Raw genomic sequence first — 55,162 nt, forward strand, 5'->3', positions numbered from 1 at the left:
TCACCCAGCCGCTGCCGCCCCAGCAGCCCGTGGTGCGCACCGAGGCCGACCTGTTCGACCTGACGCTGGAGCAGCTGCTGCCGATCAAGTCGGTCGTTCGCGACCAGGACTTCGGCCTGCCCAAGATCGACCCCAAGACCGGCGAGGACAAGGTCGTCACCTTCTTCTCCAACATCGACGGCGAGGCCAGCCAGAACGCGCTGCAGCTCATCGAGGAGCTGAAGCGGGCCAAGCAGACGCCGCTCGCCAACCTGCTGGTCGCCCTGTCGATCCGGCACATCGGCCCGCCGACCGCCCGCGCGCTGGCCGACGAGATGCGCTCGATCGACCGCATCATGAACGCCTCGGAGGAGGAGCTGGCCGCCGTCGAGGGCATCGGGCCCCGGGTGGCGGCCACGATCCGGGAGTGGTTCTCGGTCGACTGGCACCGGGAGATCATCGAGCGGTGGCGGGCCGCCGGGGTGCGGATGGAGGACGAGCCCGCGCCGGAGAAGGGGCCGCAGACGCTCGAAGGGCTGACGTTCGTGGTGACGGGGACGCTGGAGGGCTACACCCGCGACTCGGCGGCCGACGCGATCACCAGCCGGGGCGGGAAGGTGTCGGGGTCGGTGTCGAAGAAGACGTCGTTCCTGGTGGTGGGGGAGAACGCGGGGTCGAAGTACGACAAGGCGGTGAGCCTCGGGGTGCCGATCCTGGACGGGACCGGCTTCGAGGTGCTGCTGACGAACGGCCCGGAGGCGGCCGCGGAGGCCGCGGAGGCCGCGGTAACCCCGGAAGCCTGACGTCGCTCCGTCGGCGCGCGGGGTGCGGGGTGGGCCGGTGGGGTGGGCCGGTGTCCCGTGGTTGGGCGGCGATGGGGCGCGGCGTTGGCATTGCGCGCCGCGTCGGTGCGGTGCGGGCGTTTGCGGGGTTGTGCGGGGAGTGTAGGCGGTTTGCTACCTAGGGTGGTTTTTGGGTATATGTCGGAAAGGAGAAGTGACGGAACGTACGCGCTTGGTTTCGCGAAGTGGGGTGAAGGCCGTACCCTCCCATAGTGACCTAATGGGGGTTCTGTTACCGATGACTGACCCAACCGACACCCGCGACACCGGACCACGCGTCGGCACGCCGCTCTGGGCATTCCTCGCGGGCGTAACCGTGATCGGCTTCACCGCACTTGTGGTGGCCATACTGAGGCTGGACGTAACCGGGCTGGTGGAGCTGGGCCGCACGCCGCTGTTCTGGGTGCTGTCGGTGCTGGTGATCCTGGGCGAGCTGCGGCCCGTGATGGTGTCGTCCGCCACCTCGGTGGGTGGCACGTACCCCTCCGCCATGTTCACCTTCGCCGTCCTCCTGCACCTGGGGCTGCCCGTCGCGGTGCTCATGCAGGCCGTCGCCGTCGCCATGAACGGGGTGGTGACGCGCAAGGCGTGGCATCGGGTCATGTTCAACATCGCGCAGTCGACGCTCGCGCTCACCGCGGCGGCCGTGGTGCTGGGGATGTTCGGGATCGCGCCGAGCCCGGCCGTGCCCTGGATGCCGGACGGGTCGGACCTGCCGGCCATCGCACTGGCCGGGGTCGCGTACTTCGTCACCAGGGCCGCTCTCGTGTGCGGCGCGGTCGCGTTGCACGAGCGGCGCTCGATCACGCGGGTGTTCAGGGTCACGGTCGTCCCGCAGAGCCTCGTGTACGTCGGGCTGCTCGGCTTGGCGCCCCTGGTCGTCGTGGCCATGGAGCATTCGCCCGGCATGGTGCCCCTGTTCGTCGCCCCGCTGGCCGCCGTCTACTTCACCGCCTCGCTCTCGATGCGCCGCGACCATCAGGCCCTGCACGACGAGCTGACCGGCCTGCCCAACCGCAAGATGCTCATCGTCAGCACGGAGGAGGCGCTGGCCGAGGCCCGGCAGGACGAGCGGGTGGGCCTGTTCCTCCTCGACCTCGACCGGTTCAAGGAGGTCAACGACACGATGGGGCATCCGGTGGGCGACCGGCTGCTGCAGATGGTGGCGCACCGGCTCACCCATTCCGTACGGCCCGGCGACGTCGTGGCGCGGCTGGGCGGTGACGAGTTCGCCGTGCTGCTGCCCTCGATCAGGGACGCCCACGCGGCCAGGGAGGTCGCGGCCCGGCTGCGGGCGGCGCTGTCCGAACCGGTCCGGCTGGAGGGCATGACCTTCGACGTCGACGGTTCTGTCGGGATCGCGCTCTATCCGGACCACGCCCCCGATTTCGAGCTGCTCCTGCAGCGGGCCGACGTGGCCATGTACCTGGCGAAGGAGGGGCGCACCGGGGTCGAGCTCTACCAGCCCGACAAGGACCGCAACTCTCCCGAACGCCTCAACCTCCTCGGCGACCTGCGCCGCGCCATCGACAGCCGCGAGTTGCGCCTGCACTTCCAGCCCAAGGTCAGCCTCGGCACGGGAGCGGTCCAGGGCGTCGAGGCGCTGCTGCGCTGGCGCCATCCGGTGCACGGGATGATCCCGCCGTCGGAGTTCGTCCCGCTGGCGGAGCAGTCGTACCTGATGCGGCCCCTCACGGCGTACGTCATCGAGGCGGCGCTGGAGCAGGCGGCCCGCTGGTGGCACACGGGGTTGCAGGTGCAGATCTCCGTCAACATCTCGGCCCGCGACCTGCTCGACTCGGCCCTGCCGGAGCAGTTGGAGGTCGGCCTGGCCGCCTCCGGGCTCCCGCCGGGGGCCATCCAGCTGGAGGTGACCGAGCGCATCCTGACGGGCGACCAGGCCTACACGCAGGAGACCATCAAGGCGCTGGCCGCGCTGGGCGTGCCGCTGGCGCTCGACGACTTCGGCACCGGCTACTCGTCGCTGATCAGGCTCCAGCGCCTGGCGGTGTCCGAGGTCAAGATCGATGCCTCGTTCGTCCGCCGGATCGCCGAGTCGGAGGACGACTACCGGATCGTGCGCTCGATCGTGGACCTGGTCCGCTCGCTCGGCCTGCGCTCGGTAGCGGAGGGCGTGGAGTCGGACGAGGTGGCCATGCGGCTGGACGAGATGGGGTGTGACATGGGGCAGGGGTGGCTGTTCGGACGGCCGATGCCCGCCGCCGACGCCACGGTCTGGCTCAGGGAGCACACCGGCGCCGGGCCCGGGATCGAGTACGGCTACCAGCCCGAGGTCAGCCGCTCGGCCTGACCCGGCAGCCGGCCGGGTGGCCTCGGCGGGCGCTTCCACAGCGCGCGCCGGAGCAGGTAGGCGGGCAGGAGCAGGGCGGCGAGCGAGAGGCCGGACAGCAGCAGCACGCCCGGCCAGTCGTAATGGCCCGGACGGAACACCTTGACGTCGTGGCCCGCGTCCAGGGCCGGCACGCGGTCGCCCTCGGACAGGTCGAGGGGCTCGTACCCGTAGATCCAGGCGTCCTGCCGGGTTCGCGCGGAGGACTCGAAGACGCCCTCCCAGCGGCACGGCCCGCGGCCCGAGCAGTCCAGGCCGGTCGCCGTGAAGGTGCCCATCGTGCCCTCGCCGTGCGCGGCGCGGTACTCCAGCCGGGCGGCGGACACGCTGGCGGCCGCCAGCAACACTCCGGCGACGAGCACCAGAGGCATCGTCACCACGATGAGCACCACGAGGCATCCCGCGCCGCAGCCGTTCCGCTCCACAGCCGACCCCCTGTTCCCGACCGGATAACGAGCGGGCGTAGGAGAAGGTTCGTTTCGGGGCGGTTAATCGGTTCGGGGGTGCCACGTCAAGCCCCCTAGGATGGCATTGTCCAAAGACTCCATCCACGAAACGGGTTCAACGACTCATGTCCGCCATAACCCGCGACGAGGTCGCACACCTGGCCCGGTTGTCCAGGCTGGCGCTCACCGACGACGAACTCGACCACTACGCCACCCAGCTCGATGCCATCATCGAGTCGGTCGCGAAGGTGGCTGAGGTCGCCGCCGAGGACGTGCCGCCATCGTCGCACGCGCTTCCGCTGACCAATGTCTTCCGTGCCGACGAGGTACGACAGTGCCTGACGCCTGAGCAGGCGCTCTCCGGCGCGCCCGCCGTCGAGGACGACCGCTTCCGGGTGCCGCGCATCCTCGGGGAGGAGGCATGAGTGAGCGTAGCGAGCGAACAATCAAGCACAGCTCTGTCAGGCTCATGTGCCCGACGAAGGAGGGCGCATGAGTCTCATTCGTAAGACCGCCGCCGAGCTGGGATCGATGATCGCCGGTGGCGAGGTGTCGTCCGTCGAGGTGGCCGAGGCGCATCTCGACCGCATGGCCGAGGTCGAGCCCAAGGTCCAGGCGTTCCTCCACATCGATCGCGAGACGACGCTGGAGCAGGCGCGGGCCGTCGACGCCCGGCTGAGGGCGGGCGAGAAGCTCGGCCCGCTGGCCGGTGTGCCGATCGCCCACAAGGACATCTTCACCACGCGTGACATGCCGACCACGGCCGCGTCCAAGATCCTCGAAGGCTGGCGCCCGCCGTACGACGCGACGGTCACCGCGCGGCTGCGCGAGGCGGGGCTGGTCTTCCTCGGCAAGACCAACCTGGACGAGTTCGCCATGGGCTCCTCCACGGAAAACTCGGCCTACCAGATCACCCGCAACCCGTGGGACCTGACGAAGATCCCGGGCGGCTCGTCGGGCGGCTCCAGCGCCGCCGTGGCCGCGTACGAGGCGCCGCTGTCCACGGGCACCGACACGGGCGGCTCCATCCGGCAGCCGGCCTCGGTGACCGGCATCGTGGGGATGAAGCCGACTTATGGTGGCTCGTCCCGCTACGGGCTCATCGCGTTCGCCAGCTCGCTCGACACGCCGGGCCCGTTCGCCCGCAACGTGCTCGACGCGGCGCTGCTGCACGAGGCGTTCTCCGGGCACGACCCGATGGACTCCACCTCGATCGACGCGCCCGTGCCGAGCGTGGTCGAGGCCGCGAAGAACCCCGACATCGCCGGCCTGCGGATCGGCGTCGTCAAGGAGTTCTCCGGCGAGGGCTACCAGGCCGGCGTGCTGGCCCGCTACCACGAGGCCGTGCAGCTCCTGGAGTCGCTCGGGGCCAAGGTCGTCGAGGTCTCCTGCCCGTCGTTCACGACCGCGCTGCCCGCGTACTACCTGATCGCGCCGTCGGAGTGCTCGTCCAACCTGGCGCGCTTCGACGCCATGCGCTACGGCCTGCGCGTCGGCGACGACGGCACCCGCAGCGCCGAGGAGGTCATGGCGCTGACCAGGGCCGCCGGGTTCGGTCCCGAGGTCAAGCGGCGCATCATGCTCGGCACGTACGCGCTGTCGAGCGGCTACTACGACGCCTACTACGGCCAGGCGCAGAAGGTGCGCACGGTCATCTCCCGCGAGTTCGAGGCCGCCTACCACCAGGTCGACGTGCTGGTGTCGCCGACCACGCCGACCACGGCGTTCTCGATCGGCGAGCGTGCCGACGACCCGATCGCGATGTACCTCGCCGACCTGTGCACCATCCCGTCCAACCTGGCGGGCAACGCGGCCATGTCGGTGCCGGTCGGCCTGGCCGACGAGGACAACCTGCCGGTCGGCCTGCAGATCATGGCGCCGGTCCTGGCCGACGACCGCTGCTACCGCGTCGGTGCCGCCGTCGAGAAGGCCCTGGAGAGCCGCTGGGGCGGCCCGCTGCTGAAGGAGGCCCCGTCGCTATGACCATGGTCTATGACGAAGCGCTCGACCGGTTCGAGCCGGTGCTCGGCCTGGAGACGCACGTCGAGCTGGGCACCAGGTCGAAGATGTTCTGCGGCTGCAAGACCGCCTTCGGCGCCCCGCCCAACACGCAAGTCTGCCCGACCTGCCTGGCGCTCCCCGGGTCGCTGCCGGTGGCCAACGCCCAGGCCATCGAGTCGACGATCCGCATCGGCCTGGCGCTGAACTGCTCGATCGCCGAGTGGTGCCGCTTCGCCCGGAAGAACTACTTCTATCCGGACATGCCGAAGAACTACCAGATCTCGCAGTACGACGAGCCGCTCTGCTTCGACGGCTACGTCGACGTCGAGATCGACGGCAAGACCGTGCGGATCGAGATCGAGCGGGTGCACCTGGAGGAGGACACCGGCAAGTCCACCCACGTGGGCGGCGCGACCGGGCGCATCCAAGGGGCCGACTACTCGATCGTCGACTACAACCGCGCCGGCATCCCGCTGGTCGAGATCGTGACCAAGCCCATCCCGGGCACCGACCGGCTCGCGCCCGAGGTAGCCAAGGCGTACGTCACCGAGCTGCGGGAGATCATGCGCTCCCTCGGCGTCTCCGACGTGCGCATGGAGGAGGGCTCGCTGCGCTGCGACGTCAACGTGTCGCTCATGCCGCGCGGCTCCCACGAGTGGGGCACCCGTACGGAGACCAAGAACGTCAACTCGCTGCGCAGCGTCGAGCGGGCCGTGCGGAGCGAGATCGAGCGCCAGGCCGGCGTCCTGGCCGACGGCGGGAAGATCATCCAGGAGACCCGGCACTTCCACGAGGACACCGGCACCACCACGTCCGGCAGGTCCAAGGAGGAGGCGCAGGACTACCGCTACTTCCCCGAGCCCGACCTGGTGCCGATCGCGCCCGACACCGCGTGGGTGGCGGAGCTGAAGGCGGCCCTGCCCGAGCTGCCGTCGGTCAGGCGCAAGCGGCTGCAGGCCGAGTGGGGGGTGTCCGACCTCGACATGCAGGCCATGCACAACGCCGACGCGTTCGACCTGGTCGAGGCCACGGTCGCGGCGGGAGCCCCGCCGGCGGACGCGCGCAAGTGGTGGATGGGCGAGCTGGCCAGGCGCGCCAACGAGACCGGCGCCGCGCTGGCCGACCTGCCCATCACCCCGGCGCAGATCGCCAGGGTGACCGAGCTGGTGGCCTCCGGAGCGCTCAACGACAAGCTGGCGCGCGAGGTCCTCGAAGGCGTGCTGGCCGGTGAGGGCGCGCCGGACGAGGTGGTCGAGAAGCGCGGCCTGCAGATCGTCAGCGACGAGGGCGAGCTGCTGGCCATCATCGACCAGGTGCTGGCCGCCAACGCCGACGCGGCCGAGAAGGTCAGGTCCGGCAAGATCGCCGCGGCCGGCGCCCTGGTGGGCGGCGTCATGAAGGCGAGCAGGGGCAAGGCCGACGCGGCCCGCGCCCGCCAGCTGATCCTGGAGAAGCTGGGCGTCTCCGAATAGACCGCCGAGGGCCTCGCCGTTCCGGCGGCGGGGCCCTTCGCCTTGTCACCGGTCCTAGGCCCAATGGCCGGGGCCGGTTAGGACCGGCGCTGGAGGTGCCGGGACGCGGGTCTCCGTAGGGTTCGCAGCATGAAGAGAAAAGCATTGACGGCGGGCCTCGTGGCGCTGGTGTCGCTGGTGGCCTTCGAGTACATGGCGGTCGCGATCGCGATGCCGGTCGTGGCCAAGGAGCTCGGCGGGCTGGAGCTCTACGGTCTGGCGTTCAGCGGGGCGATGGCCGCCAGCGTGGTGGGCACTGTGCTCGGCGGCCGGTGGGCGGACGTACGCGGCCCGCTGGCGCCTCTGTGGACCGGGGTGGCGGGGTTCGTCGGCGGGCTGACGGTGGCGGGGCTGGCGCCGAGCATGGAGATGCTGATCGCGGGCCGGTTCCTGCAGGGGTTCGGCGGCGCGCTGGTCAGCGTGGCGCTGTATGTCGTGGTGGCCCGGGTCTATCCCGAGGAGCTGCATCCGCGGATCTTCTCCCTCTTCGCGACCGCGTGGGTGGTGCCGTCGATGGCGGGCCCGGCGATCGTGGGAGTGGTGACCGAGACGCTCGGATGGCGCTGGGTGTTCCTGCTGGTGCCGATCATGACCGTGGCGGGCGGCCTGGTGCTGCTGCGCGGGCTGGCGGGCCAGCCCCTGGCCGGCGGGCAGAGCGAGTCCGAGCCCGGCCTGCTGGGGAAGGTCGGCTGGGCGGTCGTGACGGCCGTGGGCGCCGGGCTCATGCAGTACGGCAGCGACGGGCGGCTCGTGCTGCTGGTCGCGGGGCTGGTGGTGCTGCTCGTGGCGCTGCCCAGGCTGCTTCCCGCCGGTACGCTGCGCGCGGCCCGCGGGCTGCCGTCCGTGGTCGGGCTGCGCGGGCTGGCCTCCGGCGCGTTCTTCGCGGCCGAGGTGATCGTGCCGCTCATGCTGATCCAGGCGCGCGGCCTGTCGACGCTGGTGGCCGGACTGGTGCTCATGGGAGGCTCGCTGACCTGGTCGTTCGCCTCGTGGCTGCAGGGCCGCGAGACCTTCAGCCAGGCGACGAACCTGCGGCTGGGCTCGGCCATGGTCGCGCTCGGCATCCTGCTCATGGGCGCGGTGACGTTCACCGCGGTGCCCGTGGCGCTGGCCTTCCCGGCGTGGATCGTCACCGGGTTCGGGATCGGCCTGCTCTACCCGACGCTGTCGGTGCTGACGCTGGAGCTGTCGGCGCCCGGCGAGCAGGGCAGGAACAGCTCGGCGCTGCAGGTGGGCGAGTCGGTGTTCTCGGTGGTGGCGGTGGCCGTCACCAGCGCGCTGTTCACGGCGGCCCACTCGGGCTACTGGACGGTGTACGCGGCCACGCTGGTCATGGCGCTGGCCGGGCTGGCCATCGCGCCCCGGTCTTCCGCGTCCCGGTCTTCAGGGCCACGGGATTTCGGGCGCCCGGCAGCGAGCGGTTCCGCCGATGAGACCGCACCGGCGGAACCAGCTCGTGAGCCGGTCACCCGACCGGCGTGACCTCGCGCCGGCGCCGCCGGGCCGACAACTTCCTGAACACCGGCATGAGCAGCGCCAGGGCGGCCAGCGCCAGCAGCACCGCGGCGACCGGGCTGCGCACCAGCACCGTCACGTCGCCGGCACCGATGGCCAGGGCCCGGCGGAGCTGGATCTCCGCCATCGGGCCCAGGATCATGCCGATCACCGCGGGGGCGACCGGCAGACCGAAGCGGCGCATGGCGTAGCCCAGGAGGCCGAGCACGTACAGGACCACGAGGTCCACGACGGTGCCGTTCAGGGCGTAGACGCCGAGGGCGGCGAACAGCACGATCCCGGCGTACAGGTACGGGCGGGGGATCCGCAGGACGCGGGCCCACAGGGGCGCGAGGGGCAGGTTGAGCACCAGCAGCATCGTGTTGCCGATGAACAGCGACGCGATCATGCCCCACACCAGCGCCGGGTTGTGGTCGAACAGCTGCGGCCCCGGCTGGAGCCCGTACTGCTGGAAGGCGGCGAGCAGGATCGCGGCCGTCGCCGACGTGGGCAGGCCCAGGGTGAGCAGGGGGACCAGGGTGCCGGCCGCGGAGGCGTTGTTGGCCGCCTCGGGCCCGGCCACGCCCTCGATGGCACCCTTGCCGAACTCCTCGCGGGCCTCCCCGCGCGCCAGCCGCTTCTCGGCCGCGTACGACAGGAAGGTGGGGATCTCCGCCCCGCCGCCGGGCAGCGCGCCGAACGGGAAGCCCAGCGCCGTGCCGCGCAGCCACGGGAACCACGAGCGCCGCCAGTCCGCGCGCCCCATCCACGCCCGCCCGACGGGCACCACCTCGGGCGCCGCGTGGCGCAGCCGCGAGGCCACGTAGAGGGCCTCGCCGAGCGCGAAGAGCCCGACCGCGACGATCACGACGTCGATGCCGTCCAGCAGCTGCGGGATGCCCATGGTGAGGCGGGCCTGGCCGGTCTGCTGGTCGATGCCGACGAGCCCGATCACCAGCCCGAGGCCCAGGGAGGCCAGGCCGCGCACGACCGAGCGGGACAGCACGGACGACACGGCGGTGAAGGCCATGATCGCCAGCGCGAAGTAGTCCTCGGGGCCGAACGAGATCGCGAAGCTCACCACGGCGGGCGCGGCCACGACCAGCAGCGCCGTGGCGATCGTCCCGGCCACGAACGAGCCGATGGCCGCCGTGGCCAGCGCCTGCGCCGCCCGCCCGCGCCGGGCCATCTTGTTGCCCTCCAGCGCGGTGATCATCGACGAGGACTCGCCGGGCGTGTTGAGCAGGATGGACGTGGTCGAACCGCCGTACATGCCGCCGTAGTAGATGCCCGCGAACATGATGAACGCGCTGGCCGGCGGCACCGTGAACGTGATCGGCAGCAGCAGCGCCACGGTCATCGCGGGCCCGATGCCGGGCAGCACGCCGACCAGGGTGCCGAGCGTGACGCCGACGAGCGCGTACAGGAGGTTGACGGGGGTGAGCGCGGCGGCGAAGCCGTCGATCAGGAGCTGGAGCGAGTCCACCTAGATCACCCCCGCCAGCAGCCCGCCCGGCAGCGCCACGCCGAGGCCCTTGACGAACAGCAGGTACGTGGCGAGCCCCACGACCACCGAGATCACGGCCGAGCGCACCTTGTGCTCGGCCCCGAGCGCCAGCGACAGCCCGAAGAACAGCAGGCTCGCGCCGATGATCCAGCCGAGCACGTTGAGGAGCGCCGTGAACGCCAGGAAGATCCCGCTGACCAGCCCGACGCTGCGCCAGTCCGTGGGCGCCTCCACGTCCACGTCCTCGCTCTCCTCGGGGTCGCCGTGGCCGCCGCGGATGACGTCGACCACGTAGAGCAGGCCGATGAGCACCATGGCTCCGCCCACCAGCATGGGGAAGAAACGGGGCCCGATGCCGAGCTGGGAGGCCGCCGCGGAGACGTCCAGCGTCCCGATCACGACGAACACGCCCAGGCCCAGCACCACGACCGCCAGCCCGAGCTCGGGCCGCCACCAGCGAGCCATCAGGACACGAGCCCCATCTCGGCGATGATGCCCTTGACCCGGGTCTGCTCGGAGTTCAGGAAGTCGCTGAACTGCTGCCCGGTCTGGAACGAGTCGATCCAGCCGTTCTTGGCCACCGCGTCCTTCCACGGCTGCGAGTCGTGCATCTTGGTGACCAGGTCGGTCAGCGCCTTCTTGTCGGCGTCGGACAGGCCGCCGGGGGCGACGAAGCCGCGCCAGTTGGACAGCGCGACGTCCAGGCCGCCCTCCTTCAGCGTGGGCGCGTCCAGGCCGGGGATCCGCTCGGCGGAGGTCACGCCGAGAGCGCGCAGCTTGCCGGACTTCACGTGCTCCGCGAACTCGGCCACGCCCGAGATGCCCGCGCTGACCTTGTTGCCGAGCAGCTCGTTGAGCGCCTCGCCGCCGCCGGAGTGGGCGATGTAGTTGACCTGCTTGGGGTCCACGCCCGCGGCCTTGGCCATCAGGCCGGCCACGATGTGGTCGGTGCCGCCCGCGGACCCGCCCGAGATCGACACCTTCTTCGGGTCGGCCTTCCAGGCCGCCACCATGTCGGCGAGCGACTTGTACGGGGACTCGGCCGGGACGACGACGATCTCGTACTCCTCGGTCAGCTTGGCGATCGGCGTGGTCTCGGCCAGCGTGACCTTGGACTTGTTCTGCTCGATGGCGCCCACCATGACCAGGCCCATGGTCATCAGCAGGTTGCCGTTGCCCTTCTCGCCCGCGAGCTGCGCCAGGCCGATCGTGCCACCCGCGCCGGGCACGTTGTACACCTCGACCTTGCGCTTGGAGTCGGCGGTCTTGATCGCCTGCTCCGCGATGCGGGAGGTCTGGTCCCAGCCGCCGCCGGGGGAGGCCGGAGCCATGATCCGCAAGGAGCCGCTGGCGGACGTGCCGGTGCCTGATTCGCCGCAGCCGGTCAGCGCGGCGAGGGAGAATGCCGCAAGGGCGGCGAATACGCGCAAGCTCATGATCACTCCAGGGGGTGTTTCACGGTTGTAAAACTGGGATCGTGAAGCCCTTCGTCGCCCACGTCGAGGCTTTGCACGCTTGCCGTCATAGTGGTCGTATTGGTCGCAACCTGGCCGTGACCTGCGTTTGTTTCCATGTGCAACGTGCGTGCTGTTTGGCCGAGCCCCGCTCGCAGGGTCCGTGACGCCTCCCTCGGGACCCAGTTGTTCGTGCTCCAGATGGTGATCGTGATCCTCGCCGTCGGGGGCACCGCTGGTGTGTGGGCCGAGCACACGCGCGACCAGCTCGACTCGCTGCACCAGCAGCGGGCGCTCGCCATCGCGCAGTCCGTGGCAGGGCTCCCACAGGTCAGGGAAGCGTTCAAACTGAAGAATCCGGAGGCGGTCCTGCAGCCGCTGGCCATGAGCGTGCAGCACGAGACCGGCGCCGACTACGTCGTGATCGCCAACGCCGAGCAGAAGCGCTACGCCCATCCCAACACCCTGCTGATCGGCAAGCAACTGTCCACCGACGGCACCACCGTCCTCAAGACGGGCAGGAGCTGGGTCGGCACCGAGACCGGCACGATCGGCACCACGGTCAGGGGCAAGGCCCCCATCCGCGACGAATACGGCAGCGTGATCGGCCTGGTCTCGGTCGGCGTGCTGGAGACCACGGTCGTGGGCCAGCTCGGCGCCGCGCTCCCGCCGCTGGTCTGGACGGCGCTGGCCGTGCTGCTGGCGGGCCTCACGCTGGCCGCGGTGATCACCGCGCGGGTGCGCAGGCAGACGTTCGGGCTGGAGCCGCGCGAGATCGCCGAGCTGCTGGAGCAGCGCGAGGGCGTGCTGCACGGCGTCAAGGAGGGCGTGCTCGCGCTCGACCTCAACGGCCGCGTCACGCTGGTCAACGACGCCGCCCGCGAGCTCCTGGGCAACGTCGGCGAGGACCTTACGCAGATGCCGGTCTCCGAGCGCATGCGCGACGTGCTCGGGGGCGCCGACCCGGGCGAGGACCGCGTCGTGCTGCACGGCGAGCGCGTGCTGGTGCTCAACCGCACCCCGGTCTCGGTACGCGGCCAGCACCGCGGCTGGGTCGTCACCCTTCGGGACCGCACCGAGCTGACCCGGCTGGCCCGCGAGCTCCACGACACCAGCAGCGCGACGGACGCGCTGCGGGCCCAGGCGCACGAGTTCGCCAACCGCATGCACACGATCGTCGGGCTGCTGGAGCTGGGCGAGCACGACGCGGCCATCAGCTTCATCACCCGCACCACCCGCGGCGCGTACGTCACCGACCTGCGCGAACGCGTCCAGGACCCCACCCTGGCCGCCCTGCTGCTGGCCAAGTCCGCCGAGGCGGCCGAGCGGGGCGCCCGGCTCGTGCTGTCGGAGGACTCCGCCGTGCCCGAGGGCCTGCTCGGCGACCCGCAGGACGCGGTCCTCGTGGTCGGCAACCTGGTCGCCAACGCCATCGACGCGCTCGACGGCGCCGAGGGCACGATCGAGGTGTCGGTGCAGGCCGACGCCGCCGGGTTGCGCGTACGCGTGGGCGACTCCGGCCCCGGCATCGCGCCCGACCTGGTGGAAGAGGTGTTCAGGGAGGGGTTCACCACCAAGGCCGCCCAGTCGGGGTCGCGCGGGCTCGGGCTGGCGCTGACCCGGCAGGCGTGTCTGCGGCGGGGCGGCTGGGTACGTGTACGGAACTCGGGCGGCGCGGTCTTCACGGCCCTGCTCCCGGCGAAGGCCCACACGTGATCACGCTGCTGATGCCTGCGGCGGAGGTGCGGTCATGAGCGACATTCGGGTGCTGGTGGTGGACGACGACTTCATGGTCGCCCGCATCCACAGCGGCTACGTGGCGCGCGTGCCCGGGTTCCGCGTGGTGTCCGTCGTGCACAGCGGGGCCGACGCGCTCGCCGCGGCGCACGAGCTCCGGCCCGACCTCGTGCTGCTCGACATCTACCTGCCCGACATGTCGGGACTTGAGGTGCTCAAGCAGCTCCACGACATGGACGTCCTCATGATCAGCGCCGCCCGCGACGTCCCCACGGTCAGGGAGGCCATGCGCGGCGGCGCCGTCAACTACCTCATCAAGCCCTTCACCGCCGCCGCCCTGACCGACCGCCTCCAGCAGTACGCCGACACCCGCAGGCGCCTGACCGCGATCGGCCCCGAGGCACGGCAGGACGACGTGGATCGCCTCTTCGGGAGCCCCAAGACTTCCGCGCCCATGCCGAAGGGGTTGTCGGCGGCCACGTGCGAACTGGTCGCGGACACCCTCCGGGAGGCCGGTCGCGACCTGTCCGCGGCCGAGACAGCCGAGCTCACGGGCCTGTCGAGGGTGAGCGTGCGCCGCTATCTCGAATACCTGTGCGTGGCCGGACAGGCCGAGTTCCGGCCCCGTTACGGCACCGCCGGCCGACCGGAACATCGCTACCGGTGGCTAGGTTGACACACTTCCGTAGCCATTTCCCGTGACATATGCGGATCCGCGTGCCTTACTGTTGCCTGAGACTTGGCTGCGGACCGGGAGGAGATTGAGGCGTGCGTAACGCCGGACCGATCGAATCACCGACCGACCCGTTCGCCTCGGTGCCATTACCCACGTCGGGCGTCTCCAAGAAGCCGCGGATCGAGGGGCTGCCTCCGGGTGTCTCCCGGGACATCTTCGGCCCCACGGACAGGCAGGAACCCCGGCAGGCCCAAGGCCCGAGCACCCCGGGCGGTCCTTCGGGCGGTGCGCTGCCCCCAGTTGCGCCGCCGGCGCAACCATGGCCCGTGAACGGCAAGGAGCCGCCGACCCCGCCCGCGCCCGTGTTCGGCGCGCCCTCGGGGCGGCCGGCCTCCTACGATCCCGAGCCGCCGCGCAAGCGCCGCCTCCTGCCGGGAGTGCTGGCGTTCGTCGTGGTGCTGGCCGCGCTGGCGTACGTGGTGCCCGCCGTGCTCATGTCGGGCTCCGTCCTGCGCGGCACCCACGTCGCGGGCGTCGACATCGGCGGGCTGACCGTCACGCAGGCGGCCGACAAGCTCCGCAACGAGCTCGCCTCCAGGCTGAGCCGACCGGTCGTCGTCGACATCGGCGGCCGCAAGGAGACCATCCAGGCCGACGAGGCCGGTCTCGAACTCGACGTGGTCGGCACGATCGGCCAGGCGCCCAGCGGGTTCCCCAGCCCGCAGGAGGTGTTGCGGGGACTCACCGGCAAGACCGAGCTCGAGCCGAAGGTGAACCTCGACTCCTCGCAGCTCTCCAGGACCATCGAGGGCATGGCCGAGGCGGCCGACAAGAAGCCGATCGAGGGCCGGGTGGCCTTCTCCGGGCTTGAGCCCAAGGCCCGCCAGCCCCAGGACGGCGTGCTGCTCGACCGCGAGGACGCCGTCCGCCGCATCGGCGACGCCTTCCTGCAGGGCGGCGGCAACGTCGTGCTCACCCTCAGGCCGGCCAAGCCCGTCACCACCGCCGAGGCCGTCGCGACCGCCCTCGCCAAGGCGAAGAAGGCCGTCTCCGCGCCCGTCACGCTGACCCTCGGCGACAAGCAGGCGCAGATCCCCCCGGCCATGATCGCCGCCAACCTGACCTACAACTCCGACGGCTCCGGCGGCCTCACGCCCCAGTTCGACACCACGGCGGTGCTGGCGGCCCTGGGGAGCCGCCTGGTGGACGCGGCCCAGCAGCCGCGCGACGCCACGTACGACATCGTCAACGGCAAGCCCGTCCTGGTGCCCGCCCGCCAAGGGCGGGGCGTGAACGACAAGCTGCTGGCCAAAGACGCCGAGAAGGTGTTCGACGAGGGCGGCGCCCGGACGATCCCGGTCCGGCTGGGCGCCGTGGCCCCGGCCGTCACGACGGAGCAGGTGACCGACCTCGGGATCAAGGAGAGCGTGGGCACGTTCTCGACGTCGTTCGACTGCTGCCAGACTCGCGTCAAGAACATCCAGCGCATGGCGCAGGAGCTCGACGGGCACCTGGTCAAGCCCGGTGAGACGTTCTCGATCAACGAGGTCGTGGGCGAGCGGACCGTCGAGGACGGGTACGTCGAGGCGGGCCAGATCGTCGGCGGGCGCATGGTGAGCATCGTCGGCGGCGGGGTCTCGCAGTTCGCCACGACCATGTACAACGCCGCCTTCTTCGGCGGGTTCGACCTGGTCGAGCACCAGGCGATGGACTACTACGCGCCCCGCTACCCGCCTGGGCGGGACGTGGCGCTGCTCTACCCGCAGACGGACCTGAAGTGGCGCAACGACTCCGAGTACGGGGTGCTGGTCAAGGCGGCCTTCACGGACACGTCGGTGACGGTCACCCTGTGGAGCACCAAGCGGTACGACGAGGTGGAGGCGGTGGCGTCCGAGAAGCGGGACTTCCGGCCGTTCAGGACGGAGAGCAGCTCGGCGCCCGGGTGTCTGCCGACGATGGGGGAGCAGGGGTTCACGATTGACGTGACCCGGGTGTTCCACCAGGACGGCAAGGTGGTCAAGAAGGACAAGAAGCTGACCACCAAGTACCGTCCCCAAACCCAGACCACCTGCTCATCGACCGGCTGACGCCCGCCCGCCGGGGCCGCCTCGAAGCGGCCCCGGCGCTCTTCTCCGGGCACCTCCCCTGCTGAGCCCTTCGCCACCCGACGGCCCCGAGGCGCCGCCCGCCGTGCAGGCACGCTCACGGCCCCACAGCAGGCGTTCTCGGGTGGTGTGTGCCGTTATGGGGTGGCAGGACGTATCCGAGGCCCTGGGCGCCCCCGAGGGCGTGTGGGGGGTGTCCCAAGGCCCTGGGTATCCCTGAGGGCGTGTGGGTGGGTCTGGGGGCGTCTGGGTGGGTTATGAGAGGGGGACCGAGAGGATGCGGTCGTCGCCCGGCCGGGGAGAGCCGCGGCCGTCCTCGTTGCTGGTCCCGACCCACAGCGTCCCGTCCGGGGCCGCCGTGACGGCGCGGAGGCGGCCGTAGCGGTCGGTGAAGTGGGCGACGGGCGTGCCCGCCGACCCGTCCGCCCCCAGCGGGACCTGCCAGAGCCGGGTCCCGCGCAGCGCCCCCACCCACAGGGAGCCGTTCGCGTACGCCATGCCCGACGGGGAGGCCTCGTCGGTGGACCACGTGACGATGGGGTTCACGTAGCGCGAGTCGTCGCCGCGCCCCTCGACCTCCGGCCACCCGTAGTTGCCGCCCGCCTTGACGAGGTTCACCTCGTCATAGGTGTTCTGGCCGAACTCCGACGCGTACAGGCGGCCGGAGGAGTCCCAGGCGAGCCCCTGGACGTTGCGGTGGCCGTAGCTGTAGACGAGCGTGCCGAACGGGTTCCCGGGGGCGGGGGTCCCGTCCACGGTCATGCGGAGGATCTTGCCGCCCAGCGAGTCGCGCTGCTGGGCCAGCTGGTCGTCGCCGGTCTCGCCCGTGGAGGCGTACAGGAACCCGTCGGGGCCGAACGCGAGCCGCCCCCCGTTGTGGATCCCGCCCTTGGGGATGCCCCGCACCAGGACGCGCTCGTCGCCGAGGCGGTCGCCGGTGAGCTGGTAGCGGACGATCCGGTTGTCCTGTTCCGCGGTGTAGTAAAGGAATATTTGCTGATCCTTTGCCGCCACCCCCATCAGCCCGCCCTCGCCGGCCGCGCTCACCCCCGGGATCGTCCCCAGCGAGGTCACCTTCCCGTCCGGGGTCACGCGCAGCAGCCTGGCCGTGTCACGCTCGGTGACCAGCGCGTCGCCTCCGGGCAGGAACGTGATCGCCCACGGCACCGCCAGCCCCGTCACCACGTCCTTGGGCTGTCCCGGCCCGGCCCCGGCCGGCACGGTGGCGGTCGGCGTCACCTCCCCGTCGCCGGCCAGACCGCTGGAACAGGCGGTGAGAACGGTCATGAGCATGATCGTCCAGAGCTTTTTCATGTGTTCCATACTCCCCTTGGAGCCTTAAGGTTCTCGGCATGAAGACCTGGGTTCCGTCCGATTCGGTGGCCGATGTTCTGTCCGACCTGCCTGGGGTTGAATGCGCCGTTTACGATGGCACGGCCCCGATGCCGGAAGGGGTCGACGAGGTGGAGGTCTGGATCCCGCCGCTCGTCACGGTGCCGGACGTGCCGGGAACGCTGGCCAGGATGAGCTCCCTGCGGCTGGTGCAGACCGTCACCGCGGGTGTGGAGCCGTACCAGCCGCACATGCCGGACGGCGCGGTGCTGTGCAACGCCCGCGGGGTCCACGACGCCGGGACCGCCGAGTGGGCCGTCGGGGCGATGGTCGCGGTGCTGCGGGAGTTCCCCGGGTTCGTGGACGCGCAGCGCAGGGGCGAGTGGACCTACCACCACACCGACGTGCTGGCCGACTCGACCGTGCTCATCGTCGGCTACGGCTCCATCGGCGCCGCGCTCGAAAGGCGGCTGGAGGGGTTCGAGGTCGAGGTCGTACGCGTGGCCAGGAGCGCCCGCGACGGCGTGCACGCCATGGACGAGTTGCCCGCGCTGCTGCCGGAGGCGGACGTCGTGGTGCTGCTCGTGCCCTCCACGGCCGACACCGCGGGCATGGTCGACGCGGCCTTCCTGGCGCGGATGAAGGACGGCGCCGTGCTGGTCAACGCCGCCAGGGGCGGGATCGTCGACACGGACGCACTGATCGCGGAGCTCAAAAACGGTAGGCTACGCGCCGCGCTGGATGTGACCGCGCCCGAGCCGCTGCCCGAGGGCCACCCCCTCTGGGGCGTTCCGGGCGTACTGATCACTCCGCACGTCGCGGGCAGCACCCCCGCGTCCGGGCGGCGCGTGCTGCGCCTGATCCGCGCCCAGCTGCTGCGCTATCTCGCAGGCGAACCGCTGGTCAACGTCATCACCGACACGTACTGAGAGGATCCCGGAACGTGGCTGGTCCGTGACCTTCGGTGCGTACGGTGGCCTTTGCAGGGAGGTCCTGACTCGCTGTCAAGGATCTCTTGGCGGAAATTGGTCTGTGTGGTTATCAGATCGGTGACGACATCGGCGTTGTCACCACCCGCGCACCCACGACCGCACACACTGGCGAAGTGGCCGTCCGGGCTTCGGCGGTCACAGGTGCAGGGTTCGAGACGGGATGGGCAACGACTGTGATCCGCTGGCGTGATCCACGGGTGCCGCTGACCGCCGCGGCGGCGGCGGGCGCGGTGGCCTTCGCCGCCGCGCTCGGCGTACGCGGTCCGGGCCTGCTCACCGGTGCTGTCGCCGGCGGGCTGGCGGCGCTGATCGCCGCCGGTTCGCTGCTGTGCGCCTCGGTGAAGTCGGCCGCGCACCGCCCGGCGGCGCTGGGCGCGCGCTGGATGAGCGGCGGAGCCGTCATCTGGGCCGCCGGCGTGGCGCTGCGCCCGTTCGCCGAGAGTTTCCTGGTCAGCTTCGCCGACCTGTTCATGCTGCTGGGCACCGTGGTGACCGCGGGCGGCGCGCTGATCGCCGCCGACCGCAAATTCCCGGCCCGGGTCGTTTTACGGCATGTCACCGACGCCTACCTGTGCGCCGCTTCGCTCTTCCTGATCGGCTGGGTCGCCGCGCTGCGGCACGTCTACGACGACGCGGCGGATCCGGCGGCGTTCACGCTGGTCATGCTGCCGCCGATGATCGCGCTGCTGGTGACGTGCGCCGTGGTCCCGTCGGTGCTGATGAGCCGGGCCTCCTCCTGGCCGCTCGCCCTGGCGGGCGTCGGCGTGCTGGCCGGCACGACCGTGGCGGGCCTGGCGGCCGGGGTGGCCAGGCTCGACGGCGGCGATCCGCAGATCTGGGCCGTCATGCTCGCGCCCGTCGCGTTCCTGCTGCTGGCCGCCATCCCGTGGGGCCCGGATCCGGGCGCGGCGGGCAGGTCCGCCGTCGGCGGCGTGGTCGCGCTCGTGCCGCTGGGGCTGGTCGCCGTGGCCGCCTGCACGTTGCTCGCCCACCTGGTGGGCGGAGGGGCCGAGCGGCCCGTGACCGGCGTCGTGGTGGTCGCGGTCTCCGTGGTGCTGCTCCTGCTCGTGCGCCTGTTCGTGGTCTCGGCGACCAACATGCGCCTGCGCGGCCTGGTCAAGCTCGGCGAGCGGCAGCTCAGGGAGCTCGCCCAGAGCACCGGCGACGTGGTGTTCCTGTGCGACTACGAGGGCGTCGTGAGCGAGATCGACGCCGGGGTCGAGGTCACGTACGGCTACCGCCCCCAGGACGTGGTCGGCGGGTCGATCTTCGACTACATCCACCCTGAGGACGTGCCCGGCATCCAGGTCGCGCTGCGCGCCATGCACCTCGACGAGGACAACGCCGCGCCCGGCGCCTGCCTGATCGCCTGCCGGGTGCGCGCGGCCGACGGCACGTGGCGGCCCACCGAGTCGGTCGCCACCCGCCACGTCGGCGGCGACGAGTTGCTGCTGGTGACCACCAGAGACGTCAGCGACGAGGAGGCCCTGCGCAACCAGGTCGCCCACCTGACCTTCCACGACGGCGTCACCGGCCTGCCCAACCGCGCCTACTTCGAGGAGCGCACCCGCGAGGTGCTCTCGGGGCGCACCTCCGGCCCTGGGGCGAACGTCGCGGTCATCTTCCTCGACCTCGACGGGTTCACCTCGGTCAACGACTCGGTGGGCCACGCCAGCGGCGACTACCTGCTCGGGCAGGCCGCGCGCAGGCTGCGCGGCGCCGTACGCGCCGACGACACGCTCGCCCGGTGGGGCGGCGACGAGTTCGCGGTGCTCGTGGAGACGGGCGGCGAGGCGCAGGTCGCGGTCGATCTGGCCGAGCGGCTGGTCCGCGCGGTCTCGCAGGAGCCGTTCCGCGTCGCCGATCGCGACGTGGCGCTGACCGCGAGCGTGGGCGTGGCCTTCACCGAGGACGACATGCCGGCGGGCGACCTCATCCGTAACGCGGATGTAGCGATGGCGCGCTCCAAAGAGCTGGGCGGGCGGCGGGTGGAGGTGTTCGCCGCGCAGATGCACGCCGACGTGGTGCGCAGGCTGGAGCTGGCGGCCGACCTGCAGCGGGCGCTGATCGAGCAGCAGTTCGCGATCGAATACCAGCCGATCGTCGACCTGGCCACGTCGCGGGTGACCGCGGTCGAGGCGCTGGTGCGGTGGTGGCGCGGGTCGGTGTTCGTGCCGCCCGAGCAGTTCCTGGGCCCGGCCGAGGACACCGGGCTGATCGTGCCGCTGGGGGAGTGGATCCTGCGCGAGTCGTGCCGTGAGGTGGCCGCCTGGCGGGCCTCGTCCTGGGACATCGGTCTGTCGCTCAACCTCTCGGCCCGCCAGATCACCGCGCCCCGCTTCGTCGAGACGGTCGAGGAGGCGCTGGCCGAGAGCGGGCTGCCCGCCTCCGCGCTGACCCTTGAGGTGATCGAGGAGATGCTGGTCGAGGACGCCGAGGAGACGATCAAGCGGCTGTCGGAGCTGCGGGCGCTCGGGGTCCGGCTGGCCATCGACGACTTCGGCACGGGTTACGCCTCGCTCGCGTTCCTGCGGCAGCTCCCGGTCGACATGATCAAGATCGATCCGTCGTTCGTGTCGGGGCTGGGCAAGGACGACACGCTGACGCTGCTCACCCGTACCATCGTTCGGCTCGGCCACGACCTCGGGCTTATCGTGGTGGCAGAGGGGATAGAGCGTCCCGAACAGCTCGATCTGCTCAAGCGGATGGGGTGCACGAAGGGGCAGGGTTTCCTGGTGGCACGGCCGATGGCGGCGCGCGGGGTCGACTCGTTGATGCGTACGAGTCTCACTGTTTGAGACAAGTGTCCACGAAGTTGACACCAGGGCATTCGTTGCGGCTATGGTGTAGGCCATGCTTCGCAGTGAGATTCTCGTAGTACTTCGCCGGCGCGCAGGCCGATAGCGAAGCACGACGACCTGCGCGCCGCCCCAGACCCGCCGTCCGGTGGGAAGGGGCATTTTTTATGTCCTTAAGCGAGTAGCCACGCAAGGAACGAGCCGATGACCGAACGGATGACAGGTGCACAGGCCCTGGTGAGGGCGCTGGAGCACGTTGGAGTCGACACAGTGTTCGGGATCCCGGGCGGTGCCATTCTGCCGGCCTACGATCCTCTCTACGACTCGACCAAGGTCCGGCACGTGCTCGTACGCCACGAGCAGGGCGCCGGTCACGCGGCCGAGGGCTACGCGCAGGCCACCGGCAAGGTCGGGGTGTGCATGGCCACCAGCGGCCCCGGTGCCACGAACCTGGTGACGCCCATTGCCGACGCGTACATGGACTCGGTGCCGATCGTGGCGATCACCGGCCAGGTGGCCAGCGCGGCCATCGGCACTGACGCGTTCCAGGAAGCCGACATCTGCGGCATCACCATGCCGATCACGAAGCACAACTTCCTGATCACGGACCCGGCGGACATCCCCCGTACGATCATGGAGGCCTTCCACATCGCCTCCACCGGCCGTCCCGGCCCGGTGCTCGTGGACATCTCCAAGGACGCGTTGCAGGCCGAAACCACCTTCAGCTGGCCGCCGACCATGCAGCTCCCGGGCTACCGCCCGGTCACCAGGCCCCACTCCAAGCAGATCCGTGAGGCCGCCAAGCTGATCGCCGAGTCCAAGCGGCCGGTCCTGTACGTCGGCGGCGGCGTCCACAAGGCGCGTGCCTCCGCCGAGCTGCTGCAGCTGGCCGAGCTGACCGGCATCCCGGTCATCACCACCCTGATGGCGCGCGGCACGTTCCCCGACAGCCACCCGCAGCACATGGGCATGCCGGGGATGCACGGCAGCGTGTCGGCCGTGGGCGCGTTGCAGAAGGCCGACCTGCTCATCGGGCTGGGCGTGCGCTTCGACGACCGGGTGACCGGCGACCTGTCGTCGTTCGCCCCGTACGCCAAGGTCGTGCACGCCGACATCGACCCGGCGGAGATCTCCAAGAACCGCCACGCCGACGTGCCGATCGTGGGCGACTGCAAGGAGGTCATCGGCGACCTGGTCACGGCGATCCAGGCGTCCGAGCAGAAGGGCGACTACACCGAATGGTGGACGACGCTCAACGGCTACAAGCAGACGTACCCGCTGGGCTACGAGACGTGGGAGGACGGCACGCTGGCGCCCCAGTACGTCATGGAGCGGCTGAGCGCGATCGCCGGGCCCGACACGTACTACGTGGCCGGGGTCGGGCAGCACCAGATGTGGGCAGCGCAGTTCATCGACTATGAGAACCCCGGCACGTTCATCAACTCCGGCGGCCTCGGCACGATGGGCTTCGCCGTCCCGGCCGCGATGGGCGCCAAGATGGGCCGCCCCGACTCCACGGTGTGGGCCATCGACGGCGACGGCTGCTTCCAGATGACCAACCAGGAGCTGGCCACCTGCGCGCTGGAGGGCGTGCCGGTCAAGATCGCCGTCATCAACAACGGCAACCTCGGCATGGTCCGCCAGTGGCAGACGCTCTTCTACGACCAGCGATACTCCAACACCGACCTGCAGACGGTGCGCCGCATCCCGGACTTCGTCAAGCTGGCCGAGGCCTATGGTTGTGTGGGCCTGCGATGCGAGCGTGCCGAGGACGTGGACGCCGTGATCAAGAAGGCCATGGAGATCAACGACGTGCCCGTCGTGGTCGACTTCGTCGTCCACCAGGACGCCATGGTCTGGCCCATGGTCCCGGCGGGCACCAGCAACGACGACATCAAGATCGCCCGTGACATGGCGCCCAAGTGGGAGAACGAGGATGAGTAGGCATACTCTGTCGGTGCTTGTGGAGAACAAGCCGGGCGTACTGGCTCGCGTGTCCGCGTTGTTCAGCCGAAGGGGCTTCAACATAGACTCGCTGGCAGTGGGGCCGACCGAACACGACGACATCTCGCGCATGACCATCGTGGTCAGCGTCGAGGAGCTACCGCTCGAACAGGTCACCAAGCAGCTCAACAAGCTGGTGAACGTCCTGAAGATCGTCGAGCTCGACCCGTCGCAGTCCGTCCAGCGCGAGCTGATGCTGATCAAGGTCAAGGCCGACGCCGACAGCCGTTCCCACGTGCTGGAGCTGGTCAACCTCTTCCGCGCCCGCTGCGTCGACGTGGCCTCCGACGCCGTGACCATCGAGGTCACGGGCACTCCCGACAAGCTCGAGGCGTTCGTCAAGGTCCTCGAGCCGTTCGGGATCAAAGAACTCGTCCAGTCGGGCATGGTGGCCATCGGCCGCGGAGCCCGTTCCATAACCGACCGGTCCCTCAGGGCATTGGACCGTACCGCCTGAAAGGTTTTGAGCAAGTGACCGAGATTTACTACGACGACCAGGCCGACCTGTCGATCATCCAGGGACGCCACGTGGCCGTGCTGGGGTACGGCAGCCAGGGCCACGCCCACGCGCTCTCCCTGCGTGACTCCGGCGTGGACGTGCGGGTCGGCCTGCCGGAGGGCTCCAAGAGCCGCGAGAAGGCGGAGAACGACGGGCTGCGGGTCGTCACCCCGGCGGAGGCGGTGGAGGAGGCCAACCTCACCATGATCCTCGCGCCGGACCACATCCAGCGTCACCTGTACGCCGAGCACGTCGCGCCCAACCTGGTCGAGGGCGACGCGCTGTTCTTCGGCCACGGCCTGAACATCCGCTACGGCCTCATCGAGGCACCCGAGGGCGTCGACGTGTGCATGGTCGCCCCCAAGGGCCCCGGCCACCTCGTCCGCCGCCAGTTCGAGGCCGGGCGCGGCGTGCCGTGTCTGGTGGCCGTCGAGAAGGACGCCTCGGGCAAGGCGCTGGACCTGGCGCTCTCGTACGCCAAGGGCATCGGCGGCACCCGCGCCGGCGCGCTGCGCACGACGTTCACGGAGGAGACGGAGACCGACCTGTTCGGCGAGCAGGCCGTGCTGTGCGGCGGCGTGTCCGAGCTGATCAAGGCCGGCTTCGAGACCCTCATCGAGGCGGGCTACCAGCCCGAGGTCGCCTACTTCGAGTGCCTGCACGAGATGAAGCTGATCGTCGACCTCATGTACGAGGGCGGCATCTCGAAGATGTACTGGTCGGTCTCCGACACGGCCGAGTACGGCGGCTACACCCGCGGCCCGCGCGTCATCACGGACGAGACCCGTCAGGAGATGCGCCGGATCCTGGGCGAGATCCAGGACGGCACCTTCGCGCGGCAGCTCGTCGAGGAGTTCGACGGCGGCCAGAAGGAGTTCCAGCGTCACCGGGACGAGCTGGCCGAGAACCCGATCGAGAAGACGGGCGCCAAGCTGCGTCCGATGATGAGCTGGCTGAAGGCGTAACCGGTTCTTCAGGTGTACGGGTGGGGGCGCCGGCGCGGGTGAGCCGGTCGCACCCACCCGTCGCTGCGTCACGGGGCTTCACCCTCACCCCCGCCGGCCGGGTGTTCGTCGCGGCGCGGGGACGCGGGGCGGGCGTGCGCCTGGGGCCGCGGACCGGCGCGGTCAGTGGGGGTCCGGCCTGGGGATGTGGATGCCGGCGGCGCGGAGCCTGGTCTCGAAAAGCGCGGCCAGCCGCGCCGCGGCCGGCGTCTGCTCCTCGCCGTGGTGGGCGATCAGCGTGTACCGGGCCGCGGTCTCGGTGCGGGCCTGCAGAGCGGTCACGGTCTTCAGCAGCGCGGGGTTGGCGAGATAGTGGTCGGCCGCGGCGGTGGCGAGCTCGGCGATGCGGGGGTCGTCCGGTTCCCAGGCCGCGGCTTCGGCCGTGCGCTTGCCCAACGCGACCAGCTGGGTGTCTTCGAGGGCGTGCTCGAAATGGGTGAGGTAGTCGTCGAAGCCCTCTGGGACCAAGGCCCTGGCCAGCACCCAGCCCTCCCTGGTGGCCGCCACCTCGTCCGCGGGGAATCCGAGGCCGGGCATCCGCTCCAGCAGCGCCACAGCGCGGTCGGGCAGCAGAGCCCGGTCACCGTCGGCCAGCCGATGCAGCGTGTCACGCCGCGCGATCAACTCCTCGATGCGTTCGGTGAGCTGCCGCTCGACGTCGGCGAGCGCGGCGGCGAACAGCGCGGCATCGGCGTCGAGCAGGGGCCCGATCTCGGCCAGCGGCACCCCGGCGGCGGCCAGCGTCCGGGCCTGCACCAGCCGCAACAGATCGGCCGATCCGTACCGCCGGTAGCCGGAGCTGTCGCGTTCCGGCTCCTCGACCAGGCCGAGCTTGTGGTAGTGCCGCACCGTCTTCACCGTGACGCCGACGAATGCCGCCGCCTGCCCGATCGTGACTCCGTTCTTCATCTGCTCAGCCTGCCTTGTGCCCGGGCTCGGTGGCTACGCGCACCACGGCCGAGCCCGTTGAGCTCGGCGTGGCCCCGGTTCGCGTTCCACCTGATGTACGAGCCCCTCGACGTGTACGGGTCACAGGCGCTCAGCCCGCCGGCTGAGCCGGATCGGCCGGCCCACCGCCGAACACCTCGTTGACGAGCCGCTGCTGGGCGTTCAGGAATGCCGTCGCGATGGACAAGTCTGCGTCGTCCACGCAGTTCAGCGCGGCGGTCAGGGTCTTGCTGCCGTCGGGTGTGCTGTACATCAGCGCCGCGTGGCCCACGGCGGCGCCGTTGTGGGAGATGACGGTGCCGCCGCCGTCCGTGGTCACCACGAACACTCCCAGGCCGTAGTCCATGTTCGGGATGCCCGTCGGGTGCGGGGTGCACATCTCGGCCAGCAGCGGGGCCGGCAGGAGCTTGCCGCCCATCAGCGCGGAGATGAACGTGTGCAGGTCCTGGGTGGTGGAGATCATGTCGCCGCCGCTGGAGATCCAGGAGGGGTTCTGGCGGGTGATGTCGATCGTCTTCCGCTCGCCGGCGTCCTCGTACCGGTAGTAGGCGTGGGCATGCGGCTCGGGGATCTCCGGCGAGGCGTCCGGCACCACGGTGCCCGACAGCCCGAGCGGCCCCAGGATCAGCCGGTGCATCTCCTCGGCGACCGAGCGGCCGGTGACCTTCTCGATCAGCAGCCTGGCCAGCACGTAGTTGGTGTTGGAATAGCTCCAGCCCGTCCCCGGCTCGAACCGCGCCGGCCTGGACAACGCCAGCTCCACCAGCTCCTGCGGCCGGTAGGTCTTGAGCCGGTTGTCCATCCACTCCTTGCCCGTGGTGCTGTAGGGGATGGGGATCCCCGGCACGATCGTCCCGTCGGCGTTGACCTCGCCGCTGAAGTTGAACACCCCGCTGGTGTGCTGCAGCAGCATCCGCACCGTGATCCGCTCGTCCAGCCCGAACTCGGGCAGGTAGTCCGCCGCCGGGGTGTCCAGCCCGATCCTGCCCTCGGCCACCAGTTGCAGCACCAGGGTCGCGGTGAAGGTCTTGGTGTTGCTGCCGATCCGGATGTGTCCGTTGATCGGCGGCCTGGCGGCCCCGCCCAGCTCGGCCGCCCCGGCGCTGCCGGTCCACTCGCCCCGCTCATCGTGCACGCGCAGCGACACCCCGACGAAACCGGACTCGACGATCTCCTCGATCGCCTTCTGCAGCTCCGGGCGATCCGGCCCGGCAGCGGCCTCCGGGGCCACCCCGTCGGCGTCCAGGGCGGCGGTGATCTTGCGGGCCATCGCGGCCGTGGTGGTGCTGGGCCTGTCCGGGTGTGCCTGGGCGGCTTCGACGGCGAGGAGGATGGTGCTGTTGCCGGCTTCTGCCGGAGCTTGCTCGCCGAGCAGCTTCATGGCCGCGGTCAGGGCCGGCAGCACCCGGTCGGCGAGTTCGGCGACGGTCTTGCCCTTCAGCTCGATGTCCTTGGCCTTCGCGGTGAGCACGTGCCCGACCAGGCCGGTCGCCGAGGTCAGGGCGATGGTCGCGTTCGTGGCGGTCTTGTGGGGCGAGCCGGTGGCGGCGGCCATGAGCGACACGGCGCCGTACGCGGCGGTCCGCAGGGTGCTCTTGTCCTGGTCGGAAAGGGTGATGGGCATGGTGGTCTGCTCCCTCGAATCCGTTGTGTCCGGCGGCGTCGTGCCGCTGCGAAGAGCTTCCACCTTGACCCAAGGTCAACCTCAACCGTGATCTGGCTCACAGCTCCTTTGGGGGTTCGGGACAGCTTCGGGAGCAGGGCGCCGTCCCGTCGGGTGACAGTCGCATCTCGCGACGGGCGGCCGCCGGCGGCGTGATCAACTGATCCAGCGCGACGGCTGTCCTGACAGGCGCGAAATGGTTTCGAAGTCGCCATCCGCGTGGAGCAGGGTCAGCTTGTGGTGTTGAGCGGTAACCGCGATGAGGAGATCCACCGGGGAGGCGCATTGGTGCTGACCTTTGACTGCCAGCTCGCGCTGCAATCGGCTCGTCTCGTCCCAGGCTGAATCCGGAATGACATAGTACGGAAAGATCTCATGGAGCAGGCCGTCGGCCTCGTAGAAGGCAGGTCGCCCTCCGACGGCGCGCAGATACTCCTGCCGTACCGGCTCGCAGATGCCGACCAGGCCCGCAGAGACCGTCTGGTCCCATTCGGCGCCTACCTGTCCTCGGAAAAAGCGGATCAACGCGCTGGTGTCGATGAGATAAAGCTCTGTCACGCCACGGCCTGGCTCGCGTCGCCGTCCTTCTCGATGACAGAGAAGTCGATCTCTCCCGTGGCCGCCATCTCACGCATGCGGGCCACTGCGGCCGCCCGTCTGCGCCGGTCAACGATCTCCCGCAGTGCGGCGTTGACTGTGTCCTTCTTCGAGGAGGTGCCGAGGAGCTTGGCGGCCTCCGCCAAGGCTTCATCGTCGAGGTCGATCACTGTCTTGGTCATGTCTGCCGACTCCCAGCGTATATACGATTTTCAATAAGTATATACATTGCTGGTCGTCCGGGGATGCCTTTGCCTCCGCCTTGCCGGGCGGCCGGGTGGATGTGGCGCTGGATGGCCGGCCGACGGGCGGATTCTGCCCAGGAGATCCGCTTCCTCGCCCCGGGCTAGGGCGTGAGGCCGAGGAGTTCGGGTTTGGTGGCCCTGGTGTGCCACTCGCGGCCGGGATCGGGGACCAGGCGGCGGGTCTTCAGGTCGAGCAGGCCGCTCACGTGGCTGACCTCGGCTGCCAGGCCGCCGTCCGGGTGCCGGAAGAGGTGGTGCACGCGGTAGGTCTTGCCGGTGCCCCATTCCCAGTCGCAGGTGACGTCCACCTGGTCGCCGCCGCGTAGCTCGCGGTGGTATCTGATGACGGTCTCGAGGTTGACGGGGCCGAGCCCGCTGCCGATGAGGTCTTCGACGGACACCCCGGCGGCTTGGACGCAGGCGAAGCGGGCGTGGTCGGCGTACTGGATGTAGAAGCCGCCGTTGAGGTGGAGCTGGGGGTCGATCTCGTAGACGCGGACCTCGAGGCGGACGCTGAACGGCTCAGTCATCGAGGGACTCCTGTTCGGTCAACCAGCGCAGGGAGCGATCGGTCAGGTAGCGGCGGCCGTCATCGCGGACCTCCAGCCAGTCGCCACGGGCCCAGCCGCCGGCGGCCTGAGGGGGGAAGCCGTGCTTGCGGAACAACGTGCTGGCTTCTGCCCTGGTCAGGCCCTTACGTCCCCATTCGGCGATGAGCGCTCGATGCCGGCTGTCCGCCGGGGGTTGAGCCGGATCGGCCGAGATCGCATCGGCCAGCGCCGCGAATCCGGCGCTGATCTGGCGTAGCGCCGCGGCTATTTGATCTTTCTGCGGCCATGGCTCCATGTCCATAGGTTAGCAATTGCTACCGATTGGTGAGCATTGTCGGAGGCGATGGGTGAGTGTTACCGTCTTTCACGTGTAAGAAGAATCTTACACGTGAACGAAGACCTTGACCACAGGAGCATCACCATGAAGGCCATCCGCTACCACTCCTACGGCTCGCCCGCCGTCATCAAGCTCCAGGACGTCGAAAAACCCGAGGTCGGCGACGGCGAGGTGCTGGTCCGCGTACGGGCGGCCTCCGTCAACGCGGGGGACTGGCACCTGCTGCGCGGCCTGCCGTACATCTTCCGGGCGCAGGCCGGGCTGACCCGGCCCAAGTCCCACGTGCTGGGCGCCGACCTGGCCGGGGAGGTCGTGGCGGTGGGCAGGAGCGTCACCGTGCTGCAGCCCGGCGACGAGGTGTACGGCTTCTGCCGCGGCGCGTTCGCCGAGTACGTGGCCCTTCCTGCGGAGGGGTTCGTGGTGCGCAAACCGGCCGGGCTGACGTTCGAGGAGGCGGCGGCGGTGCCGGTGGCGGCCGTCACCGCGTTACAGGCGCTCCGCGACAAAGGGCAGGTCAGGGCTGGGCAGAAGGTCCTGGTCAACGGGGCCGGGGGCGGGGTGGGGCCGTTCGCGGTGCAGATCGCCAAGGCGCTGGGCGCCGAGGTGACCGGCGTGTGCGGCGCCGGGAACGTGGAGATGGTGCGCTCGATCGGGGCCGACCACGTCGTCGACTACACCAAGGAGGACTTCACGCGGAGCGGGGCGCGCTACGACGTCATCCTCGACAACGTGGCGAACCGCTCCCTGCGGGACTGCCGGCGCGTACTCGCCCCTCGGGGGATCTACCTGCACAACAGCGGCGACAAGGGTGGGCGCTGGGTGGGGGTCATGACCCGCATCATCCACGTGATGCTGTCCTCCCTCTTCGTACGGCAGAATCTGGTCGCCGGCCACGTGGCCGACGAGAACGCGGACGATCTCGTGGCCCTGCGCGACCTGCTCGAAACGGGAAAGATCAGGCCGGTCGTCGACAGGACCCATCCGCTGAGCGAGGTCCCCGAGGCCATCGCGTACATCGAGCGGGGGCACGCCCGGGGCAAGGTCGTCATCACCATGGAATGAGGGCGGGACTGTCGGTGGCGGTTGAGAGGATCGGCACCATGTCCGAGCTCACCTCCGCGATCACCGGCTACTGGGACGCGGCCGCCCCCACCTTCGACGAGGAGCCTGACCACGGCCTGCGTGCCGAGCGCACGCGCGCGGCCTGGGACCGCCGCCTGCGCGCCTGGATCCCGCCCGATCCGGTCGACGTCCTCGACGTCGGATGCGGCACCGGCTCCCTGTCCGTGCTGCTGGCCGCCGCCGGGCACCGGGTGACCGGCGTGGACGTGGCGCCGCGGATGATCGGGCAGGCCCGCGCCAAGCTGTCGTCCGCCGGGCTCGCGGGGCGTTTCCTGGTCGGCGACGCCGCCGCCCCGCCCACGGGTGACGACCGCTTCGACGTGGTGCTCTGCCGCCACCTGGTGTGGACCCTGCCCGACCCCGAGGCGGCGCTGCGCGAGTGGACGGGCCGCCTCCGCCCGTCCGGCCGGCTCGTGCTCGTGGAGGGGCGCTGGCGGGAGACCGGGCTGCCCTATGTGGAGGGAGCCGGGGCGCTGCCCTGGAACGGCGGTCTCGGCGCCGCCGACCTGGCCGCCGCCGTACGCCCGCTCGTCTCCGGCCTGCGCGTCGAGCCGCTCGGTGACGACGCCGACCTTTGGGGCGGCCCCGTGCACGACGAACGCTATGCGATCATCGCCTATGCCTGACAGACCGATTCGCGACAAGGCCCTCTGTTACGTCGTCCGAAATGGCGAGTTGCTCGTGTTCCGCCACCTCGACTACAGCTTCGAGGAAGTGGGCGTGCAAATCCCCGCGGGGACCGTCAGGGAAGGGGAGGACCCTCAGGGCGCCGCGCTCAGGGAGGCGCGGGAGGAGACCGGGCTCCACGATTTCAGCGTCGTGCGGAAACTTGGCGTGGTCGAGTACGACACCACCCCCTACCGCGCCGAGCTCCAACGCCGCCACGTCTTCCAGCTGGCCCTGCACGAAGAGGCCCCGGATCGGTGGATGAGCAGCGAGGACCACGACGGCGTCGGGCCGCCCACGCGCTTCGAGTGCTTCTGGATCCCGCTCGAACACGGCCACGTGCTGCAGTCCGGTCAGGGCGCGCTGCTTCACCGCCTGTTCGAGGACGACGCCGGATAATCGGTTGAGGGGGTTCCGGACCGGCTGGGAGCATCGTGATCCGTGACGGACGCCGAGGCCGTTCGCCAGCGCTTTCAACCGCAGGAGAAAGGACTCCGAGTGAGCGCTTCCCCGTGTGTCTTCTGCCGGATCGTCGAAGGCGTCGAGCCGTCGCAGATCGTCCACGAGGATGAGCACACGGTGGCCTTTCTCAACCTCGCCCAGGTCACCGAAGGGCACACTCTGGTCGTTCCGAGAGCGCATCACCGGGACCTCGCGGACATTCCTCTCGACGCGGCGGCGGCCGTGATGCGGGCCGGCGTGCACGTGGCCCGACAGTTGTCCGGTGCGCTCCGGGCGCCGGGGGTCAATCTCTGGCACGCCAGCGGCGAAACCGCCTGGCAGAGCGTCTTCCATTTCCACATTCACGTGGTCCCCCGCTACGCGGACACGGATCTCACGCCTCCGTGGACGGAGACCGAGGTCCCGGTCGAGTCGCTGCGCGGGCTGGGGGAGAAGATCCGCCGGTTCCGTCTCGGCGAACAGGGTGCGGATCCCGTAGGTGAGCCGGGACCGGTCAGCGCCCCGCCGCCTCCCCCTTGAAGCGGCGGGGCGCTCACTCGGTGATCAGTTCGCGCCGGGCTTCTCCGACTCGGCGTCGTACCCGGCCGTGCCATAGCCACCGCCGGCCAGGTCGGTGCCGACGTCGCCGGCAAGCACGTCGTCGCCCGACTACAGTTGGACCACGTTGCCGCTGCCGGAGATGGTGACGGGTGAGGTCCCCCCTACGAGGTTGTCCTTCCCCGGCTTCAGGTTCGCCCGAATCGGGAAGCGCGTACGGTTCCGCACCGTGTCGTCACCCTCCCCGGTGATCACCGCGATCGACTCGATCGGCCCGCCGGGGCAGGCCACCCGGGTGGCGCTCACCTGCCTGCACGGCGCGGACGCGTCGATCGCGTCGCTGGTGTTCGAGACGATCACCCAGTCGCCGGACACGGACAGGTCGATGTTGTCGTCCGCGACGCCCCCGTAGATCTGCAGCTCCGAGCCGGACATGCCCACGTCGGTCGTGGCGTGCGCCGGACCGGCGACGACCGCCAGCGAGGCGGTCAGCGCCGCGCCCACGGCCAGTGCCCGCACGCCATGCCTGCGCAGACCGGTGATCCTCAACCGCCTGTCGTTCTCTGGTGTACTCATCGATCCCCCTGTGTTGGATGGCTCGCCCCGCCTACCCGGGACCTTGATGAGTACAGCGCCACGACGGTCGCGCTCCTGTGAGGAAGCGGAGATGCGTTCCGTGGTTTTTGCCATGTTCGCCGAGGATCCGGGCAATAGGACAGGCCATAGCGTTGTTTTCGGGCATCCGTCATAGCGAGCGTGGACGGAAGTGGTGCGTACGGTGCGCGCACACCCCCCGGCACCAGCAACTCCACACCCTCCACAACGGCACCGTTAGCCTCCATACCCCCGAGAAGGGCATCACCAACCATAGTCGATCCACTCCGCAGAGTAGTTGTACCTTGTGGTCGGCCCGCCGATGGGCGCGATCGATACTTGCTTCGCTATATCGTTCGATATAGCATCCGAGCCATGATGAACGCGCGTCGCAGCCCCGAGCGGGGCCCCACCGGGCGCTTCTTCGGTCCGGGCGAGCTTCGCCTGGCCGTCCTGGCCCTGGTCGCCGAGCGCCCCGGTCACGGCTACGAGGTCATGGGCCGCCTCGCCGACCGCTTCAACGGCACCTACGAGCCCAGCGCCGGCTCCATCTACCCCACCCTCCAGCTGCTGGAGGACGAGGGACTCGTACGCGTCGAGCAGGCGGACGGCCGCAAGGTCTACCACGTCACCGAGGACGGCAGGCGGGCGACCGAGGAGCAGGCCGACGGGATCGAGCGGCTGTGGGGGCGGGCGGCCAGCAGGAGCGAATGGGGGATGTTCCGCGAGCCCGAGGCCGCGGAGATCGTCGGACCGGCGTTGCGCCTGGTCAAGGCGGCCGTGAAGGCGCTTGCCCACGCGCACCACGATCCGGCCGTGGTCGAGCGCATCCAGGAGGTCTTCGTGGATGCGCGCCGCCGGATCGAGGAGCTGGACACCAGGAGACGGTCGTGGAAGGAGGCGCCATGAGGCGGAGCGTCGCACGACGGTTACTCGACCGGATGTTCCTCGCGGGCGAGGTGGTCGAGGTCGAGCAGGTGACCACCCGCATGCGGCGGATCAGGATCGGGGGAGAGGCGCTCGCGGGCCTGGAATGGACGCCCGGCCAGCACGTACGCCTGTTCATCGGCGACGGCGGCGGCCTGCTGGGCGGCGTCCTGCGCACGTACTCGATCTGGCGGCACGATCCCGCGTGGGAGGCCCTCGACCTGATCGGGTACGACCACGGCGGCGACTCCCCGGGCGCCTCCTGGGTCAGGACCGCCGAGCCCGGCATGGAGATCTCCTTCACCAGGCCGGACGGCAGTTTCGTCATCCAGGAGGCCCGCTACCACGTGTTCGCGGGCGAGGAGACGGCCTCGGTGGCGTTCGGCGCGATGTTGCGGGCGCTCCCGGCGGGCGCCGCGGCCTACGGCGCGGTGGAGGCCGAGGGGCCGGGCGATCATCTGGACCTGCCCGAGGAACTGGTCAAGGTGTGCCGGGGAGGCAAGCCGGCGGCCAGGTCGGAGGTCCTGGTGAACGCCGTCAGGGAGCTGGACCTGCCGGACGAGCCCGGCGTGGCCTATCTGGCCGGGGAGGCGCGCACGATCCAGGCCATCCGTGCCCACCTGGTCAACGAGCGCGGCTGGCAGCGCAGGGACGTCCGTACGAAGCCCTTCTGGACGCCCGGCAGAAAGGGGCTCGACTAGCCCGATGCGTCCGGCTCTCCTCGCGTGATAATAATACCGGTATAGTTATTCGCGATCGGTGAGGAGAGGTCCGTGATCGAGCTGAAGAGTGCCGGGGAGATCGACGCGATGCGGGAGGCGGGGCGGGTCGTCGCCGCCGTGCACGCTGCGGTGCGCGAGCGCGCCGCCGTCGGCGTCTCGCTGAAGGCGCTCGACGAGGTGGCCCGGACGGTCATCGCGGACGCGAAGGCCGGGGCGTCGTTCCTCGGCTACCACCCGTCGTTCGGCGCCACCCCGTATCCGGGGGTGATCTGCACCTCCGTGAACGGGGCCATGCTGCACGGCCTGCCGACCCCGTACCGGCTGCGGGACGGCGACCTGATCAGCGTCGACTGCGGCGCGTACGTCGACGGCTGGCACGCCGACGGCACGGTCAGCTTCGCGGTCGGCGAGCCGCGCGAGGAGGACCTCAAGCTCATCAGGGTCGCCGAGGAGACGCTGGCCGCCGGCATCAAGGCGGCCCTGCCCGGCGGCCGGATGGGGGACATCGGCCACGCCATGTCCACGGTCGGCCGGGGTGCGGGATACGGCATGCAGAACGACTTCGGCGGCCACGGCATCGGGCGGGCCATGCACGAGTCGCCGTTCGTGCCCAACGAGGCCCGCGCGGGACGCGGGATGCGGCTGCGACCCGGCCTGGTGATCGCGATCGAGCCGAGCCTGATGGCCGGGGGTGACGACACCTACTACATGGCCGAGGACGGCTGGTCGGTGTGCTCCGGCGACGGCAGCAGGAGCGTGCACGTCGAGCACACGGTCGCCATCACCGGGAACGGCCCGGTCATCCTCACCCTCCCGTAGGCTCACGCCGGCCGCGGCGAGAGTCCCGTTCGGAGCGGCCTTTAGAGCCGATTCGATACGCGCGGTCATGGTCCGTCCACGCGAATACCGGTCTGAGGCCCCGTGCGGGCCTGCGCCACGGTTATGGCGAGGCCGGGAAAGGCGCGCGGGACACCCGCGTGGAGACAGTGCTTCGTCAAGACCGCCGATTTGAGTATCGGTTTGCCCAAGCAGGGTATTACGCCTGGTCAAGGCCAAAATTGTGGGTGTTTGTCGAAGTTGGGGGGAGGGGAAATCTCCTGACGGCAGCTACGGAGAGTAGTCGACATGTACCAGAGAGGAATCGATATGTACAGAAGTGGGCTCGTCCTCGCCGGCCTCGTCGCCGGGATGACCGTGTTCAGCGGCTCCGCCCTCGCGGCGACTCCCGACACCCTCCTCGAGGCGAAGGTGTCCCTGTGGCCTCAGGCCGCGGAGCAGACGATGGAACAGACCGTCGCCGCGTGGCCGAAGGACGACAAGAAGGACGACAACCGGAAGGTCCTCTTCGTCTGTGGCGACGACAACCAGATCGCAGGCGGGAACGTCTTCGACAACGACAGCGAAGCCAACCTGATCAAGCTCGAAGACATCCACATCCTGGGTGGTGCGATCCTCGGCAAGGGCGACAGCGAAGACGACAACCGGAAGTGCTCGTCCACCTGAAGTCGTGCCTCAGCGGCCTAGAAGCGTAACCGAGGGGCCCACCTGCAGGGTCGGGCCCCTCGGTCTCGCTCGATCTCGTTTGTGAGAAAGGCCTCGCGCAGGTGGTCGGGTCCGCACTTCTCGTTCGCGTCCGCCACCCTACGCGGCTCTTCGGAGGCGGCGGTCTCGAACACCTCGCCAGAACAGCGATGCCGCTGGATCTGCCCCTCGACGCCTGTCGTCGAGGGGCAGATCCGTGTGTGCTCACCCTTCGTACACGAATGACGCGTCGAAGGAGTTGCGGGCGATGCGGTCGAGCTGCTCGTCCGTCATGCCCAGCTCTCGCTGGAGCGCGGCGTAGTTGTCGTCGACATAGCCCCCGAAGTACGCGGGATCGTCGGAGTTGACGGTCACGACGAGCCCTTCGTCCAGCATCGCGGGCAGGATGTGGTCACGCAGGGACGGCACGGCACGCAGCCGCACGTTCGACAGCGGGCACACCGTCAGCGGGATGCGCTCGTCCCGGAGCCTGGCCACGAGCTGCGGGTCCTCCATCGCCCTGATCCCGTGGTCCACCCGCTCGACCCGCAGGATGTCCAGCGCCTCCCACACGTAGTCGGGCCCGCCCTCCTCGCCCGCGTGCGCGACCCGGTGCAGCCCCTCGCCCGCCGCGATCTCGAAGACCCGCCTGAACAGCGACGGCGGGTAGCCCACCTCCGCCGAGTCCAGCCCCACCCCGATGAACGCGTCCCGGTACGGCAGCGCCGCCCGCAGCACCTGCTCGGCCTCGTCCGCCCCCCGGTCCCGCAGGAAGCACAGGATCAGCGCGGCCGACACGTCGCCGTCCTTCAACGCCGCCGACAGCCCGTTGAACACCACCTCCAGCGGCACGCCCCGGCTCAGGTGCGCCTGCGGGTCGAAGAAGATCTCCGCGTGCCGCACGCCCTGCTCCTTGGCCCGCCGCAGGTAGGCGGCGGCGAGGTCGTAGAAGTCCTCCTCGGTGCGCAGGACCGCCATGTGCTCGTAGTAGAGGTCCAGGAACGACTGCAGGTCGGTGAAGGAGTAGCGGGAGCGGATGGCGTCCACGTCGAAGGTCGGCAGGTCGATCCGGTTACGCCTGGCCAGCTCGACGACGAGCTCGGGCTCGAGGGTGCCTTCGATGTGCAGATGGAGCTCTGCTTTGGGACGCATGGCAACGAGTAAACCCGACCCCGGCTGATGGGAGCATTGTGCGAACCTCTGAAGTCTGGGGTTTTGAGCTGGCATAACATCAGATTTCATGAGGCTGTCGGACCTGATCGCGCGCGACGACCTGCGGCTGACGCTCGTGACGGGCCACGAGGAGGTCGACCGCGAGGTCCGGCGCGCGTACCCGACGGACCTGCCCGACCCCCGACGCTACCTGCAGTCCGGCGACCTCGTGCTCACCAGCGGCGTCTGGTACGGCGAGCCGGCCGACTGCGAGCGGTTCGCCGACGCGCTGTGGGCCACCGACGCCGCCGGCCTGGTCGTGGGGCTGATCGTGCTCGGAGAACTGCCCGAGGAGCTGGTCAAGGCATGCGAACGGCGCCGGCTGCCGCTGCTGCTGGCGGCTCCCGACCAGTCGTTCGGCGCGATCACCCAGGTCGTGACCGCCGAGGGGTTCGCGGCCGAGCAGCGCAGGGCCGAACGGGTGCGGGCGCAGACGCTGCTCGACGTGCTGGGCCACATCCCGCCGGGTGAGGTCTCCGCGCACCTGCGGCTGCTCGGCGCCGACCCGGGCCTGCCGACCGCCGCCATGGCGGTCACGCTGACGGGTCCGGCGAACGACGAGTACGACCTGCCCGAGATCCTGCACGAGGGCCTGGCCAGGAAGAGCCGGCACCTGATCGTCGGCGGCACCCCGCACGAGGCGATCGTGCTGGTCAACGGCCGGGCGTCGCGCAAGAGCCTGGCCGACGAGCTGCGCGGCCTGGTGGCGGAGCGCCCCGGGCTGAGCATCGCGGCCGGGATCAGCGAGATGGCGGCCAGCGTGTCGCAGCTGGGCGAGGCGCTGGAGACGGCCAGGCGGGGCATGGAGTCCGCGCGGAGCGGCCCGGGCCCGGTGTCGATCATGTCGGTGGCCGACATCGACAGCTTCGACCTGCTGCTGGCCACGCTCCCGGCCAGCGTGCGCCGCTCCTTCCGCGACCACCTGCTGGGGCCGGTGGAGGAGTACGACGCGCGGCACGGCTCCGAGCTGCTGCGCACGCTCGACATCTTCCTGGAGACGTGCGGCTCGTGGCAGCGCACCGCCGACGAGCTGTACGTGCACGTCAACACGTTGCGCTACCGGATGCAGCGGATCGAGGAGCTGACCGGGCGGCGCATGTCGTCGATGCGCGACCGTACCGACCTCTACCTGGCGCTGCGGTCAGGGAGAGACGGGCAGGCGGCCCGCGACGACGCGGCCCCGTGAGACCACGGCCACGATGTTCTCCGTGGCCAGGTCCTCGATGCGCTCCCACGGGCGGCCGCGCAGCACGATGAAGTCGGCGCCCAGCCCCGGCGCGATCCGCCCCACGGGCATGCCGATCGAGTCGGCCGCGTCGGAGGTGGCCGCGCGCAGCGCCGTCCCGGCGTCCATGCCGAGCACCCGCGTCATGTGGACGACCTCGGCGAACTGATCGCCGAACTGCACGTGGTGGCCGTTCGCGTCGGTGCCGAGCACGAACCGCACGCCCAGCGCGGCGGCCTGGGCCAGCAGCACGTCGCGCCGGGCGACCAGCTCGGCGGCCTTGGCGCCGGCCTCGGACGTGACGGGCACGCGGCCCTCGGCGATGGCCTCGTTGATCAGCAGCGTGGGCGCGACCGGTGTGCCCCGGGCGGCGAGTGTCTCGGCCAGGTCCTTGCTCATGAGCGTGCCGTGCTCGATCGAGTCGACGCCCTCCTCGACGGCCACCCGGATGCCGTCCTCGGAGTGGGCGTGCGAGGCCACCAGCATGCCGAGCGCGTGGGCCTCGTCCACGACCGCGCTGATCTCGTCGCGCGTGTAGTTGCGCCAGGCGTTCTTGTCGCCGATCGACAGCACGCCGCCGCTGGTCGTGAGCTTGATGCCGTCCATGCCGGCGCGGGCCCAGGCGCGTACGAGCTTGCGGCACTCGTCGGGGCCGTCGGCCGTGGGCTTGCGCACGGGGAACGCGGGCGGCACGAACAGGTCGTTGTGCCCGGCCGTCATCCCCACCACGCCGTGCACCTGGATGCGCGGCCCGGGCAGCACCCCGGCGTCGAACACCCGGCGCAGCGCGATCTGAGCCTCGTCGCCCGCCAGGTCGCGCAGGGTCGTCACGCCGTGCCGCATGGCCCGCTGGGCGTGGGCCACGCCGTGCAGCACCTGCTCGTCACGGGTGGTGACCAGGGGCCAGGTCGCGAAGTCCGGCGGATCGCCGGGGCCCGCGTAGCCGATCAGGTGCACGTGCGTGTCCACCAGGCCGGGGAGCACGCTCAGACCGGCGTGGCGCGGCTCGGCGTCCGGCCGCACGCTGATGATCCGGTCCGGCTCCCAGCTCAGATCGGCCGGGCCGCGATATTCGGTACCGTCCCAAAGAGGGATTCCGTCGAGTCTCATTTCACGCCCGACGCTACCGGAGCCCGTGGGCGGCTGGAGGGATCTACGGTCCTCGGACGGCGCTCTCGTAGGGACCTACAGGGTTCGCCAGCGGTTTTCCTGGATTCTTCCCACGGGACTGCTCCTGTTGCCCGGCCGTCCAAAACCACCGTCACACGATGGTAATAATCAATGGATACCGTCCTGACCTGCACGTTCACCGCCGCTCAAGGAAGAATTATGGCTATTTCTCTCGACCGCCGCGCTTTCCTGCGGACAACAGGTCTGGCCGGTCTGGCACTCGGTCTGGCCGCCTGCGGCGAGACCACGGCCGCCGGGGGCGGCGGAGCGAGCGGGCTCGGCTCGGTCAAGCTCCAGCTCTCCTGGAAGAAGAACGTCGAGTTCGCCGGCGAGTACTTCGCGGACAGCAAGGGCTACTTCAAGGCCGCCGGATTCTCGCAGGTCGAGCTGCTGTCGGGCGGCGGATCGGGCACCTCGGTCGAGTCGGGCCTGGCCACGGGCCGCTGCTGGGCCGGCCTGTCCGCGCCCACGATCACCGCCCCGGCCGTCCTCCAGGGCGCCCAGCTGAAGATCGTCGGCGCGACCTTCCAGAAGAACCCGTTCGCGATCGTCTCGCTCAACAAGAACCCGATCAAGGAGGCCAAGGACCTCGCCGGCAAGAAGATCGGCGTCCAGGACTCCAACGAGCTGGTCTGGAACGCGCTGCTCAAGGCCAACGACATCGACCCGTCGAGCGTGACCCGCGTGCCGTTCCAGTCGGACCCCTCGATGCTCACCTCCGGGCAGCTCGACGGCTACGTCGGCTACGTCACCAGCGGCCCCGTACGGCTGCGGATGCAGGGCCACGACCCCGCCTACCTGCTGTTCGCCGACGCCGGCCTGCCGCTGGTCGCCGAGACGTTCACGGTGACGCAGGAGACCATCGACAAGGAACGCGACAAGCTCAAGGCGTTCCTGACCGCCGAGATCAAGGGCTGGAAGGACGCCGTCGCCGACCCGGCCAAGTCCGCCGAGCTGGCCGCCACCGTCTACGGCAAGGACCAGAACCTCGACGTCAAGGAGCAGACCGAGGAGGCCAAGATGCAGAACGAGCTCGTGGTCACCTCCGACGTCAAGGCCAACGGCCTGTTCACGATGACGCCGGAGCTGATCGAGCAGAACATCGCCTCGCTCGCCAAGGCCGGCCTGAACATCAAGGCCGAGCAGCTCTTCGACCTGACGATCCTGGACGAGGTCTACAAGGCCGACCCGAGCCTCAAGCTGTCATGACGGGGATCAGCATCGCGGGGCTGAGCAAGTCCTTCGGCAAGGGAGTGACCGCGCTCCAAGGGGTCGACATCCAGACGCCGAAGGGCTCGTTCCTGTCGCTGCTCGGCCCCTCCGGCTGCGGCAAGTCCACGGTGCTGCGCATCCTCGCCGGGCTGGAGCAGCCCACCTCGGGCGAGATCCGGGTGAACGGCGAGACCCCCGAGGAACTGCGCAGGAGCCACCACCTCGGCATCGCCTTCCAGGACTCCGCGCTGCTGCCCTGGCGCAGCGTCGCGACCAACATCCGGCTGCCGCTGGAGGTCGCCGGGCTCAAGCCGGAGCCCGGCGTGATCGAGGACCTGATCAAGCTGGTCGGGCTGGAGGGGTTCGAGAAGGCCCGGCCCGCCGAGCTGTCCGGCGGCATGCGGCAGCGCGTGTCCATCGCCCGCGCGCTGGTGGTCAAGCCCAGCGTGCTGCTGCTGGACGAGCCGTTCGGCGCGCTCGACGACATGACCAGGCAGCGGCTCAACCTGGAGCTGCTGCGCATCTGGACCGAGAAGCCCGCCACGACGCTCATGGTCACCCACGGCATCGGCGAGGCCGTCTTCCTGTCGGACGTGGTCGCTGTCATGAGCCCCCGCCCCGGGCGGGTCATCGAGATGGTGGAGATCGGCCTGCCACGGCCCCGCACCCCCGACATGATGCGTACGCCCGAGTTCCACGCGATCCACGACCACCTCAGCGACCTGCTGTTCGGGCACGGCGCATGAGACGCGTCCAGGGACTGCTCGGCGTCGTCGCGCTCGTCGCGCTGTGGTGGCTGCTCGCCGTCACCGTGTTCGCCGGCGGCGGCGCGGTGCCCACTCCGTGGGCGGTGCTGGCCGCCATGGGCGACGACGGCTGGGCCTTCTACGGCCCGAACGTCGCGGCCACGCTCGGCGCGGCGGTCCAGGGCTTCCTGTGGGGCAACGGGCTGGCCATCGGCGTGGCGCTGCTGGTGCTGCTCGTGCCCCGGCTGGAGGCCGTCGCCACCCAGCTCGCGGTCATCAGCTACTGCATCCCGCTGCTCGCCATCGGTCCCATCGTGCTGGTGGTCTTCGGCGGCGACGCCACCGTGGTGTTCCTCGCCGCCATCTCCGTCTTCTTCACCACGCTCATCGGCGCCCTGCTCGGGCTGCGCTCCGCCGACCGGGCCAGCCTGGACGTCGTCACCGTGTACGGCGGCGGCCGGCTGGCCAGGCTCCGCTACGTGCAGATCATCTCCGCCCTGCCCAGCACGTTCGCGGGCCTGAAGATCTCCGCGCCCTCCGCGCTGCTCGGCGCGATCATCGGCGAGTACCTCGGCAGCAACGACGCCGGGCTGGGCGTCTCCCTGATGATCTCCCAGCAGCAGTTCCAGGTGCCGCGCACATGGGGGCTCGCGCTCGTGTCCGGCCTGATCGCCGGGCTCGGGTACGCGATCGTCGCCCTCGTCGCCCGCGTGGTCACCCCCTGGTCGAGAGGCGAATCACAGTGATCGGCCGCACCGTGCTGAGGATCGTCGGCCCGCTGGTCCCCTCGGTGGTCATCGTCGTGGCCGCATGGTGGCTGGCCCTGGAGGCGTTCGGGATCAGCCCGCTCGTCGGCAAGCGCCCGCCGCAGGTCTGGGAGTACCTGACCGCGTCGGCCGCTCACCGCGAGGCCGTGTTCGGCGCGCTGGGCATCACGATCAGGGACGCGGCCATCGGGTTCGCCAGCGGGATGGTCGCCGCCATGGCCGTGGCGGTCGCGTTCGTGCTGTTCAGGACCGTCGAGCAGACGTTCATGCCGGTCGCGATGCTGTTGCGGTCGGTGCCGCTCGTGGTGATGACGCCGCTGATCACCTTGATCTTCGGCCGTGACCTGCTGGGCGTGGCCGTGATCGGCGGCATCGTGGTCTTCTTCCCCGCGCTGGTGAACATCGCCTTCGGGCTGCGCTCCGCCTCCCCGCAGGCCACCGACCTGGTCATGGCGTACGGCGGGACGCGCCTGACCGTCCTGCGCAAGGTGGCCGTGCCGACGGCGATGCCCTCCGTCTTCGCCTCGGCCCGGATCTCCGTGCCCGCCTCGATCATCGGGGCGCTCATCGCCGAGTGGCTGGCCACGGGGCGGGGGATCGGCGCCGAGATCCTGCGCGCGATCGGCGGCTTCCGCTACGACGAGGTGTGGGCGGACATCGTGGTGGTCACCGCCGTGTCGATCCTGGCGTACGCGGTCGTCGGCGTGGTCGAGTCGTTGGTCCTGGCCCGCTTCTCCGACCGCTCGTAAGCGGGAAGTATGCGGGCCCGGCCGCGGTCCCGTGTGCGGGGGAGACGCGGCCGGGCCCGCTCGGAAGGGAGCGCCTGGGCGTGCGGTGGGATACCGGCGGGTGTGGCCGGTGGAGGCCCGGCGCTCCCTTGGCTCGATGGGGCCGGCTCAGTGGGCGGCGAAAACCTGGGTCCAGGAGGGTCCCTTGGCGTTGTGCCCGACACCGATGTGGGTGAAGGAGCAATTGAGGATGTTGGCCCGGTTTCCTGAGCTCTTGAGCCAGCCCTTCATCACGGCGGCCCCGGTGAGCTGGCCCATGGCGATGTTCTCGGCGGCTGAGCTGAAGGAGAAACCGGCGGCCTTGATGCGCTGGTCGAAGGTGCGGCCGTCGCGCGAGTCGTGCGAGAAGTAGTTGTTTGCCCCCATCTCCGCCGAATGGCGCTCGGCGGCGAGGTGCAGCCTGGGGTCGTGGAGGAGAGGACGGCAGCCCTTCCTCGCCCTGGCCTGGTTGGTCAGCTTGACGACCTCCGTCTCGACCGAGGACGCGAAGCCGCCGCCCGACGCGCACGACAGCCTCACCGGGCGCGACCGGCTGCTGCGCCCCTTCGAGTCGACCGCGACCACGTAGTAGCTGCGCGGGGTGGGGGAGCACTGCACGCCTGCCGTGATCCGCCCGGTGCCGACCGTCTTCGAGCCGCTTTTGAGGACTCGGTCGGGGCCCGACGCGACGACCTGGATGCGTACCCTGAGCCGGGCCTGGTCGGTGCAGCCCGTCCTGGTGGCGGTGCCCCGAACCACGCCCCTGGTCACGACCGGTTTGGCCGCGACCACGCGGCATGCCGGCGCCGAGGCGGCCTGGGTGGCCGCCTGCGCGGCGGTCGCGGGGAAACTCAACGCCGCCAGACTCCCGAGGCAGATGAGTGCCTGGAGCTGTCCGCGCATTCTTTCCTCCGGTTCAGGGCTCGACATTGCGTCGAACCCGCATTCTGGCGCTCCCCGGTCGGCTATGTACGGAAATTTCAGACCTAACCTGGAGCTCCATCTTGATCCCGGTAAACCACAGCGGCCCCCTGAGCGTCAGAGGGCCGCCGGATTTCAGGCAATGCCTAGCACTGCGCGGGCTTCAGCCAGGAGCATTCGAGGTCGCCCGCCTCGCCCTGCTCCGTGGCGCGCAGCTGCGTGGCGTCGGCGGTCGCGGTGGCCCGCGTGAACTGGGCCAGCCGGATGGCGATCTTGTCCTCGATGTCCTTGGGGGAGCCGGACAGGTACTGGTTCAGCATGATCGAGAAGATCAGCGGCTCGCCCTCGGCGCTCGTGACGTACCCGGACAGCGAGGTCACCCCGGTCAGCGAGCCCGTCTTGGCGTGGACGTTGCCGGCGGCCGGCGTGTTCCGCATCCGGCTGCGCAGGGTGCCGCCCACGAAGCGCTCGGCGTTGCCCGCGATGGGCAGGGCCTCGTACCAGGTGTTGAACCAGGGCTTGCTGCGCACCGCCGTCAGCAGTTGCACGATCGAGCCCGGCGAGAAGCCGTCGCGGCGCGACAGCCCGGAGCCGTCCCGCATGTTGATCACCTGCACCCCGTTGGCCTTGGCGAAGTCGGTGCTGACCTTGAGCCCGGCCGACCACGTGCCCTGATCGGCGACCTTGCGGCCCATGGCCTTGGTGAGGATCTCGGCGTGGATGTTGTTGCTCAGCTTCAGGAACGGCACCAGCAGCTCGCCCAGCGTCATCGACTCGTGCCGGGCCAGCTCCTTGGCCCCGGCCGGGGCCGCGCCCGCGACGGTCGGCCCGAGCACCTTGACGCCGTGCTTGGCCAGCGACGTGCGGAACAGCGACGCGACGTACGCCGTGGGGTCGTCCACGGCCACCCACTCCTGGTACGGGTCCTTCACCGTGCCGGTGATCACGACGGTACGCGTGCTGTGCTGCCGCTCGATGAGCACGTCGGTCGCCGAGCCGACCGTGGCCCGGTTCACGATCTTCAGGTAGCCGGTCTCCGGGGTGGTGGACACCTTGACCTCGTCACCGTCGGCCGCCACGGAGACGATCACCGAGCCGGCGTCGTAGTCCCGGTCGGGCGAGGCGGTCAGGGCGGAGATGGGCGCCGCGTAGTACGCGGTCTCGTCGTCCCACGACCAGTCGTTGCCGAGCCGCTGCGAGTCGAACCAGGTGTCGTCGGCCAGCAGCTTGCCCGCCACGACCTTGACGCCCGTGGCGGCGACCTTGGCGGCCAGCGCGTCGTAGTCCTCGGCCAGCATGGTCGGGTCGCCGGTCCCGCGCAGCACCAGGTCGCCGGCCAGCGCCGATCCGGCCTTGCGGCCCGAGTGCAGCACGGTGGTGGGGAAGCGGTAGTCGAGCCCGAGGGTCTCCGCGGCCGCGGCGGAGGTGAAGAGCTTGGTGTTGGAGGCGGGGGTCAGGAGCTTGCCCGCGTCGGTGGCGTACAGCTCCTCGCCGGTGGCGGCGCTCTTGACGACCACGCCCGCCCTGGCGATCGTGAGCCGCGAGTCGCTGAGGATCTTGTTGATGTCCTGGGTGAGGTCCGCCACGCCCGCGGAGGGCTCCAGGGCGACGGCCGGGGAGGAGGGGCTGGACGCCCACGCGAGGGCCGCGACGAGCGCGCCCGCGACGAGGGATGCTGAGGTACGCCGCATGGGGGGTCTCCAAATGACTGGGGAGTCGCCATGCCAGCATGGACCGCCGCAAAACTTCTGCAATCCGCAAATATCCGTATATGTCGGGCGGTTTTTGGCGGGGGTGTCAGAGGGACGGCTGGCCCGCGGTCACCATGAAGCCGCAGTCGCCGAACGAGATCTCGTCACCCGACCGCACCCGCGCCGGCCCCACCAGCCGCCACCCGTTGAGCCGGGTGCCGTTGAGCGAGCCGAGATCCACCAGCATCCACCCGCCGTCGCCCTCGCGGCGCAGCTCGGCGTGGACCCGGGAGACGGTTAAGTCCGACAGGACGAGGTCGCACGCCGACCCGCGCCCCACCACGTAACGCAGCCGGTCGTCGTCGGGCAGCGCCAGCCGGGGCAGCCGGGGGCGCCGCCACGCCGACTGCAGCCGGGTGGTGAACTCGGACACCGACGCGACGGCGTCGGTCAGCCGCTGCCTGATCGTCGCCTTCCGCGGCAGGTCGGCGACCAGTTCGTCGAGCTCGTGCTGGCTGCGCGCGCGCAGCGCCTGGTCCACCCGGCCCACGAACGTGTCGTGGGAGATCCGGCCCTCCACGGCCTGGTCCCTGAGCTCGTCGATCGCGCGGTCGCGTTCCCCGTCTGATGCGCGAAAAGGCGGCTGCGTCGAGCTCATGTAGCGAGTATCGGACCGAAGGGCGCTCGCTGTCCAGAAAACACCGATCGCTTGCGATGGGCATACTCAGTATGCATACTCAGTATCCATGTCGATCAGACACGGACTGCTCGCGTTGCTGAGCAGCGGACCGCGTTACGGCTATCAGCTCAGGGTCGAGTTCGAGGCGTCCACAGGGGCGACCTGGCCGTTGAACATCGGCCAGGTCTACACGACGCTCTCCCGGCTTGAGCGCGACGGCCTGGTGGCCCCAGGGGGAGCCGACGAGCAGGGCCGCGCGGTCTACACGATCACCGAGGCCGGTCGGGAGGAGCTGGAGCGATGGTTCAGCACCCCCGTCGCCCAGACCGACCGGCCTCGGGACGAACTGGCCATCAAGATCGCGATGGCTGTGGCCGGTGGCCTGGACGTGGCCGAGGTCATCCAGACCCAGCGCGTGGCCACCATGCGCGGGCTGCAGGAGTTGATCCGGGCCAAACGGGCCGCGGCAGGCGGGTTCGCACAGCGGCTGGTCCTCGATTCGCTGATTTTCAAGGCCGAGGCGGAGCAGCGCTGGCTGGACCACTGCGAGGCCGTTTCCAAGCAGATGTCCAAGGAGCAAGAGCAATGACTGTGGTGAGTTTGCGGGACGTGACCCGCGAGCACGGCCAGGTGCAGGCCCTGAGGGGCGTGAGCCTGGAGGTCGCGGCGGGGGAGCTGGTCGCGGTCATGGGCCCGTCGGGCTCGGGCAAGTCGACGTTGCTCAACGTGGCGGGCGGTCTCGACCGGCCCACGTCGGGGACCGTGACCATCGAGGGCGAGGACCTGGCCAGGGTGAAGGACCTGGCCGCGCTCCGGCGCACCAACGTCGGATACGTCTTCCAGGACCTGAACCTGATCCCGTCCCTGACCGCCGCCGAGAACGTGATGCTGCCGAGGGAGCTCGACGGCGTCCGCTTCGCGACGGCCCGCGAGGAGGCGCTGGCCGTGCTCGCCGAGGTGGGGGCAGGGGAGGTCGCCGACCGTTTCCCCGAGGAACTGTCCGGCGGGCAGCGCCAGCGCGTGGCCATCGCCAGGGCGCTGGTCGGCGAGCGGCGGCTGCTGCTGGCCGACGAGCCGACCGGCGCGCTCGACACCGCCACCGGGGACGAGATCCTGCAACTGCTGCGCACCCGCTGCGACGCGGGCGCGGCGGTCCTGCTGGTCACCCACGAACCGCGCTACGCGGGCTGGGCCGACCGGGTGGTCTACCTGCGTGACGGCGCGATCGTGGAGTCGAGCGCCGTAAGGCTGGAGAGCGCCCGATGAGCGCGTTCCGCGCCGCGCTGCGCATCTCCCGCAGGGACGCCCTGCGCTTCAAGGGCCGCACCGCGCTGATCATGGTGATGATCGGCCTGCCCATCCTCGTCATCACGGCGGCGCTCACCGCCGATGCCACCACGAGCATCACCGCCCGCGACAAGCTGGACTCGGTGTTGGGGGCGGCCGACGCCCGCATCGCCACGAGTCCGTTCCGCACCCCGATCAAGCAGCGTGCGGACGGGGAGGTCACCAATATGCGCGAGTCGTCGCGTCCCGAGCGGCCGTGGACGCCCGCCGAGATCGGCACGCTGCTCCAGGGCCGCCTCCTCCGCTACCAGGCGAACGTCGTGGAGGCCCGCCTGGCGGACGGCTACAACCGGGTGGACGTGTTCGAAACCGATCTGCGCGACCCCTTGACCAGGGGGATGCGCCGCCTGGTCGAGGGGCGGTTCGCCACCGCGCCCGGTGAGGTCACCGCGTCCCCCGCGCTGGTCGACAGAGGTGTCCGGATCGGTGACACGATCAAAATTTGGCGGCCGGACCGCACCGTGCGGGTGGTCGGGGTCGCCGAGCACCCGAACCGGCCCGGCCTGCGCGAGATGCTCGCCCTGCCGGAGGGGCTGCTTCCGCACCAGAACGACGGCAACGACAGCGGCTGGCTCATCGACACCGCCGCCCCCGTCCAGTGGCCGGACGCGCGAAGGCTCAACAAGGTGGGCCTGGCCGTCAAGTCCCGGGTCATGATCGAGCGCTCCGACATCGGCAACTTCAGGCCCCGGGACCTGCACGGGCTGGTCGAGCTGGGTGTCGCCGTCGTGCTCGTCGTGACCGAGACCGTCCTGCTCGCGGGCCCCGCCTTCGCGGTCGGGCTGCGCCGCAGGCGCAGGGAGCTCGCCGTGATCGCCGCCCAGGGCGGCTCCGGGCGGCACCTCAAGACGATCGTGCTGGCCGACGGCCTGGTGCTCGGCGGCGCGGCGGCCCTGCTCGGCGCCGCCCTGGGAATCGGCGCCGGGCTGGTGGCGGAGTGGTTCGCGGCCCGCTGGCTGGACTGGACGCACGGCCCGGCCGACGTGCCGTGGGCGCAGGTGCTCGGGGTGGCCGCGCTGGGCGTGGTGAGCGCGCTGACCGCGGCGATCGTGCCCGCGATCCAGGCGAGCCGGCAGAGCCCCGTGCACGTGCTGGCCGGACGCGCCGCCGTGGACACGCCGGGGCGGGCCGGCCGTCCCGTGCTCGGGGCCGCGCTGGTCCTGCTCGGGCTGGCCGCGACGGGGTTCGCCCTGCACCGGGGCACGCTGTCCGTCGCGCTGGCTGCGACCTTGGTGGTGTTCGGGCTGGTCGCGCTGATGCCGTGGCTGGTCCAGGCCACGGGACGGCTCGCCGGTCGGCTGCCGCTCCCGCTGCGGCTGTCCGTGCGCGACGCCTCCCGCCACCGCGTCCGTACGGCCTCCGCCACCGCCGCGGTCATGGCGGCCACCATGGGCGCCGTCACGCTGGGCATCGGCGTCAACAGCGACTACATCAGCAACGAGGCGAGACGGGGCGGGATCCTCCCCGCGGGCACCACGATGATCCGCGTCTGGGAGCTGGACGATCAGGGATGGGCGCGGGTGCGGGCGCTCGTCCAGCAGAAGCTGGCGGGGGTGCGCCTGGTCGACGGGCTGGACGCGACGGACGCGCAGGGCAGGTCCCAGCATCTGCTGGTCGACTGGCAGGGGGACTGCAGCGACGGGTGCCGCCCTCCCGACTACATGTTCGGCCCCGTGCCCGTGGCGGACGACGAGGTGCTCGCCTTCCTCCAGAAACGCAGGGATCCGCAGGCGGCGGCGGCACTGGCGGCGGGCAAGGCCGTGGCGTTCAAGCCCGGCCTGGTCCGCGACGGCACGATCACGTTGCGGATCGAAGACCGGGGGGAGACGCCTGTCAAGACCTTCCGGGTTCCCGCCGTGGAGGCGGCGGCATCCGAGCCCGGTCAAGGGGGCGTGGTGATTTCGCCGTCCGCGCTGACGTCGGCGGGGTTCAAGGTCGCGCAGCGGGTTCTCTACGCGGCGACCACATCTGTCGACGATCAGCGTCTGTCCACCGAGATCAGGGCCATGATCGGAGAGAAGGTCTCCGTCACGGTGGAGCGGGGCAACGCGGAGGGCCGCTTCGTGGCCCTGCTGATCCTGCTCGCGGCCGCGCTGGTCCTGGTGCTCGGCGGCACGTTCGCGGCCACGGGGCTGGCCGCCGCCGACATGCGCCAGGATCTCGACACCCTGTCCGCAGTCGGCGGGACGACGCGGGTCCGCAGGCTCGTGGTGGCGGCCCAGGCCGCCTATATCTCCGGCCTCGGCGCCGTGGTGGGCCTGGTGGCGGGCACCGTCAGCGGCATCGCGCTGACCTGGCCGCTGACCCGGGGGCTTTACGGGACCATGGAGCTCTTCAACCCGGGAGCCACGACGATCGCCATTCCCTGGCTCTTCCTGGCCGGGGTCGTGGTGGGGTTGCCACTGCTGGCCGCGCTGACGGCCGGGCTGTTCACGCGGACGCGTCTGGTGCCGGCCCGACGGGTGGCGTGAGCCGGTACTTCAGCGTCATCAGCACCGACAGGAAGATGATCAGCGCGGGGACCGCGGTCTGCCCGATCAGGACCGCGGTCACCGCGCTGTCCGGCTGCTCGACCGGCCTGCTCGGCTCGGACTCGATGAAGCCGCCGATCGACAGGATCACCCCGAAGATCAGCGCGCCGAACGCGCTGACGCCGCTCTCGATGGCCGTCCACAGCCCGGTCAGCACGCCCGCCCGCCGCTTGCCGGTCTGGGCGGCGTCCGCCGCGATCACGTCCGCCAGCATCGAGAACTGCAGCAGCTGCACCCCCGCGTAGCCGACGCCGACCAGCAGGATCGTCACGTGCGCCCACACGGTGCCGAAGATCGGCGTGGCCAGGGCCGCCGTCGTGCCGCTCCCGTACAGGAGGGCCGCCAGGATCATCGCGCCCCGCTTGTCGAAGCGCTTGGCCAGGCGCACCCACAGCGGCATCGTCAGCAGGATCGGGCCGACCAGCGCGGCGAAGAGCGTCTGCGTGACCTTCGGCGAGCCGATCGTGTACGCGGCGAAGTACGGCGCGGCGGCCAGCATCATGCTCACGGCCAGCATCTGCGTGCAGGACAGCACGGTCAGCCACAGGAACGGCCGGTTCCCCTTGATCGCGGCGAACTGCTCGCGCCACCCTCCCCGGTCCGCCTCCGGCGCGCCGGTCATGGGAGCGCGGGCCGTGCCGAAGAAGGAGGCCAGCATGGAGACGAACAGGATGACTGCGATCATCGTGGCCATCAGCCGGTAGCTGTCCAGCGTGCCGTGCTCGCCCTGGCTCGTGACGACGGCCGGGGCGAGCACGCCGCTGACCGCGGTGGCCGCGCCGATGAAGATCATGCGCCACTGCAGCAGCGAGGTGCGCTCGTGGTAGTCGTGGGTCATCTCCCCGGGCATCGCCTTGTACGGCACCTCGAACAGCGCGTACGCCGTCGCCGTCGCGAGGAAGCACGCCCCCACGTACAGGGCGGCGGGCACCCCCGTCAGCGGCGGCCCCGCGAACACCAGGAAGAACATGACCGGCAGCGTGCAGGCGCCCGCCAGCAGCCAGGGGCGCCGGGGGCCCAGCCGCGACCGGGTCCGGTCCGACCAGCGGCCGATCAGCGGGTTGATGATCAGATCCCAGACCTTGGGCGCGGTCACCACGACCCCGGCCAGCCAGGCGGGCACGGCCAGGAAATTGGTCATGTAGTACAGCAGGAGCAGGCCGGGCACGGTGCTGACCGTGGCCGTGCAGAACGACCCCACGCCGTAGCCGAGGCGCACGCGCCTGGAGACCGTGGGCGCGTTCACCGTCGGTGTGATCATGCTCTCATTGAAGCCGAGCGAGAGCTTGTTCGGGAGGGCCCACTTTTCCCATGCCGCAGGGCCCGGTCACCCGGGCCCCGGCGCGGATGGGCGCGTCAGTCGATGACGTTCGCGCACACCACGTGCGCGCCGATCTCGATCATCCTGCGCTCGCTGCGCGAGTCCGCCACCCTGGCCATGAGGATCGGCGCCCCGGAGGCCGCGAACTGCGGCAGCCGGGCGCGTACCAGGCGGTGCAGGTCGCGTACGACGTCCTCGGCGGCCGACATGTGCACCTTCACGTGCAGCATGATCCCCGGAGCCCCGGACGCCGTGCGCGCCTCGGAGATCCAGACGTGATGCACGAGCGGGAAGTCCATGAGCAGCATCCCGATGGCCTGCCGCAGCGCGGGCAGGATCGGATGCGTGCACCGCCGGTAGCCGGGGTCCACCTGCTGCATGGGCCCCGACAGGTGCGGCCGGGGCGCGGGCACCCACGGCAGCGTGGGCGCATGCGGAGTCGGAGGCGCCACCTGGGCCAGCGCGGCACCGCGTGACACGGTCGCCATCGCCCCCGTCGCGTACGCGGCCGGCACCGTCCCCGAGAGGACGGGCGTGGGCCCCGTGCGCGTGGAGGACATGAAGTGCTGGAGGTCGTCGATGGGCACAGCCGCGGCGGCTGGTCCGGCCGCGTCGATCACGATCTCCCGCACGCCGGTGACGCGCTGGATGTCCAGGATGGTGTCGGCGTCGCACGCCGACAGGGAATGACTGCCGCGGTGCCTGGCATAGGTGGCAGCGCCGGTGTAACCGAGCAACACCCGGTCTCCGGCCTGGGTCGTCCCGAGGACGACCGAGCGGTCTGGACGCACTGCCACCAGGACTCCACCGTCGGCGAGAGCGCCCAGCAGGCGGTGCGCACCGCCATGCTGAGCGAGCACGTCGGCAAGCGCAGGATTCCCGATGCTCATAAGACGAACCCTAGGTACTCGGCCACGGCTTATCAGGCTAATGGCGAATAAATCTCCCGATCAAGACAAAGATGTACGCGAACTGGATGAGTTTCTTCCCCCGGGGGTAGGGCGGAGCTGTCTCACATCGTGGGTGCCTCGTGAACGCGTTCACAAGCCCCGGATAGACTCAGTGGGACCGTCGGGGGATCCGTGGACGTGTCCCCCGAGTGCCCGCCGTGCTGCTAAGGATCCACACCCGTGAACAAGCCCGTCGTTCTGGTCGCAGAGGAGCTGTCCGAGGCCGGCCTCGCCGTACTCGGCGCTGATTTCGAGGTCCGCCACACCGACGGCGCCGACCGTTCCCAGTTGCTGCCCGCCCTCGCCGAGGTGGACGCCCTGATCGTCCGCTCCGCCACGCAGGTCGACGCCGAGGCCATCGCCGCCGCGCCGAAGCTGCGCGTGGTCGCCCGGGCCGGGGTCGGCCTGGACAACGTCGACGTCGAAGCCGCCACCAAGGCCGGTGTCATGGTCGTCAACGCGCCGACGTCCAACATCACCAGCGCCGCCGAGCAGACGGTCGCCCTGATCCTGGCCAGCGCCCGCAACACGGCTCAGGCCCACGCCGCGCTGAAGAACGGTGAGTGGAAGCGCTCCAAGTACACCGGCGTCGAGCTCGACGAGAAGGTCATCGGCATCGTCGGCTTCGGCAAGATCGGTCAGCTCGTGGCCCAGCGGCTGCAGCCGTTCGGCGTCGAGATCATCGCCTTCGACCCGTACCTGCCTCCGGCCCGCGCCGCCCAGCTCGGCGCCCAGCTGGTCAGCTTCGAGGAGCTGCTCAAGCGGTCGGACTTCATCACGCTGCACCCGCCGAAGACCAAGGAGACCGTCGGTCTCATCGGTGAGCGGGAGCTGCACCAGGTCAAGCCGTCCGTGCGCATCATCAACGTCGCCCGCGGCGGCATCATCGACGAGGGCGCGCTCTACGCCGCGATCAAGGAGGGCCGCGTCGCCGGTGCCGGCCTTGACGTGTTCGCCAAGGAGCCGTGCACCGACAGCCCGCTGTTCGAGCTCGACCAGGTCGTCATCACACCGCACCTCGGCGCCTCCACGCACGAGGCCCAGGAGAAGGCCGGCACCCAGGTCGCGCGGAGCGTGAAGCTGGCGCTCGCGGGTGAGTTCGTGCCGGACGCGGTCAACGTCCAGGGCGGCGTGGTGGCCGAGGAGGTCAAGCCGGGCCTGCCGCTGGCCGAGAAGCTCGGCCGCGTGTTCACCGCGCTGGCCGGCGAGGTGGCCACCAAGCTCGACGTCGAGGTGCGCGGCGAGATCGCCTCCGAGGACGTGCGGGTGATCGAGCTGGCCGCCCTCAAGGGCGTGTTCACCGACGTGATCGAGGAGCAGGTCACCTACGTCAACGCGCCGCTGCTGGCCAAGGACCGCGGTATCGCCGTGGAGCTGGTGACCAGCTCGGAGAGCCCCGACTGGCGCAACGTGGTGACCGTGCGCGGTGTGCTCGCCGACGGCCGCCAGGTCTCGGTGTCCGGCACGCTCTCCGGCCCGCGCCACATCACGAAGATCGTCGAGGTCAACGGCTACGAGATGGAGATCGAGCCGACGGCCCACCTGGCGTTCTTCACCTACACCGACCGCCCCGGCATCGTCGGCGTGGTCGGCCGCCTCCTCGGCGAGCACAGCGTCAACATCGCCTCGATGCAGGTGGCCCGTTCCACCAAGGGCGGCAACGCGCTCATCGCGCTGACCGTCGACTCGGCGATCCCGGCCGAGGTGATCGACCAGATCGGGAACGAGATCGGCGCCGAGAGCGGCCGCTCCGTGGACCTGGAGGGCTGAGCCTCCTTCCGGCACTGAAGGCCGCCACCCGGATCCGGGTGGCGGCCTTTCTTGTCTCAGCATGCGAGATAGTAGGACATCCAATGAGATTGCTGGGGTACTGTTGCTGGTAATGCGCCAGGTGCTCGTACTTATTACCTGCCGCGGCGGGGCCTGTTAGGGCAGGTCGACGACTCGCCGCGGTGCGTCGTGGTGTGTCGGCTACTAAGTCCCATTCGTCCGGTCCGTGACCCGGACCCTGCGAGAGACAGGCCCGGTCGGGTTCGAGCGCTGCGACGGATCCGCAGCGCGGCGAGGACATCCGTCACAGCACCCCGAGCGGGCTCGGCGATCAACACAGCTCCGGCCCCCCTTCTGGAACGCGCTCGCGAAATGAGATGAGTCACATGTACGAGATGTATGCCTGGAACCGTGCCGAGGAGCATGAGGACGAGGCCGCGCAGGCCCTGCAGACCGCCCTGGACCGCAGGGACAACGGCGGCGCCCCTCAGAACCCGAGCCGGTAGAACACCGCCGCCCGCTTCACCCCCGGCAGCAGGGCGGCGATCCGGGCCGCGACGCGATGCGGCGCCGGCAGGCGGTCGAACCCCTCGATGTCGAAGGCGCTCACCGCGCTCAGGCAGCGCAATTCCGGATGGATCGCCAGCAGTTCGCCGGTGCCGTCGACGCCCCAGACCAGCCTGGCGTCGGCCTTGCGTACCGGCCTGTTGAACTTCTGCGTCCTGAGCCCGAGCGGGCTCACCGCGTCGAAGACGAACTGGCCGCCGGGGAAGCGGTCGACGATCGCCCTGATGAGGGCCCGGCCCTCACCGGGGTCGAGATAGTAGAGCAGGCCCTCGGCCACGACCAGCACAGGGGCGTGGCCTGGGACCTGCTCCAGCCACCCCAGGTCGGTGACCGACGAGCCGATCAGGCGATAGCCGGGCCGCTCGGGGAACAGGCGTCGCCGCAGCTCGATGACGTCGGGGTAGTCCACGTCGTACCAGCGGACGGTGGGCGGCGGGTCCAGCCGGTGGACGCGGGTGTCGAGGCCGCAGCCCAGGTGGAGCACGGTGGCCTCGGGATGGGTGGCCAGGTACTCGGCCGCCCACCGGTCGATGAAACGCGCCCTGAGCGCGACGGAGATCGCGAGGACGGCGTTCATCCCGGTCCGGGTGAAGTCGTGGTCGATGCGCTCGACCGTCTCGGCGGCCAGGTCGTCGCCGAGGATCGGCTGCGGGGATCGCGCGT

At 70.4% G+C, this 55,162-nt stretch carries 51 protein-coding genes (2 of these 51 running past the window's edge); 31 read left to right on the top strand and 20 right to left on the bottom strand.

All coding sequences use genetic code 11. From position 1 onward, the window contains the following. Together ligA and ACIBQ1_RS22280 are read left to right on the top strand one after the other, a co-directional pair. On the top strand, positions 1 to 782 hold the final stretch of the coding sequence (gene ligA, locus ACIBQ1_RS22275) for an NAD-dependent DNA ligase LigA (RefSeq protein WP_397280112.1). Its footprint begins 1,435 nt before the window's first position; the window shows 782 of its 2,217 coding nt (coding positions 1,436-2,217); the start codon falls outside the window, past its left edge; its stop codon occupies positions 780 to 782. A 277-nt stretch (positions 783 to 1,059) separates the two neighbouring features. Beyond that, positions 1,060 to 3,132, top strand: coding sequence for a putative bifunctional diguanylate cyclase/phosphodiesterase (locus ACIBQ1_RS22280; RefSeq protein WP_397280114.1), 2,073 nt, complete (start codon positions 1,060 to 1,062; stop codon positions 3,130 to 3,132). Here ACIBQ1_RS22280 and ACIBQ1_RS22285 read toward each other — a convergent pair. After that, complete coding sequence (locus ACIBQ1_RS22285; protein WP_397280115.1) at positions 3,102 to 3,596, bottom strand: hypothetical protein; 495 nt, start codon at positions 3,594 to 3,596, stop codon at positions 3,102 to 3,104. The two genes, ACIBQ1_RS22280 and ACIBQ1_RS22285, sit on opposite strands and share 31 nt — an antisense overlap. 146 nt (positions 3,597 to 3,742) lie before the next feature. On the opposite strand from ACIBQ1_RS22285, the gene gatC reads away from it, so the two are divergent. The 4 genes from gatC (at position 3,743) to ACIBQ1_RS22305 (ending at position 8,611) form a co-directional block, all read left to right on the top strand. After that, a complete protein-coding gene (gene gatC, locus ACIBQ1_RS22290) occupies positions 3,743 to 4,042 on the top strand; it encodes an Asp-tRNA(Asn)/Glu-tRNA(Gln) amidotransferase subunit GatC (RefSeq protein WP_355380655.1) in 300 nt (99 codons plus the stop codon). Positions 4,043 to 4,109: 67 nt separating this feature from the next. Continuing rightward, the gene (gatA, locus tag ACIBQ1_RS22295; RefSeq protein ID WP_397280117.1) at positions 4,110 to 5,600 is read left to right on the top strand and encodes an Asp-tRNA(Asn)/Glu-tRNA(Gln) amidotransferase subunit GatA; all 1,491 of its coding nucleotides are present in this window, start codon (positions 4,110 to 4,112) and stop codon (positions 5,598 to 5,600) included. 2 nt (positions 5,601 to 5,602) lie between these two features. Further along, positions 5,603 to 7,090 carry an Asp-tRNA(Asn)/Glu-tRNA(Gln) amidotransferase subunit GatB gene (gene gatB, locus ACIBQ1_RS22300; RefSeq protein ID WP_397280358.1) on the top strand — a complete coding sequence of 496 codons (1,488 nt, stop codon included), beginning with the start codon at positions 5,603 to 5,605 and terminating at the stop codon, positions 7,088 to 7,090. Positions 7,091 to 7,219: 129 nt separating this feature from the next. Further along, on the top strand, positions 7,220 to 8,611 hold the full coding sequence (locus ACIBQ1_RS22305; protein WP_397280119.1) for an MFS transporter: 1,392 nt from the start codon (positions 7,220 to 7,222) through the stop codon (positions 8,609 to 8,611). Here ACIBQ1_RS22305 and ACIBQ1_RS22310 read toward each other — a convergent pair. The 3 genes from ACIBQ1_RS22310 to ACIBQ1_RS22320 are packed head-to-tail and all read right to left on the bottom strand — an operon-like array spanning position 8,595 to position 11,566. Then, a complete protein-coding gene (locus ACIBQ1_RS22310; RefSeq protein ID WP_397280121.1) occupies positions 8,595 to 10,109 on the bottom strand; it encodes a tripartite tricarboxylate transporter permease in 1,515 nt (504 codons plus the stop codon). The genes ACIBQ1_RS22305 and ACIBQ1_RS22310 overlap by 17 nt on opposite strands. Next, positions 10,110 to 10,595: a tripartite tricarboxylate transporter TctB family protein gene (locus ACIBQ1_RS22315; protein WP_397280122.1), complete on the bottom strand. Its 486-nt coding sequence runs from the start codon at positions 10,593 to 10,595 to the stop codon at positions 10,110 to 10,112. It abuts the gene before it with no gap. Further along, positions 10,595 to 11,566: a tripartite tricarboxylate transporter substrate binding protein gene (locus ACIBQ1_RS22320; RefSeq protein ID WP_397280123.1), complete on the bottom strand. Its 972-nt coding sequence runs from the start codon at positions 11,564 to 11,566 to the stop codon at positions 10,595 to 10,597. Before ACIBQ1_RS22320 ends, ACIBQ1_RS22315 begins: the two co-directional genes overlap by 1 nt. Positions 11,567 to 11,710: 144 nt before the next feature. Between ACIBQ1_RS22320 and ACIBQ1_RS22325 the strand changes: the two genes are divergently transcribed. The 3 genes from ACIBQ1_RS22325 to ACIBQ1_RS22335 all read left to right on the top strand — a co-directional run bounded on the left by ACIBQ1_RS22325 (position 11,711) and on the right by ACIBQ1_RS22335 (position 16,084). Then, on the top strand, positions 11,711 to 13,300 hold the full coding sequence (locus ACIBQ1_RS22325) for an ATP-binding protein (protein WP_397280125.1): 1,590 nt from the start codon (positions 11,711 to 11,713) through the stop codon (positions 13,298 to 13,300). Positions 13,301 to 13,334: 34 nt separating this feature from the next. Beyond that, positions 13,335 to 13,997 (top strand): response regulator, encoded by a 663-nt coding sequence (locus tag ACIBQ1_RS22330; RefSeq protein WP_397280127.1) that lies wholly within the window; start codon positions 13,335 to 13,337, stop codon positions 13,995 to 13,997. A 92-nt stretch (positions 13,998 to 14,089) separates the two neighbouring features. Beyond that, positions 14,090 to 16,084 (top strand): VanW family protein, encoded by a 1,995-nt coding sequence (locus ACIBQ1_RS22335; RefSeq protein ID WP_397280129.1) that lies wholly within the window; start codon positions 14,090 to 14,092, stop codon positions 16,082 to 16,084. A gap of 273 nt (positions 16,085 to 16,357) precedes the next feature. On the opposite strand, the gene ACIBQ1_RS22340 is transcribed toward ACIBQ1_RS22335, so the two are convergent. Continuing rightward, the gene (locus ACIBQ1_RS22340) at positions 16,358 to 17,416 is read right to left on the bottom strand and encodes a PQQ-dependent sugar dehydrogenase (protein ID WP_397280131.1); all 1,059 of its coding nucleotides are present in this window, start codon (positions 17,414 to 17,416) and stop codon (positions 16,358 to 16,360) included. 128 nt (positions 17,417 to 17,544) lie between these two features. Between ACIBQ1_RS22340 and ACIBQ1_RS22345 the strand changes: the two genes are divergently transcribed. The 5 genes from ACIBQ1_RS22345 (at position 17,545) to ilvC (ending at position 24,692) form a co-directional block, all read left to right on the top strand. Continuing rightward, on the top strand, positions 17,545 to 18,363 hold the full coding sequence (locus tag ACIBQ1_RS22345) for a 2-hydroxyacid dehydrogenase (protein ID WP_397280132.1): 819 nt from the start codon (positions 17,545 to 17,547) through the stop codon (positions 18,361 to 18,363). Between the two features lie 236 nt (positions 18,364 to 18,599). Beyond that, complete coding sequence (locus ACIBQ1_RS22350) at positions 18,600 to 21,224, top strand: putative bifunctional diguanylate cyclase/phosphodiesterase (protein WP_397280135.1); 2,625 nt, start codon at positions 18,600 to 18,602, stop codon at positions 21,222 to 21,224. A 204-nt stretch (positions 21,225 to 21,428) separates the two neighbouring features. Beyond that, a complete protein-coding gene (locus ACIBQ1_RS22355) occupies positions 21,429 to 23,168 on the top strand; it encodes an acetolactate synthase large subunit (protein ID WP_397280137.1) in 1,740 nt (579 codons plus the stop codon). Further along, positions 23,161 to 23,685 carry an acetolactate synthase small subunit gene (gene ilvN / locus ACIBQ1_RS22360; protein WP_355380627.1) on the top strand — a complete coding sequence of 175 codons (525 nt, stop codon included), beginning with the start codon at positions 23,161 to 23,163 and terminating at the stop codon, positions 23,683 to 23,685. Before ACIBQ1_RS22355 ends, ilvN begins: the two co-directional genes overlap by 8 nt. 23 nt (positions 23,686 to 23,708) lie before the next feature. After that, the gene (gene ilvC, locus ACIBQ1_RS22365; protein WP_357743823.1) at positions 23,709 to 24,692 is read left to right on the top strand and encodes a ketol-acid reductoisomerase; all 984 of its coding nucleotides are present in this window, start codon (positions 23,709 to 23,711) and stop codon (positions 24,690 to 24,692) included. 162 nt (positions 24,693 to 24,854) lie between these two features. Here the strand turns inward: ilvC and ACIBQ1_RS22370 are convergent, their stop codons facing one another. The 6 genes from ACIBQ1_RS22370 to ACIBQ1_RS22395 form a co-directional block, all read right to left on the bottom strand. Further along, a complete protein-coding gene (locus tag ACIBQ1_RS22370; RefSeq protein ID WP_397280140.1) occupies positions 24,855 to 25,640 on the bottom strand; it encodes a MerR family transcriptional regulator in 786 nt (261 codons plus the stop codon). A 130-nt stretch (positions 25,641 to 25,770) separates the two neighbouring features. Then, complete coding sequence (locus ACIBQ1_RS22375; protein ID WP_397280142.1) at positions 25,771 to 27,303, bottom strand: serine hydrolase domain-containing protein; 1,533 nt, start codon at positions 27,301 to 27,303, stop codon at positions 25,771 to 25,773. Positions 27,304 to 27,498: 195 nt separating this feature from the next. Then, positions 27,499 to 27,900: a PIN domain nuclease gene (locus ACIBQ1_RS22380; RefSeq protein ID WP_397280144.1), complete on the bottom strand. Its 402-nt coding sequence runs from the start codon at positions 27,898 to 27,900 to the stop codon at positions 27,499 to 27,501. Continuing rightward, positions 27,897 to 28,121 (bottom strand): type II toxin-antitoxin system VapB family antitoxin, encoded by a 225-nt coding sequence (locus ACIBQ1_RS22385; protein WP_397280146.1) that lies wholly within the window; start codon positions 28,119 to 28,121, stop codon positions 27,897 to 27,899. Before ACIBQ1_RS22385 ends, ACIBQ1_RS22380 begins: the two co-directional genes overlap by 4 nt. 164 nt (positions 28,122 to 28,285) lie before the next feature. After that, positions 28,286 to 28,714: an acyl-CoA thioesterase gene (locus tag ACIBQ1_RS22390; protein ID WP_397280149.1), complete on the bottom strand. Its 429-nt coding sequence runs from the start codon at positions 28,712 to 28,714 to the stop codon at positions 28,286 to 28,288. Beyond that, positions 28,707 to 29,030, bottom strand: coding sequence for a hypothetical protein (locus ACIBQ1_RS22395; RefSeq protein ID WP_397280151.1), 324 nt, complete (start codon positions 29,028 to 29,030; stop codon positions 28,707 to 28,709). Before ACIBQ1_RS22395 ends, ACIBQ1_RS22390 begins: the two co-directional genes overlap by 8 nt. A gap of 93 nt (positions 29,031 to 29,123) precedes the next feature. On the opposite strand from ACIBQ1_RS22395, the gene ACIBQ1_RS22400 reads away from it, so the two are divergent. From ACIBQ1_RS22400 to ACIBQ1_RS22415, 4 genes are read left to right on the top strand one after another with little or no spacing between them, the layout of a single operon-like run. Next, positions 29,124 to 30,134, top strand: a complete 1,011-nt coding sequence (locus ACIBQ1_RS22400) for an NAD(P)-dependent alcohol dehydrogenase (protein ID WP_397280152.1) — start codon at positions 29,124 to 29,126, stop codon at positions 30,132 to 30,134. Between the two features lie 38 nt (positions 30,135 to 30,172). Next, positions 30,173 to 30,820 (top strand): class I SAM-dependent methyltransferase, encoded by a 648-nt coding sequence (locus ACIBQ1_RS22405; protein ID WP_397280154.1) that lies wholly within the window; start codon positions 30,173 to 30,175, stop codon positions 30,818 to 30,820. Beyond that, positions 30,813 to 31,259, top strand: a complete 447-nt coding sequence (locus tag ACIBQ1_RS22410; protein WP_397280155.1) for an NUDIX domain-containing protein — start codon at positions 30,813 to 30,815, stop codon at positions 31,257 to 31,259. The genes ACIBQ1_RS22405 and ACIBQ1_RS22410 overlap by 8 nt, the downstream gene beginning before the upstream one ends. A gap of 42 nt (positions 31,260 to 31,301) precedes the next feature. After that, complete coding sequence (locus tag ACIBQ1_RS22415) at positions 31,302 to 31,841, top strand: HIT family protein (RefSeq protein WP_397280156.1); 540 nt, start codon at positions 31,302 to 31,304, stop codon at positions 31,839 to 31,841. A 129-nt stretch (positions 31,842 to 31,970) separates the two neighbouring features. On the opposite strand, the gene ACIBQ1_RS22420 is transcribed toward ACIBQ1_RS22415, so the two are convergent. Next, complete coding sequence (locus ACIBQ1_RS22420) at positions 31,971 to 32,435, bottom strand: hypothetical protein (RefSeq protein ID WP_397280158.1); 465 nt, start codon at positions 32,433 to 32,435, stop codon at positions 31,971 to 31,973. A 393-nt stretch (positions 32,436 to 32,828) separates the two neighbouring features. Between ACIBQ1_RS22420 and ACIBQ1_RS22425 the strand changes: the two genes are divergently transcribed. The 4 genes from ACIBQ1_RS22425 to ACIBQ1_RS22440 all read left to right on the top strand — a co-directional run bounded on the left by ACIBQ1_RS22425 (position 32,829) and on the right by ACIBQ1_RS22440 (position 35,605). Continuing rightward, entirely contained in the window at positions 32,829 to 33,362 is a 534-nt protein-coding gene (locus tag ACIBQ1_RS22425) for a PadR family transcriptional regulator (RefSeq protein WP_397280160.1), read from the top strand. Further along, entirely contained in the window at positions 33,359 to 34,081 is a 723-nt protein-coding gene (locus ACIBQ1_RS22430) for a siderophore-interacting protein (RefSeq protein ID WP_397280162.1), read from the top strand. The genes ACIBQ1_RS22425 and ACIBQ1_RS22430 overlap by 4 nt, the downstream gene beginning before the upstream one ends. A gap of 72 nt (positions 34,082 to 34,153) precedes the next feature. Beyond that, the gene (gene map / locus ACIBQ1_RS22435; protein WP_397280164.1) at positions 34,154 to 34,921 is read left to right on the top strand and encodes a type I methionyl aminopeptidase; all 768 of its coding nucleotides are present in this window, start codon (positions 34,154 to 34,156) and stop codon (positions 34,919 to 34,921) included. A 369-nt stretch (positions 34,922 to 35,290) separates the two neighbouring features. Then, positions 35,291 to 35,605 (top strand): hypothetical protein, encoded by a 315-nt coding sequence (locus ACIBQ1_RS22440; protein ID WP_397280165.1) that lies wholly within the window; start codon positions 35,291 to 35,293, stop codon positions 35,603 to 35,605. A gap of 243 nt (positions 35,606 to 35,848) precedes the next feature. Here the strand turns inward: ACIBQ1_RS22440 and ACIBQ1_RS22445 are convergent, their stop codons facing one another. After that, on the bottom strand, positions 35,849 to 36,775 hold the full coding sequence (locus ACIBQ1_RS22445) for an adenosine deaminase (RefSeq protein ID WP_397280167.1): 927 nt from the start codon (positions 36,773 to 36,775) through the stop codon (positions 35,849 to 35,851). 88 nt (positions 36,776 to 36,863) lie between these two features. Between ACIBQ1_RS22445 and ACIBQ1_RS22450 the strand changes: the two genes are divergently transcribed. Continuing rightward, positions 36,864 to 38,021 carry a PucR family transcriptional regulator gene (locus ACIBQ1_RS22450; RefSeq protein WP_397280170.1) on the top strand — a complete coding sequence of 386 codons (1,158 nt, stop codon included), beginning with the start codon at positions 36,864 to 36,866 and terminating at the stop codon, positions 38,019 to 38,021. Here the strand turns inward: ACIBQ1_RS22450 and ACIBQ1_RS22455 are convergent. Beyond that, entirely contained in the window at positions 37,977 to 39,170 is a 1,194-nt protein-coding gene (locus ACIBQ1_RS22455) for an amidohydrolase family protein (RefSeq protein ID WP_397280172.1), read from the bottom strand. The two genes, ACIBQ1_RS22450 and ACIBQ1_RS22455, sit on opposite strands and share 45 nt — an antisense overlap. Before the next feature lie 219 nt (positions 39,171 to 39,389). On the opposite strand from ACIBQ1_RS22455, the gene ACIBQ1_RS22460 reads away from it, so the two are divergent. The 4 genes from ACIBQ1_RS22460 to ACIBQ1_RS22475 are packed head-to-tail and all read left to right on the top strand — an operon-like array spanning position 39,390 to position 42,704. Beyond that, on the top strand, positions 39,390 to 40,439 hold the full coding sequence (locus tag ACIBQ1_RS22460) for an ABC transporter substrate-binding protein (protein WP_397280173.1): 1,050 nt from the start codon (positions 39,390 to 39,392) through the stop codon (positions 40,437 to 40,439). Continuing rightward, positions 40,436 to 41,188, top strand: a complete 753-nt coding sequence (locus ACIBQ1_RS22465; protein WP_397280175.1) for an ABC transporter ATP-binding protein — start codon at positions 40,436 to 40,438, stop codon at positions 41,186 to 41,188. Before ACIBQ1_RS22460 ends, ACIBQ1_RS22465 begins: the two co-directional genes overlap by 4 nt. Further along, positions 41,185 to 41,934 carry an ABC transporter permease gene (locus ACIBQ1_RS22470; protein ID WP_397280177.1) on the top strand — a complete coding sequence of 250 codons (750 nt, stop codon included), beginning with the start codon at positions 41,185 to 41,187 and terminating at the stop codon, positions 41,932 to 41,934. Before ACIBQ1_RS22465 ends, ACIBQ1_RS22470 begins: the two co-directional genes overlap by 4 nt. Further along, the gene (locus ACIBQ1_RS22475; RefSeq protein ID WP_397280179.1) at positions 41,931 to 42,704 is read left to right on the top strand and encodes an ABC transporter permease; all 774 of its coding nucleotides are present in this window, start codon (positions 41,931 to 41,933) and stop codon (positions 42,702 to 42,704) included. Before ACIBQ1_RS22470 ends, ACIBQ1_RS22475 begins: the two co-directional genes overlap by 4 nt. 147 nt (positions 42,705 to 42,851) lie before the next feature. Here the strand turns inward: ACIBQ1_RS22475 and ACIBQ1_RS22480 are convergent, their stop codons facing one another. The 3 genes from ACIBQ1_RS22480 to ACIBQ1_RS22490 all read right to left on the bottom strand — a co-directional run bounded on the left by ACIBQ1_RS22480 (position 42,852) and on the right by ACIBQ1_RS22490 (position 45,992). After that, positions 42,852 to 43,625 (bottom strand): CAP domain-containing protein, encoded by a 774-nt coding sequence (locus ACIBQ1_RS22480; protein WP_397280181.1) that lies wholly within the window; start codon positions 43,623 to 43,625, stop codon positions 42,852 to 42,854. 164 nt (positions 43,626 to 43,789) lie between these two features. Then, positions 43,790 to 45,334 carry a D-alanyl-D-alanine carboxypeptidase/D-alanyl-D-alanine-endopeptidase gene (gene dacB / locus ACIBQ1_RS22485; protein WP_397280183.1) on the bottom strand — a complete coding sequence of 515 codons (1,545 nt, stop codon included), beginning with the start codon at positions 45,332 to 45,334 and terminating at the stop codon, positions 43,790 to 43,792. Between the two features lie 106 nt (positions 45,335 to 45,440). Then, a complete protein-coding gene (locus ACIBQ1_RS22490; RefSeq protein WP_397280184.1) occupies positions 45,441 to 45,992 on the bottom strand; it encodes an FHA domain-containing protein in 552 nt (183 codons plus the stop codon). An 88-nt stretch (positions 45,993 to 46,080) separates the two neighbouring features. Here ACIBQ1_RS22490 and ACIBQ1_RS22495 point away from each other — a divergent pair, with 88 nt between their 5' ends. The 3 genes from ACIBQ1_RS22495 to ACIBQ1_RS22505 are packed head-to-tail and all read left to right on the top strand — an operon-like array spanning position 46,081 to position 49,831. Continuing rightward, positions 46,081 to 46,602: a PadR family transcriptional regulator gene (locus ACIBQ1_RS22495; RefSeq protein WP_397280186.1), complete on the top strand. Its 522-nt coding sequence runs from the start codon at positions 46,081 to 46,083 to the stop codon at positions 46,600 to 46,602. Next, positions 46,599 to 47,279, top strand: coding sequence for an ABC transporter ATP-binding protein (locus tag ACIBQ1_RS22500; RefSeq protein ID WP_397280188.1), 681 nt, complete (start codon positions 46,599 to 46,601; stop codon positions 47,277 to 47,279). The genes ACIBQ1_RS22495 and ACIBQ1_RS22500 overlap by 4 nt, the downstream gene beginning before the upstream one ends. Then, positions 47,276 to 49,831, top strand: coding sequence for an FtsX-like permease family protein (locus ACIBQ1_RS22505; RefSeq protein WP_397280189.1), 2,556 nt, complete (start codon positions 47,276 to 47,278; stop codon positions 49,829 to 49,831). The genes ACIBQ1_RS22500 and ACIBQ1_RS22505 overlap by 4 nt, the downstream gene beginning before the upstream one ends. On the opposite strand, the gene ACIBQ1_RS22510 is transcribed toward ACIBQ1_RS22505, so the two are convergent. Together ACIBQ1_RS22510 and ACIBQ1_RS22515 are read right to left on the bottom strand one after the other, a co-directional pair. Further along, positions 49,791 to 51,152 (bottom strand): MFS transporter, encoded by a 1,362-nt coding sequence (locus tag ACIBQ1_RS22510; protein ID WP_397280191.1) that lies wholly within the window; start codon positions 51,150 to 51,152, stop codon positions 49,791 to 49,793. The two genes, ACIBQ1_RS22505 and ACIBQ1_RS22510, sit on opposite strands and share 41 nt — an antisense overlap. Positions 51,153 to 51,247: 95 nt before the next feature. After that, positions 51,248 to 52,102 carry a hypothetical protein gene (locus ACIBQ1_RS22515; RefSeq protein ID WP_397280193.1) on the bottom strand — a complete coding sequence of 285 codons (855 nt, stop codon included), beginning with the start codon at positions 52,100 to 52,102 and terminating at the stop codon, positions 51,248 to 51,250. A gap of 240 nt (positions 52,103 to 52,342) precedes the next feature. On the opposite strand from ACIBQ1_RS22515, the gene serA reads away from it, so the two are divergent. Then, positions 52,343 to 53,932, top strand: coding sequence for a phosphoglycerate dehydrogenase (gene serA / locus ACIBQ1_RS22520; RefSeq protein WP_397280195.1), 1,590 nt, complete (start codon positions 52,343 to 52,345; stop codon positions 53,930 to 53,932). Between the two features lie 487 nt (positions 53,933 to 54,419). Here the strand turns inward: serA and ACIBQ1_RS22525 are convergent, their stop codons facing one another. Then, positions 54,420 to 55,162, bottom strand: partial view of a class I SAM-dependent methyltransferase gene (locus tag ACIBQ1_RS22525; RefSeq protein ID WP_397280196.1) — the 3' portion only. Its footprint extends 73 nt past the window's final position; only the last 743 of its 816 coding nucleotides appear in the window; the start codon falls outside the window, past its right edge; the stop codon is at positions 54,420 to 54,422.

The organism is Nonomuraea sp. NPDC050153 (assembly GCF_044460125.1).
Taxonomy (GTDB): domain Bacteria; phylum Actinomycetota; class Actinomycetes; order Streptosporangiales; family Streptosporangiaceae; genus Nonomuraea.

What these genes read in the sequence shown, in the direction of transcription:
- ACIBQ1_RS22280 (WP_397280114.1), top strand. Translation starts at nt 1,060, where the DNA reads ATGACTGACCCAACCGACACCCGCGACACCGGACCACGCGTCGGCACG.
- gatC (WP_355380655.1), top strand. Translation starts at nt 3,743, where the DNA reads ATGTCCGCCATAACCCGCGACGAGGTCGCACACCTGGCCCGGTTGTCC.
- gatA (WP_397280117.1), top strand. Translation starts at nt 4,110, where the DNA reads ATGAGTCTCATTCGTAAGACCGCCGCCGAGCTGGGATCGATGATCGCC.
- gatB (WP_397280358.1), top strand. Translation starts at nt 5,603, where the DNA reads ATGGTCTATGACGAAGCGCTCGACCGGTTCGAGCCGGTGCTCGGCCTG.
- ACIBQ1_RS22305 (WP_397280119.1), top strand. Translation starts at nt 7,220, where the DNA reads ATGAAGAGAAAAGCATTGACGGCGGGCCTCGTGGCGCTGGTGTCGCTG.
- ACIBQ1_RS22315 (WP_397280122.1), bottom strand. Translation starts at nt 10,595, where the DNA reads ATGGCTCGCTGGTGGCGGCCCGAGCTCGGGCTGGCGGTCGTGGTGCTG.
- ACIBQ1_RS22320 (WP_397280123.1), bottom strand. Translation starts at nt 11,566, where the DNA reads ATGAGCTTGCGCGTATTCGCCGCCCTTGCGGCATTCTCCCTCGCCGCG.
- ACIBQ1_RS22330 (WP_397280127.1), top strand. Translation starts at nt 13,335, where the DNA reads ATGAGCGACATTCGGGTGCTGGTGGTGGACGACGACTTCATGGTCGCC.
- ACIBQ1_RS22340 (WP_397280131.1), bottom strand. Translation starts at nt 17,416, where the DNA reads ATGAAAAAGCTCTGGACGATCATGCTCATGACCGTTCTCACCGCCTGT.
- ACIBQ1_RS22345 (WP_397280132.1), top strand. Translation starts at nt 17,545, where the DNA reads ATGCCGGAAGGGGTCGACGAGGTGGAGGTCTGGATCCCGCCGCTCGTC.
- ACIBQ1_RS22355 (WP_397280137.1), top strand. Translation starts at nt 21,429, where the DNA reads ATGACCGAACGGATGACAGGTGCACAGGCCCTGGTGAGGGCGCTGGAG.
- ilvN (WP_355380627.1), top strand. Translation starts at nt 23,161, where the DNA reads ATGAGTAGGCATACTCTGTCGGTGCTTGTGGAGAACAAGCCGGGCGTA.
- ACIBQ1_RS22370 (WP_397280140.1), bottom strand. Translation starts at nt 25,640, where the DNA reads ATGAAGAACGGAGTCACGATCGGGCAGGCGGCGGCATTCGTCGGCGTC.
- ACIBQ1_RS22375 (WP_397280142.1), bottom strand. Translation starts at nt 27,303, where the DNA reads ATGCCCATCACCCTTTCCGACCAGGACAAGAGCACCCTGCGGACCGCC.
- ACIBQ1_RS22385 (WP_397280146.1), bottom strand. Translation starts at nt 28,121, where the DNA reads ATGACCAAGACAGTGATCGACCTCGACGATGAAGCCTTGGCGGAGGCC.
- ACIBQ1_RS22390 (WP_397280149.1), bottom strand. Translation starts at nt 28,714, where the DNA reads ATGACTGAGCCGTTCAGCGTCCGCCTCGAGGTCCGCGTCTACGAGATC.
- ACIBQ1_RS22395 (WP_397280151.1), bottom strand. Translation starts at nt 29,030, where the DNA reads ATGGAGCCATGGCCGCAGAAAGATCAAATAGCCGCGGCGCTACGCCAG.
- ACIBQ1_RS22405 (WP_397280154.1), top strand. Translation starts at nt 30,173, where the DNA reads ATGTCCGAGCTCACCTCCGCGATCACCGGCTACTGGGACGCGGCCGCC.
- ACIBQ1_RS22410 (WP_397280155.1), top strand. Translation starts at nt 30,813, where the DNA reads ATGCCTGACAGACCGATTCGCGACAAGGCCCTCTGTTACGTCGTCCGA.
- ACIBQ1_RS22420 (WP_397280158.1), bottom strand. Translation starts at nt 32,435, where the DNA reads ATGAGTACACCAGAGAACGACAGGCGGTTGAGGATCACCGGTCTGCGC.
- ACIBQ1_RS22425 (WP_397280160.1), top strand. Translation starts at nt 32,829, where the DNA reads ATGATGAACGCGCGTCGCAGCCCCGAGCGGGGCCCCACCGGGCGCTTC.
- ACIBQ1_RS22430 (WP_397280162.1), top strand. Translation starts at nt 33,359, where the DNA reads ATGAGGCGGAGCGTCGCACGACGGTTACTCGACCGGATGTTCCTCGCG.
- ACIBQ1_RS22440 (WP_397280165.1), top strand. Translation starts at nt 35,291, where the DNA reads ATGACCGTGTTCAGCGGCTCCGCCCTCGCGGCGACTCCCGACACCCTC.
- ACIBQ1_RS22445 (WP_397280167.1), bottom strand. Translation starts at nt 36,775, where the DNA reads ATGCGTCCCAAAGCAGAGCTCCATCTGCACATCGAAGGCACCCTCGAG.
- ACIBQ1_RS22450 (WP_397280170.1), top strand. Translation starts at nt 36,864, where the DNA reads ATGAGGCTGTCGGACCTGATCGCGCGCGACGACCTGCGGCTGACGCTC.
- ACIBQ1_RS22455 (WP_397280172.1), bottom strand. Translation starts at nt 39,170, where the DNA reads ATGAGACTCGACGGAATCCCTCTTTGGGACGGTACCGAATATCGCGGC.
- ACIBQ1_RS22460 (WP_397280173.1), top strand. Translation starts at nt 39,390, where the DNA reads ATGGCTATTTCTCTCGACCGCCGCGCTTTCCTGCGGACAACAGGTCTG.
- ACIBQ1_RS22465 (WP_397280175.1), top strand. Translation starts at nt 40,436, where the DNA reads ATGACGGGGATCAGCATCGCGGGGCTGAGCAAGTCCTTCGGCAAGGGA.
- ACIBQ1_RS22470 (WP_397280177.1), top strand. Translation starts at nt 41,185, where the DNA reads ATGAGACGCGTCCAGGGACTGCTCGGCGTCGTCGCGCTCGTCGCGCTG.
- ACIBQ1_RS22480 (WP_397280181.1), bottom strand. Translation starts at nt 43,625, where the DNA reads ATGCGCGGACAGCTCCAGGCACTCATCTGCCTCGGGAGTCTGGCGGCG.
- dacB (WP_397280183.1), bottom strand. Translation starts at nt 45,334, where the DNA reads ATGCGGCGTACCTCAGCATCCCTCGTCGCGGGCGCGCTCGTCGCGGCC.
- ACIBQ1_RS22490 (WP_397280184.1), bottom strand. Translation starts at nt 45,992, where the DNA reads ATGAGCTCGACGCAGCCGCCTTTTCGCGCATCAGACGGGGAACGCGAC.
- ACIBQ1_RS22495 (WP_397280186.1), top strand. Translation starts at nt 46,081, where the DNA reads ATGTCGATCAGACACGGACTGCTCGCGTTGCTGAGCAGCGGACCGCGT.
- ACIBQ1_RS22500 (WP_397280188.1), top strand. Translation starts at nt 46,599, where the DNA reads ATGACTGTGGTGAGTTTGCGGGACGTGACCCGCGAGCACGGCCAGGTG.
- ACIBQ1_RS22505 (WP_397280189.1), top strand. Translation starts at nt 47,276, where the DNA reads ATGAGCGCGTTCCGCGCCGCGCTGCGCATCTCCCGCAGGGACGCCCTG.
- ACIBQ1_RS22510 (WP_397280191.1), bottom strand. Translation starts at nt 51,152, where the DNA reads ATGATCACACCGACGGTGAACGCGCCCACGGTCTCCAGGCGCGTGCGC.
- ACIBQ1_RS22515 (WP_397280193.1), bottom strand. Translation starts at nt 52,102, where the DNA reads ATGAGCATCGGGAATCCTGCGCTTGCCGACGTGCTCGCTCAGCATGGC.